The 55,932-nt window shown below is 71.7% G+C and carries 51 protein-coding genes and 1 tRNA gene (1 of these 52 running past the window's edge); 26 read left to right on the top strand and 26 right to left on the bottom strand.

The window, feature by feature from the left end; genetic code table 11:
- Nucleotides 1–21 precede the first annotated feature (21 nt).
- The 3 genes from AB0J76_RS33150 to AB0J76_RS33160 all read left to right on the top strand — a co-directional run bounded on the left by AB0J76_RS33150 (nt 22) and on the right by AB0J76_RS33160 (nt 2,057).
- Nucleotides 22–567, top strand: coding sequence for a superoxide dismutase family protein (locus AB0J76_RS33150; RefSeq protein WP_352326102.1), 546 nt, complete (start codon nt 22–24; stop codon nt 565–567).
- An 84-nt stretch (nt 568–651) separates the two neighbouring features.
- Nucleotides 652–1,722, top strand: coding sequence for a low temperature requirement protein A (locus AB0J76_RS33155; RefSeq protein WP_352326103.1), 1,071 nt, complete (start codon nt 652–654; stop codon nt 1,720–1,722).
- Nucleotides 1,719–2,057 carry a nuclear transport factor 2 family protein gene (locus AB0J76_RS33160; RefSeq protein ID WP_352326105.1) on the top strand — a complete coding sequence of 113 codons (339 nt, stop codon included), beginning with the start codon at nt 1,719–1,721 and terminating at the stop codon, nt 2,055–2,057. The genes AB0J76_RS33155 and AB0J76_RS33160 overlap by 4 nt, the downstream gene beginning before the upstream one ends.
- A 76-nt stretch (nt 2,058–2,133) precedes the next feature.
- Here AB0J76_RS33160 and AB0J76_RS33165 read toward each other — a convergent pair whose 3' ends face one another.
- From AB0J76_RS33165 to AB0J76_RS33175, 3 genes are all read right to left on the bottom strand, one after another.
- Nucleotides 2,134–2,682, bottom strand: a complete 549-nt coding sequence (locus AB0J76_RS33165) for a MarR family transcriptional regulator (RefSeq protein WP_352326106.1) — start codon at nt 2,680–2,682, stop codon at nt 2,134–2,136.
- Nucleotides 2,683–2,748: 66 nt separating this feature from the next.
- Entirely contained in the window at nt 2,749–3,720 is a 972-nt protein-coding gene (locus AB0J76_RS33170; RefSeq protein ID WP_352326108.1) for a pirin family protein, read from the bottom strand.
- 65 nt (nt 3,721–3,785) lie between these two features.
- Nucleotides 3,786–4,424: a GntR family transcriptional regulator gene (locus AB0J76_RS33175; RefSeq protein WP_352326109.1), complete on the bottom strand. Its 639-nt coding sequence runs from the start codon at nt 4,422–4,424 to the stop codon at nt 3,786–3,788.
- 112 nt (nt 4,425–4,536) lie between these two features.
- Here AB0J76_RS33175 and AB0J76_RS33180 point away from each other — a divergent pair, with 112 nt between their 5' ends.
- The 9 genes from AB0J76_RS33180 to AB0J76_RS33220 are packed head-to-tail and all read left to right on the top strand — an operon-like array spanning nt 4,537 to nt 15,951.
- Complete coding sequence (locus AB0J76_RS33180) at nt 4,537–6,483, top strand: beta-galactosidase (RefSeq protein ID WP_352326110.1); 1,947 nt, start codon at nt 4,537–4,539, stop codon at nt 6,481–6,483.
- Nucleotides 6,480–7,811: an aminomethyl-transferring glycine dehydrogenase subunit GcvPA gene (gene gcvPA / locus AB0J76_RS33185; protein WP_352326111.1), complete on the top strand. Its 1,332-nt coding sequence runs from the start codon at nt 6,480–6,482 to the stop codon at nt 7,809–7,811. The genes AB0J76_RS33180 and gcvPA overlap by 4 nt, the downstream gene beginning before the upstream one ends.
- The gene (gene gcvPB, locus AB0J76_RS33190) at nt 7,808–9,364 is read left to right on the top strand and encodes an aminomethyl-transferring glycine dehydrogenase subunit GcvPB (RefSeq protein ID WP_352326113.1); all 1,557 of its coding nucleotides are present in this window, start codon (nt 7,808–7,810) and stop codon (nt 9,362–9,364) included. The genes gcvPA and gcvPB overlap by 4 nt, the downstream gene beginning before the upstream one ends.
- Before the next feature lie 3 nt (nt 9,365–9,367).
- Nucleotides 9,368–10,570: an NAD(+)/NADH kinase gene (locus AB0J76_RS33195; RefSeq protein ID WP_352326114.1), complete on the top strand. Its 1,203-nt coding sequence runs from the start codon at nt 9,368–9,370 to the stop codon at nt 10,568–10,570.
- Entirely contained in the window at nt 10,567–11,322 is a 756-nt protein-coding gene (locus tag AB0J76_RS33200; protein ID WP_352326115.1) for an SDR family NAD(P)-dependent oxidoreductase, read from the top strand. Before AB0J76_RS33195 ends, AB0J76_RS33200 begins: the two co-directional genes overlap by 4 nt.
- Before the next feature lie 35 nt (nt 11,323–11,357).
- On the top strand, nt 11,358–12,647 hold the full coding sequence (locus tag AB0J76_RS33205; RefSeq protein ID WP_352326116.1) for a sugar ABC transporter substrate-binding protein: 1,290 nt from the start codon (nt 11,358–11,360) through the stop codon (nt 12,645–12,647).
- Nucleotides 12,648–12,650: 3 nt separating this feature from the next.
- A complete protein-coding gene (locus AB0J76_RS33210) occupies nt 12,651–13,580 on the top strand; it encodes a sugar ABC transporter permease (RefSeq protein WP_364391629.1) in 930 nt (309 codons plus the stop codon).
- A gap of 10 nt (nt 13,581–13,590) precedes the next feature.
- Complete coding sequence (locus AB0J76_RS33215; RefSeq protein WP_352325200.1) at nt 13,591–14,412, top strand: carbohydrate ABC transporter permease; 822 nt, start codon at nt 13,591–13,593, stop codon at nt 14,410–14,412.
- Nucleotides 14,413–15,951, top strand: coding sequence for a glycogen debranching protein (locus AB0J76_RS33220; RefSeq protein ID WP_352325199.1), 1,539 nt, complete (start codon nt 14,413–14,415; stop codon nt 15,949–15,951).
- Nucleotides 15,952–15,960: 9 nt separating this feature from the next.
- Here AB0J76_RS33220 and AB0J76_RS33225 read toward each other — a convergent pair whose 3' ends face one another.
- A complete protein-coding gene (locus tag AB0J76_RS33225; RefSeq protein ID WP_352325197.1) occupies nt 15,961–17,313 on the bottom strand; it encodes a serine hydrolase in 1,353 nt (450 codons plus the stop codon).
- 133 nt (nt 17,314–17,446) lie between these two features.
- Between AB0J76_RS33225 and AB0J76_RS33230 the strand changes: the two genes are divergently transcribed.
- Nucleotides 17,447–19,177, top strand: a complete 1,731-nt coding sequence (locus AB0J76_RS33230) for an ATP-binding protein (protein WP_352325196.1) — start codon at nt 17,447–17,449, stop codon at nt 19,175–19,177.
- Nucleotides 19,170–19,847 carry a response regulator transcription factor gene (locus AB0J76_RS33235; protein WP_352325195.1) on the top strand — a complete coding sequence of 226 codons (678 nt, stop codon included), beginning with the start codon at nt 19,170–19,172 and terminating at the stop codon, nt 19,845–19,847. Before AB0J76_RS33230 ends, AB0J76_RS33235 begins: the two co-directional genes overlap by 8 nt.
- A 41-nt stretch (nt 19,848–19,888) precedes the next feature.
- Here AB0J76_RS33235 and AB0J76_RS33240 read toward each other — a convergent pair whose 3' ends face one another.
- Nucleotides 19,889–20,734: a fused MFS/spermidine synthase gene (locus tag AB0J76_RS33240; protein WP_352325194.1), complete on the bottom strand. Its 846-nt coding sequence runs from the start codon at nt 20,732–20,734 to the stop codon at nt 19,889–19,891.
- Between the two features lie 25 nt (nt 20,735–20,759).
- Here AB0J76_RS33240 and AB0J76_RS33245 point away from each other — a divergent pair, with 25 nt between their 5' ends.
- The 4 genes from AB0J76_RS33245 (at nt 20,760) to lat (ending at nt 24,951) form a co-directional block, all read left to right on the top strand.
- Nucleotides 20,760–22,292 (top strand): penicillin-binding transpeptidase domain-containing protein, encoded by a 1,533-nt coding sequence (locus AB0J76_RS33245; RefSeq protein ID WP_352325193.1) that lies wholly within the window; start codon nt 20,760–20,762, stop codon nt 22,290–22,292.
- Nucleotides 22,293–22,367: 75 nt separating this feature from the next.
- On the top strand, nt 22,368–23,015 hold the full coding sequence (locus AB0J76_RS33250) for a hemolysin III family protein (RefSeq protein ID WP_352325192.1): 648 nt from the start codon (nt 22,368–22,370) through the stop codon (nt 23,013–23,015).
- A gap of 58 nt (nt 23,016–23,073) precedes the next feature.
- Complete coding sequence (locus AB0J76_RS33255) at nt 23,074–23,616, top strand: HdeD family acid-resistance protein (RefSeq protein ID WP_352325190.1); 543 nt, start codon at nt 23,074–23,076, stop codon at nt 23,614–23,616.
- 66 nt (nt 23,617–23,682) lie between these two features.
- Nucleotides 23,683–24,951, top strand: a complete 1,269-nt coding sequence (lat, locus tag AB0J76_RS33260; RefSeq protein WP_352325189.1) for an L-lysine 6-transaminase — start codon at nt 23,683–23,685, stop codon at nt 24,949–24,951.
- Nucleotides 24,952–24,974: 23 nt separating this feature from the next.
- On the opposite strand, the gene AB0J76_RS33265 is transcribed toward lat, so the two are convergent.
- A complete protein-coding gene (locus AB0J76_RS33265) occupies nt 24,975–26,201 on the bottom strand; it encodes an NAD(P)/FAD-dependent oxidoreductase (protein WP_352325188.1) in 1,227 nt (408 codons plus the stop codon).
- A gap of 117 nt (nt 26,202–26,318) precedes the next feature.
- Here AB0J76_RS33265 and AB0J76_RS33270 point away from each other — a divergent pair, with 117 nt between their 5' ends.
- On the top strand, nt 26,319–26,987 hold the full coding sequence (locus AB0J76_RS33270; RefSeq protein ID WP_352325187.1) for a pyridoxamine 5'-phosphate oxidase family protein: 669 nt from the start codon (nt 26,319–26,321) through the stop codon (nt 26,985–26,987).
- 12 nt (nt 26,988–26,999) lie between these two features.
- Here the strand turns inward: AB0J76_RS33270 and AB0J76_RS33275 are convergent, their stop codons facing one another.
- The 8 genes from AB0J76_RS33275 to AB0J76_RS33310 all read right to left on the bottom strand — a co-directional run bounded on the left by AB0J76_RS33275 (nt 27,000) and on the right by AB0J76_RS33310 (nt 35,724).
- Nucleotides 27,000–27,233 carry a helix-turn-helix transcriptional regulator gene (locus AB0J76_RS33275; RefSeq protein ID WP_352325186.1) on the bottom strand — a complete coding sequence of 78 codons (234 nt, stop codon included), beginning with the start codon at nt 27,231–27,233 and terminating at the stop codon, nt 27,000–27,002.
- A 155-nt stretch (nt 27,234–27,388) separates the two neighbouring features.
- A tRNA-His gene (locus AB0J76_RS33280) sits at nt 27,389–27,464 on the bottom strand.
- A gap of 68 nt (nt 27,465–27,532) precedes the next feature.
- The gene (gene orn / locus AB0J76_RS33285; RefSeq protein ID WP_352325185.1) at nt 27,533–28,126 is read right to left on the bottom strand and encodes an oligoribonuclease; all 594 of its coding nucleotides are present in this window, start codon (nt 28,124–28,126) and stop codon (nt 27,533–27,535) included.
- Nucleotides 28,127–28,194: 68 nt separating this feature from the next.
- Complete coding sequence (locus AB0J76_RS33290) at nt 28,195–29,373, bottom strand: DUF2510 domain-containing protein (RefSeq protein WP_352325183.1); 1,179 nt, start codon at nt 29,371–29,373, stop codon at nt 28,195–28,197.
- Between the two features lie 46 nt (nt 29,374–29,419).
- Entirely contained in the window at nt 29,420–30,829 is a 1,410-nt protein-coding gene (locus AB0J76_RS33295) for a hypothetical protein (RefSeq protein ID WP_352325182.1), read from the bottom strand.
- Nucleotides 30,830–30,851: 22 nt separating this feature from the next.
- Nucleotides 30,852–32,522 carry a protein kinase gene (locus AB0J76_RS33300; RefSeq protein ID WP_352325181.1) on the bottom strand — a complete coding sequence of 557 codons (1,671 nt, stop codon included), beginning with the start codon at nt 32,520–32,522 and terminating at the stop codon, nt 30,852–30,854.
- Between the two features lie 114 nt (nt 32,523–32,636).
- Complete coding sequence (locus AB0J76_RS33305; RefSeq protein WP_364391643.1) at nt 32,637–35,000, bottom strand: protein kinase; 2,364 nt, start codon at nt 34,998–35,000, stop codon at nt 32,637–32,639.
- Nucleotides 35,001–35,085: 85 nt separating this feature from the next.
- On the bottom strand, nt 35,086–35,724 hold the full coding sequence (locus AB0J76_RS33310; RefSeq protein ID WP_352326057.1) for a pyridoxamine 5'-phosphate oxidase family protein: 639 nt from the start codon (nt 35,722–35,724) through the stop codon (nt 35,086–35,088).
- 71 nt (nt 35,725–35,795) lie between these two features.
- On the opposite strand from AB0J76_RS33310, the gene AB0J76_RS33315 reads away from it, so the two are divergent.
- Both AB0J76_RS33315 and AB0J76_RS33320 read left to right on the top strand, forming a co-directional pair.
- Complete coding sequence (locus tag AB0J76_RS33315) at nt 35,796–37,190, top strand: PLP-dependent aminotransferase family protein (protein WP_352326056.1); 1,395 nt, start codon at nt 35,796–35,798, stop codon at nt 37,188–37,190.
- A gap of 41 nt (nt 37,191–37,231) precedes the next feature.
- Nucleotides 37,232–37,951 (top strand): hypothetical protein, encoded by a 720-nt coding sequence (locus AB0J76_RS33320; protein ID WP_352326054.1) that lies wholly within the window; start codon nt 37,232–37,234, stop codon nt 37,949–37,951.
- Here AB0J76_RS33320 and AB0J76_RS33325 read toward each other — a convergent pair.
- Together AB0J76_RS33325 and AB0J76_RS33330 are read right to left on the bottom strand one after the other, a co-directional pair.
- Entirely contained in the window at nt 37,923–39,053 is a 1,131-nt protein-coding gene (locus AB0J76_RS33325; RefSeq protein ID WP_352326053.1) for a DegT/DnrJ/EryC1/StrS family aminotransferase, read from the bottom strand. The genes AB0J76_RS33320 and AB0J76_RS33325 overlap by 29 nt on opposite strands.
- The gene (locus tag AB0J76_RS33330) at nt 39,050–40,132 is read right to left on the bottom strand and encodes a GNAT family N-acetyltransferase (protein ID WP_352326052.1); all 1,083 of its coding nucleotides are present in this window, start codon (nt 40,130–40,132) and stop codon (nt 39,050–39,052) included. The genes AB0J76_RS33325 and AB0J76_RS33330 overlap by 4 nt, the downstream gene beginning before the upstream one ends.
- 157 nt (nt 40,133–40,289) lie before the next feature.
- On the opposite strand from AB0J76_RS33330, the gene AB0J76_RS33335 reads away from it, so the two are divergent.
- From AB0J76_RS33335 to AB0J76_RS33350, 4 genes are all read left to right on the top strand, one after another.
- The gene (locus AB0J76_RS33335) at nt 40,290–41,327 is read left to right on the top strand and encodes a phosphotransferase family protein (RefSeq protein WP_352326051.1); all 1,038 of its coding nucleotides are present in this window, start codon (nt 40,290–40,292) and stop codon (nt 41,325–41,327) included.
- A gap of 16 nt (nt 41,328–41,343) precedes the next feature.
- Nucleotides 41,344–42,096, top strand: coding sequence for an SDR family NAD(P)-dependent oxidoreductase (locus AB0J76_RS33340; protein ID WP_352326049.1), 753 nt, complete (start codon nt 41,344–41,346; stop codon nt 42,094–42,096).
- A gap of 90 nt (nt 42,097–42,186) precedes the next feature.
- Nucleotides 42,187–43,578, top strand: a complete 1,392-nt coding sequence (locus AB0J76_RS33345; protein WP_352326048.1) for a xylan 1,4-beta-xylosidase — start codon at nt 42,187–42,189, stop codon at nt 43,576–43,578.
- A 434-nt stretch (nt 43,579–44,012) separates the two neighbouring features.
- Nucleotides 44,013–44,792 carry a methyltransferase domain-containing protein gene (locus tag AB0J76_RS33350; protein ID WP_352326047.1) on the top strand — a complete coding sequence of 260 codons (780 nt, stop codon included), beginning with the start codon at nt 44,013–44,015 and terminating at the stop codon, nt 44,790–44,792.
- Nucleotides 44,793–44,944: 152 nt separating this feature from the next.
- Here AB0J76_RS33350 and AB0J76_RS33355 read toward each other — a convergent pair whose 3' ends face one another.
- Complete coding sequence (locus tag AB0J76_RS33355) at nt 44,945–45,520, bottom strand: TetR/AcrR family transcriptional regulator (protein ID WP_352326046.1); 576 nt, start codon at nt 45,518–45,520, stop codon at nt 44,945–44,947.
- Between the two features lie 52 nt (nt 45,521–45,572).
- Here AB0J76_RS33355 and AB0J76_RS33360 point away from each other — a divergent pair, with 52 nt between their 5' ends.
- A complete protein-coding gene (locus AB0J76_RS33360; protein ID WP_352326045.1) occupies nt 45,573–46,037 on the top strand; it encodes a DUF2867 domain-containing protein in 465 nt (154 codons plus the stop codon).
- Here AB0J76_RS33360 and AB0J76_RS33365 read toward each other — a convergent pair.
- The 9 genes from AB0J76_RS33365 to AB0J76_RS33405 form a co-directional block, all read right to left on the bottom strand.
- Nucleotides 46,027–47,001 carry an NAD(P)-dependent alcohol dehydrogenase gene (locus tag AB0J76_RS33365; protein WP_352326044.1) on the bottom strand — a complete coding sequence of 325 codons (975 nt, stop codon included), beginning with the start codon at nt 46,999–47,001 and terminating at the stop codon, nt 46,027–46,029. The genes AB0J76_RS33360 and AB0J76_RS33365 overlap by 11 nt on opposite strands.
- A 9-nt stretch (nt 47,002–47,010) precedes the next feature.
- A complete protein-coding gene (locus AB0J76_RS33370) occupies nt 47,011–47,277 on the bottom strand; it encodes a hypothetical protein (protein ID WP_352326042.1) in 267 nt (88 codons plus the stop codon).
- The gene (locus tag AB0J76_RS33375) at nt 47,277–47,615 is read right to left on the bottom strand and encodes a winged helix-turn-helix domain-containing protein (RefSeq protein WP_352326040.1); all 339 of its coding nucleotides are present in this window, start codon (nt 47,613–47,615) and stop codon (nt 47,277–47,279) included. The genes AB0J76_RS33370 and AB0J76_RS33375 overlap by 1 nt, the downstream gene beginning before the upstream one ends.
- A 75-nt stretch (nt 47,616–47,690) precedes the next feature.
- Entirely contained in the window at nt 47,691–48,896 is a 1,206-nt protein-coding gene (locus AB0J76_RS33380) for a DUF418 domain-containing protein (RefSeq protein WP_352326039.1), read from the bottom strand.
- Nucleotides 48,897–48,966: 70 nt separating this feature from the next.
- Nucleotides 48,967–52,155 (bottom strand): hypothetical protein, encoded by a 3,189-nt coding sequence (locus AB0J76_RS33385; protein ID WP_364391655.1) that lies wholly within the window; start codon nt 52,153–52,155, stop codon nt 48,967–48,969.
- Nucleotides 52,156–52,187: 32 nt separating this feature from the next.
- Entirely contained in the window at nt 52,188–53,504 is a 1,317-nt protein-coding gene (locus tag AB0J76_RS33390) for a hypothetical protein (RefSeq protein ID WP_352327064.1), read from the bottom strand.
- The gene (locus AB0J76_RS33395; protein WP_352327063.1) at nt 53,497–54,300 is read right to left on the bottom strand and encodes a polysaccharide deacetylase family protein; all 804 of its coding nucleotides are present in this window, start codon (nt 54,298–54,300) and stop codon (nt 53,497–53,499) included. Before AB0J76_RS33395 ends, AB0J76_RS33390 begins: the two co-directional genes overlap by 8 nt.
- Nucleotides 54,297–55,238 (bottom strand): glycosyltransferase family 2 protein, encoded by a 942-nt coding sequence (locus tag AB0J76_RS33400; RefSeq protein ID WP_352327062.1) that lies wholly within the window; start codon nt 55,236–55,238, stop codon nt 54,297–54,299. Before AB0J76_RS33400 ends, AB0J76_RS33395 begins: the two co-directional genes overlap by 4 nt.
- An 11-nt stretch (nt 55,239–55,249) precedes the next feature.
- On the bottom strand, nt 55,250–55,932 hold the 3' portion of the coding sequence (locus AB0J76_RS33405) for a glycosyltransferase family 2 protein (protein ID WP_352327061.1). 151 nt of this gene lie beyond the right edge of the window; the window shows 683 of its 834 coding nt (coding positions 152–834); its start codon lies beyond the right edge, outside the window; its stop codon occupies nt 55,250–55,252.

Below are 55,932 nucleotides of genomic sequence, written 5' to 3' on the forward strand. Positions count from 1 at the left end.
AGCACACCCGGAGGGTCCCTCATGCGCGTGCCCGCACTCCTGCTCGTCCTGTTCACGGCCGCCGCCTGCGCCGGGCCGCCGGCGCCGCTGCAGGAGGTCACCAAGCCCAGCCCGCCGGGCGTGCCGGAGCTGAGCGGCGGCGGCGAGTTCACCTCCGGCGACACCGCGGCGATCGCCTACGACCGCCGCTTGGCCCCTGAGGGCGCGCAGGCCAGCCTCACGGCCGAGTCCACCGGCGGCGAGACCCGTACCTCGCTGGTCGTGGAGGGCTTCCTGCCGCGCCACCACTACGGCGCCCACCTGCACACCGCGCCCTGCGGCGCCGACCCCGACGACGCGGGCGGCCACTACCAGCACAACCCCGGCCACGCCGACCCGGCCAGCGAGATCTGGCTCGACGTCACCACCGACGGGTCGGGCGCGGGGCGTTCGACGGCCCGCCATCCCTGGAGCCTCGACCCCGCCGCCCTGCCGAAGTCGCTGGTCATCCACGCCAGGGCCACGAAGAAGAGCGGCGCCCACGCGGGCGAGGCGGGCCCTCGGGTGGCCTGCCTGACGCTGCACTAGCCGAAAGGCGTGCATAATTACACAATTACATATTGTGGAGGTCCCGCGTTGACTAGCCGCCAGTGGCAGCCGCCCCGTTTACGGTTGTTCGAGCAGGTGCACCGCCGGGCCACCTGGCTGGAGCTACTCTACGACCTCGTCTTCGTCGTCGCGGTCGCCGAGCTGGCCGACGTGCTCGCCGGCGGGGCCGACGCCGGCCGCGTCCTGACCTTCGTCGGCCTGTTCGTGCCGGTCTGGTGGTCGTGGGCGGGTTACGTCTTCTACGCCAACCGGTTCGACACCGACGACGTCAGCCACCGCCTGCTCGCGCTGCCGCAGATCCTCGCGGTGGCCACGATGGCGGCCAGCGTCAGCGACATCGAGCAACGCTCGGCCCTGTTCGCGATCTCCTACGCCGCGGCCCGGATCCTGCTGGTCGTCGCCTACCTCAGAGCCGGCCGGCACGTCCCGGAGGCCAGGCCGCTCACCGTGCGGTACGCGGCCGGGTTCAGCGTCGCCGCGGTCATCTGGGTGGCCTCCCTCGCCGTCGAACCGCCGCAGCGGTACGCCCTGTGGGCCGTGGCGCTGGTGATCGACCTGGCCACCCCGCTGCTCAGCCGCGGCCACCAGAGCCGGCTGCCGCCGCAGAGCGAGCACCTGCCGGAGCGGTTCGGGCTGTTCGTCGTGATCGTGCTCGGCGAGGTGGTCGCCGCCGTGGTCACCGGCCTCAAGGGGCACGACGTCACGCCGTCCGTGCTGCTGGTCGCGCTGGCCGGGGTGGCCATCGCGATGGCCTTCTGGTGGTTGTACTTCGACCACGTCGACGAGTCCGTCGTGCTGCGCACCAAGCTGGCCGGGCAGGTGTGGGTGTACTCGCACCTGCCGCTGTCGATGGGCCTGGTGGCGTTCGGCATCGGGATCGAGCACGCGATCATGCACCCGTCGGGGGCGAGCTGGGCCGTCGGGGTGCCGGCCGCCGTGGTCTTCGCCGTGCTCGGCCTTCAGCACCTGTGCTCGTCCGACCGCCGGGCGGGGGCCGTCCGGCTGGCCGCCGCCGTGCTCGCCCTCGCCTCCGCCGCGCTGCCCGTCGCGGCGGCGCTCCCCCTCCTGCTGTTGTACGGCGCCGCGCAGGTGGGTTACGACCTGCTGCGCCCCTCCCCGGAAGGCACACCGTGACCCAGAAAGTGACCCAGGACGTGTTCGACCGCCAGCTCGCCGCCATCGCCGACGGCGACCTGGCCGCGCTGCTGGCCCAGTACCACGACGAGGCGGTGGTCGTCCGGTTCGACCGGGCGGCCAGGGGCGCCGCCGAGATCCGCGAGCTGTTCACCGCCTACCTGGCGGCCGGCCCGCGGGTGGAGGAGATCACGTCGCTGCGCGTCGAGGACGACGTGATCTTCTACAACGCGGTCATGACCGTGGGCGGGAACCGGGTCACCACGTTCGGGACGCTGGTCGTCAAGGACGGCAGGATCTGGCGCCAGACCGCCGCCGCCCTGCCGCTCACCTGATCGCCGAGGCCATCGGCCGGCACGTCGCCGCGGAGCCTGGCCTCGTGGTAGGCCCTGACCACCTCGCGGGCGCCCGTCATCGGCCCTCCAGGTGTGCCGCGAGCCGCTGCTGGTTGTCGGCCAGCCGCAGGCACAGGTGCCGCAGCGCGGTCAGGTCCGCGGCCGAGAAGCCCTGGAACATCGCCCGCATCGCCATCTGCGACGGCGTGCGGAACGCCTCGATCCACGCCCGGCCCTCGTCGGTGATCACGGCCAGCACCGAGCGCCGGTCGCGGCTGTCCTGGACCCGCCGCGCCAGGCCGTCGCGTTCCAGGGTGTCCACCAGGCCGGTCACGTTGCGCGAGCTGACCCCGGCGGCCTGGGCCAGGTCGCCGATGCTGATGCCGGCGCCCGCGCCCGCCGCGCCGAGGCGCAGCAGGACGTCCATCGCGCCGGAGCTGAGCCCGCGTCCCTCGCTGCCGTGCGCGCGCATGCGCTCGATCGCCTGGTACGCCGTCCGCACGGCGGCCGCCGCCTCGAAGGCCGCGGTGTCGCCGCCGCCGGCGAACTCGCTCATGGCCGCCCTGGCCCGCGGGTCGAAGAGGGAGCCGTCCGGCTCCTGGTCAAATTTATGTACGTCCTTCACAATGAATGTCTACCAGAAAACCTGAAGGCCCGCGCGAGATACGCACGGGCCTTCAGGGCGGGACGGTCAGGAGTGGGCGTGCTCGGCCGGGATCGTGCCGAGGCGGCCCGCCTGGAAGTCCTCGAACGCCTGGACCAGCTCGGCGCGGGTGTTCATGACGAACGGGCCGTGGTGGGCCACCGGCTCGCCGATCGGCTCGCCGCCCAGCACGATCACGTCGAGCGTGTCCTTGGCCTCGATCGTGATGGTCTCGCCCAGGGTGGTCAGGCCCGGCCGGTTGCCGAAGCCGTCGAAGACCGCGAGCTGCCCGCCGTGCAGCGGACGCCGCTCGGCGCCGACCGTGCCGCGGCCGGAGAGGGCGTACGCCAGGGCGTTGTAGTCCTTGCGCCAGGGCAGGGTCAGCCGCGCGCCCGGGGTGATGGTGGCGTGCAGCAGCGTGATCGGCGTCTGCGTGCTGCCCGGACCGCTGTTCCCGGCCAGCTCGCCGGCGATCAGCCGGACCAGCGCGCCGCCGTCGTGGCTGCTCAGCAGCGCGACGCTGGACCGCCCGATGTCCTGGTACTTCGGCGCGATCATCTTCTTGGCGCCCGGCAGGTTGACCCAGAGCTGGATGCCGTGGAACAGCCCGCCCTTCTGCACCAGCCACTCCGGCGGCGCCTCCTTGTGCAGGATGCCGGAGGCGGCCGTCATCCACTGGGTGTCGCCGTTGCTGATCGTGCCGCCGCCGCCGTTGGAGTCGAGGTGCTCCATGACGCCGTCGATCATGTACGTGACGGTCTCGAAGCCGCGGTGCGGGTGCCAGGGGGTGCCCTTGGGCTCGCCGGCGGCGTAGTCGATCTCGCCCATCTGGTCCATCATCACGAACGGGTCGAGGTATTCGAGCTTGATCGCCGCCAGGGCGCGGCGGACGGGGAAGCCCTCGCCCTCGAACCCGCTGGGCGCGGTCTCGACGGCGAGCACCTTCCGCTGGGGCACTCCCGCCACGGGCGCGGGCACGCGGGGGAGGGTGAGCGGGTTCTCAACGGTTACGGCGGGCATGTCGCGCTCCTTCCAGCGGGATCTGCCCCATGCAACCAAGTTGAGATTTCAACTATTCCGCCGCGTCACGGGATGCGGGACATCATCCGTTCCATGCCGTTGATCCAATTGTCGCGCAGCGCCTGGACGGCCTTGGCCGGCTCGTCGGCCAGCAGGAACTCGGCGATGCGGCGGTGCTCGGCGGCCTCGCGCTCCAGGGGAGCGTCGTCGCCGGCGATCAGGTGCGCGTAGCGGCGCATGCCGGCCTTGACGCTGGTGATGAGGTCGAGCAGGCGCTCGTTGCGGCAGCCGCTCAGCAGCAGGTCGTGCCACTCGTCGTCGTGGCGCTCGATGACCTGCTGCTCGGCCACGTTGTCGGGGAAGTCCTGGGCCAGCTTGAGCAGGTCGGGGGCGATCGAGCGCAGGTGGGCCGGGTCGGAGCAGTCGAGGGCCAGCGACTCCAGGGCGGCCACGATCTCGCACAGCTCGCGGAACTCGCGCCGGCTGACCGGCGCGAAGCGGAAGCCGCGGCCCTGGTTGCTCTCCAGCACGCCCTCGCCCGCCAGGGTGATCAGCGCCTCGCGCAGGGGAGTGCGGCTGACGCCCAGGTCGGCGGCGAGGGAGGCCTCGTTGATGTCGGTGCCGGCGGCGAAGTCGCCTCGGTCGAGCCGGCTCAGCAGCTCTTCCCTGATCTGCTCACGCAACGGTCGCCGCTCGATCGGCATGGGGGACTCCCTCTCGTTCAGGACAACCGAATCTTAACCCTTGACGTGATGCAAAATACTGCACTATGAATTCGGCATACAAAATATTACATTGCATGATCGAGGAGTTCGAGTGGGGCTGACCCGGATACCGGGGCTGCTGTTCGGCGGGGACTACAACCCCGAGCAGTGGCCGGAGGAGGTGTGGGCCGAGGACGCGCGGCTCATGGCCGAGGCCGGGGTCAACATGGCGACCGTCGCGGTGTTCTCCTGGTCGCGCCTGGAGCCCGAGCGCGGGGTCTACGACTTCGGCTGGCTCGACCGGGTCATCGACCTGCTGCACGAGCACGGCATCGCCGCCGACCTGGCCACCGCGACCGCGACGCCGCCGCCGTGGCTGGTGCGCGAGCACCCCGAGATGATGCCGGTCAACGCCGACGGCGTGCGGCTGGAGTTCGGCTCCAGGCAGGGCTACTGCCCGAGCTCGCCGGTCTACCGCGAGCACGCCGTACGGATGGCCACCGCGATGGCCGAGCGCTACGGCGACCACCCGGCGCTGGCCATGTGGCACATCGGCAACGAGTACGCCGACCACACGCTGGAGTGCTTCTGCCCCGAGTCCGCCGCCCACTTCCGCCGCTGGCTGGAAGAGCGGTACACGACCGTCGGCGGCCTCAACGCCGCCTGGGGCACCTCCTGCTGGGGCCAGCACTACACGTCCTTCGGCCAGGTCGAGCCGCCCAGGACGGCCCCGGGCCCGGTCAACCCCGCCCAGCTGCTCGACTGGCGGCGGTTCTGCAGCGACGCCCTCCTGGAGCTGTTCCTGGCCGAGAAGGCCGCGCTGCGCGCGATCACGCCGGACGTGCCGGTCACCACGAACTTCATGAGCATCCTGCACGGCCTCGACTACTGGAAGTGGGCCGCGGCCGAGGACCTGGTGAGCGACGACGCCTACCCCGACCCGGCCGACCCGACCTCGCACGTGCAGGTGGCGCTCAGCTACGACCTCATGCGCTCGCTGCGGCAGAAGCCGTGGCTGCTGCTGGAGTCCGCGCCGTCCGCGGTGTCCTGGCGCGAGGTGAACGTCCCCAAGCCGCCCGGCATGATGCGCCTGCACAGCCTCCAGGCGCTCGCCCACGGCTCCGACGGCGTGATGTTCTTCCAGTGGCGGCAGGCCAAGTACGGCCCCGAGAAGTTCCACTCGGCGATGTTGCCGCACGGCGGGACGCGTACCCGCGGCTGGCGGGACACCCTGGCGCTCGGCGCCGACCTGCGGCGGTTGTCGGAGGTCGCGGGCAGTGAGACCCGCGCCCAGGTCGCGCTGGTGCTCGACTGGCCGAGCTGGTGGGCCCTGGAGGCGCCGGAGTCCATGCCGTCCAACCGGCTCAGGCTCAAGGAGCTGCTGCTGGCCTGGTACGCCCCGCTGCACGCCAGGGGCATCGCGGTCGACCTCGTGCCGCCCGGCCGGGACCTGTCGCCGTACGAGCTGGTCATCGCCCCGAACCTGTACATGTGCACCGCCGAGCAGGCCAAGGCGCTGGAGGCCTACCAGGGCAGGCTCGTCGTCGGCCCGTTCAGCGGCGTCGTGGACGAGAGCGACCAGGTGCACGAGGGCGGCGCGCCCGGCCCGCTGGCCGGCCTGCTCGGCATCGCCGTGGAGGAGTTCTGGCCGCTCGCCGACGGGGACGTCCAGCGCACCGGCCTGGGCGAGGCCCGCACCTGGGCCGAGTGGATCAGGCTGGAGGGCGCCGAGCCCGTCGCCCTGTTCGAGGGCGGCGACCTGGACGGCCTGCCCGCAGTCACCCGCAAGGGCACGGCAACCTACGTCGGCTGCCTGCTCGACGACGTGACGCCGGTGCTGGAGCCGCTGCTGGACGGCATCGACCGCATCGACGTGCCGCAGGGCGTGGAGGCCGTCAGGAGGGGCGGCCACCTGTTCCTCCTCAACCACACCACCGCCCCGCAGCCGGTCACGCTCCCGCACCCGGGGACGGACCTGCTCACCGGGGCCGAACTGCGGGGCGGCATCGAGCTGGCCCCGCGCGACGCCGTCGTGCTCAGGATCGAAGGAGACAAGTGACGCACCCGTACATACCCAACGCCGAGCCGGGCGTACGAGCCGAGATGCTCGCGGCGGTCGGCGCGTCGAGCGTCGACGAGTTCTACGCCGACATCCCCGCCGAGCTGCGGCTCGACCGGCCCCTCGACCTGCCGGCGCCGTTCACCGCCGAGCGCGACCTGGTGCGCCACATGAAGGGGCTGTTCGCCCGGACCACCGACACCGAGGAGGCGCTCAGCTTCCTCGGCCACGGCTGCTACCCGCACCACGTGCCCGCCGTCTGCGACGAGGTCAACTCCAGGAGCGAGTTCCTGACCGCGTACGCGGGCGAGCCGTACGAGGACCACGGCCGCTTCCAGGCCCTGTTCGAGTACGTCAGCATGATGGGCGAGCTCCTGGAGATGGACGTCGTCAACGTCCCCACCTACGACGGCTTCCAGGCCTCGGGCACCGCGCTGCGCATGGCCTGCCGCTACACCAAGCGGTCGAAGGTGCTGGTCACCGGGGCGATCGGCGCCGACAAACTGAGCAAGCTGCGTGACTTCCTGGCCCCCGACATCACCATCGAGCTGGCCCCGGTGGCCGAGGACGGGCAGATCGGCGAGGTCGCGCTCGACGACTCCTACGCCGCCCTGTACCTGGAGACCCCGAACGTCTACGGCGTCGTCGAGACCCGTGGCCGGGAGCTGGCCGACCACGCGCACGCCGCCGGCGCGCTGCTGGTCGTCAGCGCCGACCCCATCTCGCTGGGCGTGCTGGCCCCGCCCGCCTCCTACGGCGCCGACATCGTCTGCGGCGACATCCAGTCGCTCGGCATCCACCAGAACTACGGCGGCGGCCACGCCGGCTACATCGCCACCCAGGACCACGAGCCGCTGGTCGCCGAGTTCCCCTCGCGCCTGTTCGGCATCGCCCCGACGAAGGTCCCCGGCGAGTACGGCTTCGGCGACGTCTTCTACGACCGCACCTCCTTCGCCCTGCGCGAAGAGGGCAAGGAGTGGGTGGGCACGGCCGCGGCCCTGTGGGGCATCACGGCCGGGGTCTACCTCGCGCTCATGGGCCCGCAGGGCATGAAGGAGCTCGGCGAGACCGTCCTGGCCCGCACCCGGTACGCGATGGACGCCCTGGGCCGGTCGGTCACCGTCCGGCACGCGGGCTCGGTGCACTTCCGCGAGTTCGCGATCGAGGTGGCCGACTCCGCGTCGCTGCTCGCCGCGCTGCGCGAGCGCGGCATCTACGGCGGCGTCCCGCTGGACGACCGCACGGTGCTGGTCTGCGTGACCGAACGCCACACCATCGACGACATCGACCGGCTCGCGGCAGCCGTACAGGAGGTTGTGCAGGCATGAGCGGGCACGGAGCCGAGTCCTTCGCGGAGCTGCCGGTGGCGCCCAAGCCGCCGCTGCGCCGCTTCCACCAGGCACGCTGGGACGAGCCGATCATCTTCGAGCTGTCCAGCCCCGGCCGCCGCGGCATAGCCGTGCCCGAGCCGGGCGCGCCGAAGGTCGAGCTGCCCGAGGGCGTCGGGCGGGCCACCCCGCCGAAGCTGCCCGAGATGTCGCAGCCGCACGTGGTGCGGCACTACCTGCGGCTGTCGCAGGAGAACCTGGGCGTCGACCTCAACATCGACATCGGCCAGGGCACCTGCACGATGAAGTACAGCCCGAAGGTCAACGACCAGTTCGCCAACGCGATCGCCGAGCTGCACCCGCTGCAGCACGAGGACACCGTGCAGGGCGTGCTGGAGATCTACTGGCGGCTGGAGCGCATGCTGGCCGAGATCTCCGGCATGTCGCGGGTGTCCCTCCAGCCCGGCTCGGGCTCGGCGGCGATCTACGCCAACATCGCCATGATCAGGGCCTACCACGCCGCCCGCGGCGAGGGCCACCGGGACCAGGTCATCACCACGATGTTCTCGCACCCCTCGAACGCGGCCTGCGCCAAGGTCGCCGGGTACGAGGTCATCACCCTCATGCCGGACGCCAACGGCCTGCCCGACATCGAGGCGCTGCGCGCCGCCGTCGGCCCGCGCACGGCCGCCCTGATGATCACCAACCCCGAGGACACCGGCATCTACAACTCCCGGATCAAGGAGTTCGTGGACCTGGTGCACGAGGTCGGCGGCCTGGCCTGCTACGACCAGGCCAACGCCAACGGCATCCTCGGCATCACCAGGGCCCGCGACGCCGGGTTCGACCTGTGCCACTTCAACCTGCACAAGACGTTCTCCACGCCGCACGCCTGCGGCGGCCCGGCGGCCGGCGCCTGCGGCGTCTCGCCGGAGCTGGAGCCGTTCCTGCCCGGCCCGGTCGTCTCCTTCGACGGCGACTCCTACGGCCTGGAGACGCCCGCGCAGAGCGTCGGCAAGATCCGGCCGTTCCTCGGCGTCACTCCGAACATCGTGCGCGCCTACGCCTGGATCATGACCCTGGGCGCGAAGGGGCTGCGCGAGGTGGCCGAGACCGCGGCGCTGAACAACAACTACCTGATGCACAAGGTGCTGCAGATCCCCGGGGCCTCGGCGCCGTGGAACCAGCGCCGGATCGAGCAGGTCCGCTACTCCTGGCAGGAGCTGTCGGAGGAGACGGGGGTGCACTCGGAGGAGATCGGCGTGCGCGCCGCCGACTTCGGCGTCCACTACTGGACCAGCCACCACCCGTACCTGGTGCCGGAGCCGTTCACGCTGGAGCCGACGGAGTCGTACTCGCGGGAGGACCTGGACGAGTACGCGGCGATCCTGGAGCACGTCGCCTCGGAGGCGCGGCGGGATCCGGAGTTCGTCAAGGGAGCGCCGTACAACCAGACGATCCACAAGATCGACCCGACGCCGCTCGACGACCCCAAGCAGTGGGCGCCGACCTGGCGGGCGTACGTGCGCAAGCACCTGGCCGCGGGCGGCTGAGCCATGACGTCCGGAGGGAACGGCGTGATCGGGCTGGTCGTCAACCCGGTCGCCGGGCTGGGCGGGTCCGTGGGGCTCAAGGGCAGCGACGGCGCCGACGTGCAGCGCGCGGCCCTGGCCAAGGGCGCCGAGCCCAAGGCCGGGCGGCGGGCCGCGCAGGCCGTCGCCACGCTGCTGGCCCGCCGTCCCGGGGCCCGGCTGGTGACCGTGGCGGGGGCGATGGGCGAGGACAGCGCCCGCGCCGCCGCGGTCCCGTACGAGCTGGCGCCCTCCGGCGTCCAGGGCAACGACGTGAGCACGGCCACGACCACGGCCGCGGACACCCGGGCGGCCGTCGCCGCGCTCGCCGGCGTGGACCTGCTGCTGTTCGCCGGCGGCGACGGCACGGCCCGCGACGTGCTCGACGCCGTGCGGGAGCTGGGCGGCCAGGCGCCGCCGGTGCTCGGGATCCCGGCCGGGGTCAAGGTGTACTCGGGATGCTTCGCGCTCAGCCCGGCCACCGCCGGGTTCGTGGCCGCCGACTTCCTGGCCCGGCCGGACAGCGTCGAGGCCGAGGTGGTGGACCTGGACGAGGAGCGCTACCGCCGCGGGCTCGTCAGCCCCCGGCTCTACGGTAGCCTGCGCGTCCCGGCAGGTCGCGCGGCCCTGTCGGGACGCAAGGCGGGCTCCTCGGACGCGGTTCCGGCCACGGTCGAGGGCATCGCCCGGGAGGTCGCGGCCCGGCTGCGGCCGGGGGCGCGCTACGTGCTCGGTCCCGGCGCCACCACGGCGGCCGTGGGCAGGGAGCTCGGGCTCGCCACCACGCTGCTCGGCGTGGACGTGGTCGAGGCCCGCGCGGGCGGTGGCGCCGACCTGGTGGCCGCCGACGTGACCGAGGGGGAGCTGTTCGAGCTGGTACGCGGCCGGGAGACGGTCATCGTGCTGTCGGTGATCGGCGGCCAGGGCTTCGTGCTCGGCCGCGGCAACCAGCAGGTCTCGCCGCGGGTGCTGGACGAGGTGCTCGGCGGCGTCCCCGGTGACGGCGACCGGCTGGTCGTGCTGGCCACCCAGCAGAAGCTGGCCGGGCTCGGCGGACGGCCGCTGCTGGCCGACAGCGGGGACCAGGAACTGGACCGGAAGCTGTCCGGGCACGTACGGGTGATCACCGGATACCGCGAAAGCACGATTTATCGCATTTGTGCGGCAAGTGAGGAGTTCTACGGATGAACAGGCTCGATGGCAAGGTCGCGATCGTCACCGGCGGTGCCTCCGGCATCGGCCGGGCGACGGCGTTGCTCTTCGCCGAGGCGGGCGCCCAGGTCGTCGTCGCCGACATCGACGGCGCCGGGGCCGAGGCGACGGCCAAAGAGATCACGCGGACGGGTGCGGCCGCGGTGGCCGTCCAGGGGGACGTGTCCGCGGAGGAGGACTGCCGGCGCATCACCCGCACGGCCGTGGACACCTACGGCGGCCTGCACGTCCTGTTCAACAACGCGGGCATCATCCGCCGCACCACCGCGCTCGACCTCGACGCCGACGAGTGGGACCGGGTGATGGCGGTCAACGTGCGCTCGGTGTTCCTGATGTGCAAGCACGCCATCCCGCTCATGACCGAGGGCGGCTCGATCGTCAACACGGGCTCCGGCTGGGGCCTCAAGGGCGGTGGGAACGCGATCTCTTACTGCGCCTCCAAGGCGGCCGTCGTCAACATGACCAGGGCGCTGGCGATCGACCACGCCAAGGCCGGGATCCGGGTGAACTCCGTCAACCCCGGCGACACGAACACCCCGATGCTGCGGGACGAGGCCCGTCAGCTCAACGAGGACTGGGCCGCCTTCGAGGCCGACGCCGCCGACCGGCCGATGGGCCGCTCGGGCAGCCCCGAGGAGATCGCCCAGGCCGTCCTCTTCCTGGCGAGCGACGCCGCCAGTTACGTCACCGGTTCCGCTCTCGTCGTCGACGGCGGCGGGCTCGCGTAGCCCCCAACAGCACCACCCCCCCGAAGGAGCCCATCATGAAGCGTGCGCTGGCCGTACTGGGTCTGCTCGCCACCGCCGCCACCGCCTGCAGCGGCGGTGGAGGGAACGTTCCAGGCGTGAGCGGGAACGCCGCCGCAGGGCAGGTCACCATCCGCTGGTCCACGTGGGGATCGGCGGAGGACGTCAAGCTCTACGAGTCCTTCACCAAGGACTTCGAGCAGCGTCACCCCAACATCAAGCTCAAGCTGGAGTCCGTCGCCAAGTACGAGGACTACCACCCCAAACTGCTCGCCCAGCTCACCAGCGGCACGGCCCCCGACGTGTTCTTCGTGGGCGACGACAACATCGGCAAGTTCGTCTCCGCCGGTGTCGTCTCGCCGCTCAACGACCAGCTCGCGGGCCCGGACTCCAAGAGCAAGCCCGAGGACTTCTTCGAGGGCGTGTACGGCGGCGCCAAGAAGGACGGCAAGATCTACGGCGTCCCGAACGACACCAACCCCGAGGTCCTCTGGTACGACAAGAAGGCCCTGAAGGCCGCCGGCATCACCGAGGACCCGGCCGCCCTCAACGCCTCCAAGCAGTGGACCATGGCCAAGTACCTGGACATGAACGCCAAGCTCAAGGCCGCGGGCCTGGGCGGGTCCGTCTACTGGAACTGGTACGGATCCACGTACTCGGTCATCTCCGGCTTCGGCGGCAAGGTCTGGGACGGCGGCAAGTTCGTCGCCACCACCGACCCCAAGTCCCGCAAGGCGCTGGAGACCCTGGCCAAGGGCTACCAGGACAAGACGTTCCTGAGCGCGGACCTGCAGCCCGCGAGCAACAGCGGGAACACCCAGCTCATCAAGCACAAGGTCGGCTTCTACGCCGGCGGCCGCTGGGTGATCGACATCGTCAAGAAGGGCGGTGAGCTGGACAACTACGACATCGTCCCGTTCCCGTCCGAGACCGGCGAGCCGATGCCCGGCGCCGTGGCGGCCTCCTACCTGTCGCTCAACAAGGGCACCAAGCAGCCCAAGGAGGCCTTCACCTTCCTGACGGAGTTCGTCAGCAAGGAGGGCCAGCTCCTGCGGCTCAAGGACGGCGGCGCGGTGCCCTCGATCAAGGGCGCCGAGCAGGTCGTGCTGGCCGGCAACTACCCCGCGCACGCCCAGACCTTCCTCGACGTGCGGGACACCGGCTTCGCGAACTACCCCGAAGAGGTCGCGGTGCCCGGCCTGACCGCCTCGATCAACGAGCACCTGATGAAGGTCTGGCAGGGCAAGCTCGGCTTCGAGCAGGGCATGACCGAGCTGCAGACCCTCGTCGACGGCAAGCTGGGCTAGCGGATGGCCGTGCTCGCCGGGCCGCGCGGCAAGACCGCCGCGCGGCCCGCCAAGAAGCTGCGCGACCGCGACGGCTGGTGGGCCGCGATCTTCCTCGCGCCGCAGGTCGGCGCGCTGGTGGTGTTCCTGGTGATCCCGCTCGGGTTCGCCGTGGTGCTGGCCTTCATGAACTGGGACGGGCTCGGCGAGAAGTCGTGGGCCGGGCTGTCCAACTTCGCCGCCCAGCTCACCGACCCGCTGTTCGGCCGCGCGGTGTGGAACACGGTCAAGCTGGCGCTGCTGACCGTGCCGTTCGGGCTGGCCCTGGCGGTGCTGATCGCGGTGGCCCTGAACAGCATCAAGGGCAGCAACGTCTACCGGGTCGTGTACTTCATGCCGGTCGTCACCAGTTCGGTGGCCGTCGCCCTGATGTGGCAGGTCATCCTGGCCGGCGACGAGAACGGCGTGCTGAACACCTCGTTGCAGCGCTGGTTCGGCGTCAGCGGCCCCGACTGGCTGCTCGACCCGGGCTGGGTCATCGTGGCGATCGCCGTGGTGACGATCTGGTCCTCGCTCGGCCTCAACGTGGTGATCTTCATGGCCGGGCTGCAGACCATCCCGCCGCAGGTCGTCGAGGCCGCCCGGATCGACGGCGCGAGCTCCTTCCGGATCTTCCGGTCGGTCACGCTGCCGCTGCTGTCACCCACGATCTTCTTCTCCACCGTGGTCGCGGTGATCAGCTCGTTCCAGGCGTTCGACCAGATCTACGTGCTGGTGGACCCGAAGGACAACGAGGGCGCGCGCACGATCGTTTACCACATCTTCGATCTCGGCTTCAAGAAGTTCGAGTTCGGGCCGAGCAGCGCGGCCGCCCTGATCCTGCTGGTGCTGACGCTGCTCGTGACGCTGGTCCAGTTCGCCGCGCAGAAGCGCTTCGTCCACTACGACTCGTGAGGCGGTACGCATGAGATCACGGCAGATCGGACTGCACGCCGCGCTCACGGTCGGCGGGCTGCTGATGTTGTTCCCGTTCGTGTGGATGTTGTTCACCTCCGCCAAGGGCGTGCGGCAGATGATCAACGACCCGACCGCCTGGCTGCCCGACCCCTGGACCTGGCAGAACTATCCCGACGCGCTGTCAACCATGCCGTTCGGGCTGGCGTACTGGAACAGCTTCTACATCGCCGCGCTCAACGTGGTGCTCACCCTGCTCACCTCGGCCATGGCCGCCTACGCCTTCGCCCGGATCAGGTTCAGGGGCTCGGGCGTGCTGTTCGTGCTGTTCCTGGCCACGCAGATGGTGCCGTCGCAGGTGACGATCGTGCCGCTCTACCTGATGCTGGCCAAGTTCGGCTGGATCGACTCGCACCTGTCGCTGATCGTCCCGTCGCTGGCGAACCCGTTCGCGGTGTTCCTGCTGCGCCAGTTCATCAGGGCGGTGCCGATCGAGCTGGAGGAGGCGGCCAGGATCGACGGCGCGGGCCGGTGGCGGTGCTTCTGGAGCATCGTCCTGCCCAACATCCGGCCCGGTCTCGGCGCGCTCGGCATCATCGTGTTCCTGGCGTCCTGGAACTCGTTCCTGTTCCCGCTGATCTTCCTGAACACGCCGGAGCTGGCCACCGTCCCGCTGCTGCTCAGCCAGTTCGCCCAGCAGCACGGCGCGACCGACTACGGGCAGATCCTGGCGGCCTCGGCGATCGCCGTGGTGCCGACGCTGATCGCGTTCCTGATCGGGCAGCGGAAGATCATCAACTCGATGGCCGCCTCCGGCCTGGGAGGAAAGTAAGTGCTGGACCTGCGCGAACGTCCCTTCACCGAGCGCGGCTCGCGGCTGCTCGTCATGGCGGCCGACGACGGTTCGCTGCGCGTCGCCGAGGCGCTCTACGAGACCCGGCTCGACGACACGACCGTCCGCGCCGGGCTGCGGTTCTACGCCGGTTCCCGGGAACTGCGCGTACGCCGGGCCCTGCCCCACCGGGTGGAGTTCGACGGTGACGTGACCCTGGCCTTCGCCGACCCCGACACCCTCGTCGCGGTCGGCGAGGGCGCCAGGGCCGTCTGGGACGGCGGCGAGGCCGCCGTGGACGGCTGCCTCACCCTGGCCGGCGAGCGGACCGTCACCGACGGCGCGAAGGTGCTGGCCGAGGCCGCCGAACGCTGGGCCGCCTGGTTCGCCCGGATGCCCGCCGTCCCCGGCGAGCTGCGCGAACGCGCCGAGCAGGCCTGGTGGACGCTGGCCGTCAACCTGGTGCGCATCCAGGGCAGGGAATCCCTCGTCCCCTCCAAGTACGGCTACGTCGGCCTGTGGAACTGGGACTCCTACTTCCACGCCATCGCCCTGCGGCACGCCGACCCCGCCCTGGCCAGGGAGCAGATCCGCATCCTGCTCGACAACCAGCGCCCCGACGGCCTGATCCCGGACGTCGTGCACGACCACGGCGTGCTCGCTGAGACCACCGACCTGCCCCGCTCCGACCTGGCCCGGCTGGCCCAGCACGTCGGCGGCGAGCCGATCCGGCACGTCGTGCCCGTCACCAAGCCGCCGCTGACCGCCTGGGCGGTGTGGAAGATCCACGAGGTGGACCCGGACCCGGGCTTCCTGGCCGAGGTCTACGAGCCGCTGGTCAGGTCGCAGCAGTGGTGGTTCGCCCACTCCGACCCGGACGGCGACGGCCTGGCCGAATACCTGCACCCGTACTCCTCGGGCCTGGACGACAGCCCCATCTGGGACGGCGGCCCGCGCGCCGAGCCCCCGGACCTCAACTCCTACCTGGCCCTCCAGTACGACCGCCTCGGCGACATCGCCGCCGCGCTCGGCAAGGACGCCGGCGAGTGGCGGGCCAGGGCCCAGGCGCTGGTGGACCGCATGGTCGAACGCCGCTGGAACGGCCGCCGCTTCGTCACCAAGGTCGCCGGCGCGGCCGACGCCGACGTGCGCACGCCGCTCGACCTCATGCCGCTGCTCACCGGCCGCCTCCCGGCCGGGATCGCCGACCGGCTGGTCCAGGACCTGACCTCGCCCGCCTTCTGGGGCGAGCGGCCGGTCCCGACGGTGGCCTTCGACGACCCGCGCTTCGACCCCGACGCCATGTGGCGCGGCCCGGTCTGGCTGAACGTCAACTACCTGCTGATCGACGGCCTGCGCCGCTCGGGCCACCCGGACGTCGCCGCCGAGCTCGCCGCCCGCACCCTGGCCATGGTGCGCGACGGCGGCGGCCTGTACGAGTACTGGAACCCCCTCACGGGACGGCGGGCGGGCCGCGCCACGACCGGCTTCGGCTGGTCCTCGGCCCTGTTCGTCGACCTCGCCCACGCCGCCCTCTGAGAGCGCCGGCTACGAGAACTTGACCAGCCCGAACGCCCCCCGCGTCAGCACCAGCAGCTCCTGGGCCACCGGGCCCTGCTGGAAGGGGGTGTCCGGGTTCACGGCCGTCGTGGACACCACGTACGTCCGGCCGGCGGCCGTACGGGCGAGGAAGCTCATGGCCAGCAGGCCAGGCTCCGAGCCGCCCTTGTGCCACACGACGGGCCACTGGTTCCTGTCCAGCCGCAGCCCCGCGTCGGTGATCGACAACACCTCGCCGACGCGGGGGTCCTTCAGCCGGGCCAGGCCGCTGTAGGCGCGGCAGACCTGGGCGGGCGTGGCGAACCACTCCAGCCGGTCCAGCTCGCGCGGCTCGGCCCACGGCCGCACCTTCGACAGCGGCACCTTGTCCACGACCCCGGCCAGGTAGCCGCGACGCGCCGACGTGCCGAGCGACAGGTACCGCTTGGCGTGCCTGGGGTAGTCGGCGCCCTTGAGCACGAACAGCTCCCGGGTCGTCAGGAACGGCACGTTGCGCCGGTCGCCGCCCCACGAGCGCACGACCCGCTCGACCGCCTTGCGACCGGCCTGGTGGATCAGCAGGTCGGTGGCGGTGTTGTCGCTGATGGAGATCATCAGCCGGGCCGCCTCCAGCACCGTCACCTTGCTGTTGTCCGGGCGGTCCTGGAGCTCGCCGCTCGGCAGGCTCTTCAGCTCGGGTTTGATCGTCAGCTCGGTGTCCCAGCCGAACGCGCCGCTCCTGATGCGCTCGGCCACCGCGCCCAGCACGTACAGCTTGAACATCGAGCCGAGCGGGAAGGTCTTCTCGCCGGCCACCGCGTGGACCGGGCGGCAGCGGCCGTCGCCGGTCAGCTCGGCGGCCAGGAAGCCGGCCCGCGGCGCGGCCTGGCGCAGCCGCTGGTCCAGCTCCGACCAACTGGCCGGCGCGACGCCGGTGAACTCGATGTAGTCGACCTTCCCGGCGCCGTCCACCCCGAGCGCGAGGGTGAACGCCTTGCCGGCCGCCGTGACGGTCGCCGACAACGACCGTTCCTGGGCCTGGTCCAGCCGGTCCAGCCGCATGTCCTCGAACCCGGCCAGCGCCTGGTTGAGCTGCGCCGGAGGGATCTGGGCGAGGAAGCCCGGCGCGAAGTGCCCGGCCAGCTCGGCCTCGCCGACCGGCAGCCGGGTGACCGCCTCCAGCAGCCAGCGGAGCTGCCGGCCGACGGGGGTGTCGGGGATCTCGGCCGCGGCGCTCGCCGTCGGGGAGGCAGCGGGGGAAGCCGTGACGGTGGCCAGGGCGGGCACGGGCTGCGTCGCGCAGGCCGTGACCGCCGCGGCCATGACGGCCGTGGCCAGTGCGGGGAACCTGTAGTGAGACATGTGCCCAGCCAACAGCCGCGGGCGGGCCCGCGCCCACCATACGGGCCGCCGTTCCGGCAGGTGGGGCTGTCCGTACGGAATGTGCGGTTAACCTCATAGACGCCCTTTCGGTTCCCCTTGACGATGGTGGTCCATGAGTTCCAGGCTGCTCGCCGGGTCGCTGGCGACCATCGGGTCCGGGAGCGTCCTGGCCGGCGCGCTGCTGGAGTCCGGGCTGCCCGTGCCGCCCCAGGAGTGGGCCTTCGCCGTCCTCGGCGTCGTGCTGCCCGGGCTGGGCTGGCTGCTCACCGTCCGCCGCCCCGACCTGCGGTACGGCTGGCTGTTCCTGGCCGCCGGAGCGTGCCTCGGCCTCGGCGCGCTCGGCACGGGCGTGGCGATCAGGTTCCACCACACCGGGCCGGTCGTCGTCTGGCTGTCCGCGCTCTTCGCCGTCTTCTACGGCCTGACCTGGGTCTTCGTCCCGCTGCTCTTCCCCGACGGCCGCCTGCCGTCCCGCCGCTGGCGGCCCGTGGCGTGGGTCGGCGGGATCGCGATCGCCATGCACACGGTGGGGCTCGGGCTGTTCGGCGGGAACCTGGCCCGGCCGCGCGAGCTGACGGCCGGATCGATCTGGGCGGCCGCGGCTGGCGGGCTGGGCCAGTTCCTCGTCTTCCTGACGGCCGTCGTCGTCCTCGCCGGGCTCGTGGTCCACTGGTGGCGCAGCCAGCCGCCCGAGCGCGGTCAGTACGCCTGGATGGTCGCCGGCACCGCCGTCCAGCTCTTCGCGGGCGTGCTGCTGCTGTTCCTGATGGACGCGCAATTGTGGGGCGCCGCGCTGGTCGGCCTGCTCGCGGTGATGACGGCGCTGCCGGTCGCCGTCCTGGTGGGGATCGTGCGGCACCGGCTGCTCGACATCCGGTTCGGGCTGCGGGGCTCCCGCCTGCACCTGATCTTCGACCTGCGGCCCACCGTGGACGAGGTGCTGTCCGGCCTCGGCACCGCGCTGGCGGCCACGCCCGAGCCGGTCGAGCAGCTCGGCAGGCTCGCCGCCGCCGTCCGCGACGGGCTGGAGGCCAGGTGGGCGGCCGTGACGCTGGCCGACGGCACCCGGGTGGCCGCGGGCGAGGAGGAAGGCGGGACGGCGCTGTCCGTGCCGGTGCGCGGCGGCCTCGGCCGCATCGAGCTCGGCCCGCGCCGAGCCGGCCGGTACGACCGGGAGGACCGGCGCTTCCTGGAGGCCCTGGCCGTGCCCGCCGGGCTGGCCGTCCAGAGCGCCGGGCTGGTCGCCCGCCTGGTCAACGCCCAGGAGGCCGAGCGGCGGCGGATCGAGCGCAACATCCACGACGGCGTGCAGCAGCAGCTCGTCGCGCTCATCGCCGGGCTGGAGCTGGCCCGCGTCACCGGCGCCGGCCCCGACGCGCTGGCCCGCCTGCGCGAGCAGGCCCGCCAGACGCTCGCCGACCTGCGCGAGCTGGCCGCCGGCATCCACCCGTCGGCCCTCAGCCAGGGCGGCCTGGTGGAGGCCGTCGAGGAACGCTGCTCCGGGCTGCCCGTGCCCACGACCGTCACCGCCGACCCCGGGCTGCGGGCCCGGCGGTTCGCCGACGAGGTCGAGGGCGCGATGTACTTCACCGTCAGCGAGGCCGTCGCCAACGCGCTCAAGCACGCCGCCGCCGTCCGGATCGAGGTACGACTGACCCTGGCGGCGGGCCGCGTACGGGCCACCGTGGCCGACGACGGCAGGGGCTTCGACCCGGCCACCGCCGCCCGCCGCGGCCTGGCCACGCTCGCCGACCGCCTGGACGCGCTGGGCGGCGGCATGGAACTCGACAGCGAGCCCGGAAAGGGGACACGCATGCACGCCTGGGTGCCGGCCGATGCCTGAGCCCGTCCGCACGGTCGTCGCCGACGACCACTACCTGGTGCGCGAGGGCACCCGGCAGCTGCTGGAACTGTCCGGCGAGGTGACCGTCGTCGGCGCGGTCGGCGACGCCGACGAGCTGCTGGACGCCGTGCGCAGGCTGGAGCCGCAGGTCGTCGTCACCGACATCCGCATGCCCGGCGGCGAGTGGCGGCCGGGCTTCGAGGGCATCGACGCGGCCCACCGCATCAGGGCCGGCCACCCCGGCACCGGCGTGGTGGTGTTGTCGCAGTTCTCCGACGCCCTGTTCGCCTTCGAGCTGTTCAAGCACGGGACGGCCGGGTTCGCCTACCTGCTGAAGGACCGCGTGGGCGACCTCGACGAGCTGCTCGGCGCGATCCGGGCGGTCGCCGCGGGCGGCTCGGTCATCGACCCCAAGGTGGTCGAGGGCCTGCTGGCCAGGCGCGAGGTCCGCGGGCAGGGGGAGTCGCTGACCCCGAGGGAGCGGGACGTGCTGCGCGAGATGGCCCACGGCCGCTCCAACGCCGGCATCGCCCGCGCCCTGCACCTGTCGATCTCCTCGGTGGAGAAGAACGTGAACGCCATCTTCACCAAGCTGGGGCTGGAGAACAGCGGCGACGTGCACCGGAGGGTGGCCGCCGTGCTGGCCTACCTGGGGCCGTCCGGCCGCTGACCCCGCTGTCTGGGCGCTGACCCCGCCGTCCGGGCGCCGGCTCAGCCGAAGACGGCCGGGGGCGGGACCGGGGCGAGCACGGCGTCGCCGTCCTTGATGGGGTAGGCGCCGCCGATGAAGTTCTGCAGCGTCTCCCCGTGCACGCAGCGCGCCTGGGTGAGGCCGCCGGCCGCGCGCCGGGACAGCAGGTCGAGCGGCAGTTCCGTGCGCGAGGCCGCGACGATCAGGTTGCCGAACCGGCGGCCCCGCATGATCCCCGGCTCGGCCAGCAGCGCCACGTGCCGGAACGCGTCGCACACCGTGGCCAGCAGCCGCTTGGCGAACGCCAGGCCCTTGCCGTCGGCCATGTTGATCAGCAGCGTGCCGTCGGGGCGCAGCACGCGGGCCAGGTCGCCCATGTACTCGGCGGTGGCCAGTTCCACCGGCATCGTGGCGCCGGTGAACGCGTCGAGCACGACCAGGTCGGCCGAGTCGTCCCACACCTTGGCCGTGCCCTCGCGGCCGCCGGCCACGATGACCTTCAGCCGGGGGACCGAGCGCAGGTCGAGCTGCTCGCGGACCAGGTTGACCAGCAGGCCGTCGGGCTCGATCACGATGTGCCGGGAGCCGGGGCGGGTGGCCGCGACGTACCGCGGGATCGTGCACGCGCCGCCCCCGATGTGGACGCAGCTCAGCGGCCCCTCCGGCAGGAGGTCGATGACGTCGGCCATGAGCCTGACGTACTCGAAATCCAGAAATGTCGGGTCTTGTAGGTCAACGTACGACTGAGGTACGCCATCCTTGGACAGCACCCAGCCGTCCTGCCTGTCCAGGTCCCGGAGAAGCTCGACCTCGCCGAACGTCACCGGATAACGGCCAGGCATCGGTTCCCGCTGTCCACGTGCCACGCTGATCCCTCCCTGGGAGAACCGTATGCGACGCAAGAGGTTGATTGTGCTCGTCATCGCGGTTGTCGCGGTATTGGCGGCGGGCGCCTTCGCCGTTCTGGCCGCCGGGCACGTCAAGGGCAGTGCCGCCAAGACCGCCGCCGCGTACTTCGACGCCTGGCGGAAGGGCGACGTCGCGGGCATGGCGCTGCTGGTCGACCGGCCGCCGGCCGACTTCTTCGACCGGCACCGCCAGCTGTCGGAGAACCTGCACGTCGAGTCGATCCGGCTCACGCCGGGGCCGGTGCGCGGCACGGGGGAGGAGTCGGCCGAGGTGCGCTTCGCGGGCGTGCGGGAGCTGACGGACCTCGGGCCGTGGCCGTTCGACAGCACGCTGCGGCTGGGCGTGCGCGACCGGGCCTGGCGGGTGCTGTGGACGCCCGAGACGCTGCACCCGCTGCTCAAGGACGGCGGCACGCTGGAGGTGGAGGAGGTCGATGCCCCGGCGGCCGAGCTGGTCACCAGCGAGGGCGCCAAGATCCCCAACGACAGCTACGCCGACGCCTACCTCGACCCGCTCAAGCCCGAGTTCGCCAAGGCCAACCACGGGCTGGAGCTGGTGTCGCGGGCGCCGGGACGGCCTGACAAGGTGCTGCTGACCCGCCTGCCGAAGGCGAACGTCGAGCGCACCACTCTGTCGCAGCCGGTCCAGGCCGCCGCCGCGCGGGCCCTGGACGGCGTGGCGAACTCCTCGATCGTGGTGCTCAGGCCGAGCACGGGCGAGATCCTGGCCCTGGCCGACCGGCTGGAGGACAACTTCAGCGCGGTGCGCGACGCCTTCCCGCCCGGCTCCACGTTCAAGACGATCGTCGCCGCCGCGCTGCTGGAGAAGGGGGTCGCCACGGGCGACGAGATGGGCTGCCCGGCCTCGTACGCACCGGACTTCTCGGCGGCGATCAGCAACGACGGCGACGTGGACCGGGGGACCGTGACCTTCGCCGACGCCTACGCCTACTCCTGCAACACCACGTTCGTCGAGCAGGCCACCACCCGGCTGTCGCTGGAGGACCTGCGCCGGACCGCCGCCCGCTGGGGCTTCGACCGGCCGATGGCGACCGGCGTGGGCGGCCGGTGCGGCACGATGCAGCAGACCGAGGGCACGGACATGTTCTCCCTGGACGTCATCGGCCAGGGCACGGTGGTGGCCACCCCGCTGTGCATGGCCGCCGTGGCCGCCGCCGTGCAGAGCGGCACGTGGCGCTCGCCCCGCCTGCTGTCGGAGGACGACGTGCGCCGCGTGGACGGCGAGCCGTTCCCCGACGTCAAGCTGGACGAGGGCGTGGTCGGGGCGTTGCGGGAGATGATGGCCGCCGTCGTGGACCACGGGACGGCGAGCCAGGCCGGCCTGCCGGAGGGCGTGGCGGGCAAGACGGGCACCGCCGAGGTGCAGGACCAGACCTCGCACGGCTGGTTCATCGGCTACCGGGGCGACCTGGCCTTCTGCGTGTTCGTCAGGAACGGCGGATCGGGCCGCTCGGCGGCGGTGCCGATCGCCGTGCGCTTCCTGAACGGCCTGTGACGGCCCGGCCCGCGCGGACGCCTTGTGACCTTTGGCACTTCAGCTCAATCCGTAACCTACGGTACCGTAGGTTACATGACGACCATCACCGTGAAGCCGAGGCTGCGTGGCTGGTTGCACACCGGGGCGCTGCCGGTGACGCTGGTGGCCGGGTTCGTGCTCGTGGCGCTCGGCCCGACCCTGCAGGCCCGGCTGGCGGCCGGCGTCTACGCGATCACCTCGGGGCTGCTGTTCGGCATCTCGGCGACCTACCACCGGGGCACGCTGGGGCCGCGCCTGGCCGAGGTGCTGCGCAGGTTCGACCACGCCAACATCTACCTGATCATCGCGGGCACGTACACGCCGTTCGGGCTGCTCGCCCTCGACGGCGCGGCCAGGGTGGCCGTGCTCTCGGTGGTGTGGGGCGGCGCGCTGGCCGGGGTGCTGTTCCGGGTGTGCTGGATGAACGCGCCGCGCTGGCTCTACACCGTCCTGTACCTGGCGCTGGGCTGGACGGCGATCTTCGTGATGCCGCAGCTGCTCGAAGGGGCCGGGGTGGCCGCCGTCGTGCTGGTGGCCGTGGGCGGGGTCTTCTACTCGGCCGGCGCGATCGTCTACGGGCTGCGCCGTCCGGATCCGTCGCCGCGCTGGTTCGGCTTCCACGAGGTCTTCCACGCCTGCACGATCGCCGCGTACCTGGTGCAGTACATCGCGGTGTCGATCGTGGTCTATTCCCACATGTAGGTCGACATTTGACGCAAAGCTGGTCTGTTTTCGCACCAATCACGGAAAGCAGACCAGTATGCAGGAACTTACGCGTTCGTGGTGGCTGCTGCTCGTCCGCGGCATCGCCGCGATCATCTTCGGTGTGCTGGCGTTGATCTGGCCGGGAATCACTCTGCTGGTGCTGGTGATCTTCTTCGGTGCGTACGCCATCGTCTCCGGCGTCTTCGAGCTCTTCGCCGCCTTCCGGCACGGCGCCCGGTCACGGGCCTGGCTGATCTTCTCCGGCATCGTCGGCATCGTGGCCGGCATCATGGCCTTCGCCTGGCCCGGGATCACCTCGCTCGCGCTGCTCTACCTCATCGCCTTCTGGGCCATCGTCTCCGGAATCTCCGAGATCGTGGCGGGCGTGCGGCTGCGCAAGTCCATCGAGAACGAGTGGATGTTCATCATCGCCGGCATCCTGTCGGTGATCTTCGGTGTGCTGCTCCTCATCTGGCCCGGCGCCGGAATGCTGAGCCTCGTCTGGCTGATCGGCATTTTCGCGATCCTGTATGGAATCGCGATGATTGTGCTGTCACTTCGTTTGAAGAAGTTCACTCGCGGGGCAGGAATACCGTAAATTTTACGGATACGACCGGGTTCCCTGTATGGAACCTCCGGCCTGTCTCACGACATTGGAGAAGGCATGGACGTACACACCCGCCTTGCCCGTCACCTGCTCGTCGATGGCTACCGTCTCGTCCTCGATCTCGAACTCAGCCGTGGCTCCTGGTTGGTGGACGCCCGCAACGGCCGCCGCTACCTGGACTTCTACACCTTCTTCGCGTCCGCCCCGCTCGGTGTGAACCCGCCCTTCGACCCCGACTTCGCCGCCCTGCTCGGCCAGGTCGCCCGGAACAAGCCCGCCAACCCCGACATCTACACCGAGCACCTGGCCGACTTCGTCGACACGTTCGCCCGCGTGCTCGGCGACCCCGAGCTGCCCCACCTGTTCTTCGTCGAGGGCGGCGCCCTGGCCGTGGAGAACGCGCTCAAGACCGCCTTCGACTGGAAGAGCCGGCGCAACGAGGCCGCCGGCCGCCCCCGCGACCTGGGCACCAAGGTCATGCACCTGACCCGCGCCTTCCACGGTCGCAGCGGCTACACGCTGAGCCTGACCAACACCGAGCCGGGCAAGACCGACCGCTTCCCCAAGTTCGACTGGCCGCGCATCGACGTGCCGGCCGTCCACCTCGGCGACGTCGAGGCCGCCGAGGAACGCGCGCTGGCCCAGGCCAGGGCGGCCTTCGAACGTTACCCGCACGACATCGCCTGCTTCATCGCCGAGCCGATCCAGGGCGAGGGCGGCGACAACCACATGCGCGGCGAGTTCCTGCGTGCCATGCAGGCCCTGTGCCACGAGCACGACGCCCTGTTCGTCCTGGACGAGGTCCAGACCGGCGGCGGCACCACCGGCACGCCCTGGGCCTACCAGCAGCTCGGCCTGGCCCCCGACGTGGTGGCCTTCGCCAAGAAGGTGCAGGTCGGCGGGATCATGGCCGGTCGCAGGGTCGACCTGGTGGCCGACAACGTGTTCCAGCTCAGCGGCCGGATCAACTCCACGTGGGGCGGCGGCCTGGTGGACATGGTCCGCAGCCGCGGCATCCTGGAGATCATCGAGCGCGACGGCCTGATCGCCCGGGCCGGCAGGCTCGGCGGCGTCCTGCTCGAACGGCTCACCAAGCTGGAGGCCGAGCACCCCGACACGGTCTCCGGCGTGCGCGGCAGGGGCCTGATGTGCGCCTTCGACCTGCCCGACCAGGCCGCCAGGGACGGCTACGTGACCCGGCTCAGGGAGGAGCACGGCGTGCTGGCGCTGCCCTGCGGGCCCCGGTCCGTCCGGCTGCGCCCGGCGCTGAACATCCCCGAGGCCGACCTCGAACACGGCCTGGCCGCACTGTCGGCCGCGCTCTGAGCACCCGCACCCCTACCCGGTGCTCACTCGGTCGAGGCGATGCTGGTGGCGCTGCGGCGCGGCCCGCCGTAGCGCCAGAAGAAGTTCAGCAGCACGCTGACCCGGTTGCGCCCGCCCAGCAGGTACGCCACGTGCACGAAGATCCAGGCCAGCCAGGCGGGCAGGCCGCGCATGGTCAGCCCGTTGCGCAGCTGGAGCACCGCCTCGGCCTTGCCGACCGTGGCCATGATCCCCGGGTCGCGGTAGGAGAAGCGGCTGACCGGCCGCCCGTGCGCGGCGGCCAGGATCTGCCTGCCCACGTGCTTGCCCATCTGGATGGCCGGCTGGGCGAGCTGGGGCAGCGCGTCCGGCTGCCCGGCCAGGTCGCCGGCCACGAAGATCTCGGGATGGCCGGGCACGGTGAGCGCGTCGGTGAGCGTGATCCGGCCGCCCTTGCCCTGCGGCAGCCCCCAGTCGGTCACCTCCTTGGGCGCGGTCACGCCGAGGGCCCAGACGGTCACGTCGCTCGGCAGGCGCGTCCCGTCCTCCAGGATGACGGCGTCCGGCTCGACGCCCGCCACCGTGGCTCCCAGGCGCATCCGGACGCCTCTCCTGCGCAGCGCCTCGGCCGCCGCGTCCCGCAGTCGCGGCTTGTACGGCGCCAGCACATAGTCGAACCGCTCGACCAGGGTGACGCTCGTCTGGTCGGGCCGGATCTCGGGATGCGTCAGCGGCATTGTGCGGCGGCGCAGCTCGGCCAGCGTGCCCGCGGTCTCCACGCCGGTCGCGCCGCCGCCCACCACCACGACGTGGGCGCTCTCGCGCCGGCCCGCCGCGGTGTCCTCCAGGCAGTGCTGGAGATGCCGTCGCAGGTCGGCGGCGTCGCGCAGCGAGTAGATCGGCAGCGCGTTCTCCTCGGCGCCGGTCACGTGGACCCAGTTGGTGGTGACGCCGGTGGCGATCACCAGGTAGTCGTAGTCGAGGGTGGAGCCGTCCGCGAACTCCACCCGCCGGTCGGACGGGTGCACCTTGCTCAGCGCGGCCCGGTGGGCGCGGACGTTCGGCCACTTGGCGGCGAACGTGCGGATCGGGTAGGAGACGTCGGACGTGCCCATCCCCGCCGTGGCCACCTGGTAGAGCAGCGGCTGGAAGGTCGAGTAGGGGTTCCGGTCCACGAGCGTGACCAGGGCGCCGCCCTTGGCCAGCTCCCGCGTCGCGGCCAGGCCGGCGAAGCCCGCTCCCACGACGACGACGCGCGCTCTCCGCACCATGACCACGTCCCTTCCAGGATTGCGTTCCATGGTCCATATGGCACCCAGAGCATCGGTTAAACCATTTCTGCCACAGACACCACCGGGAAGAGGGGAGATCCGGGGTAGGGCACCGGTATGTCTGAGCAAGTGACCACGATGGAACGCCTGGGCCGCCGGATAGCCGAACGTCGGGAATCGCTGAACCTGAGCCGGCAGGAGCTGGCCGACAGGTCCGGCGTGGCGGTCGGCTACGTCGCCTATCTGGAGGACCAGTCCGGCATCTCGGTGCGCGAGGCCCTGGCCCGCCTGGCCGAGGCGCTGGAGACCACCGTGGAGGGCCTGCTCGGGGAGGTGGCCGAGCCCGCCGGCGCGGGGCCCGCCGCGGCGCACCCCACGCTGGTGCCGCTGGCGGAGGAGGAGTGCCTGCGGCTGCTGCGGCCCGGAGGAGTGGGCCGCATCGCCTTCGAGGGCCGCTACGGCCTGACCGTGCTGCCGGTGAACTTCCGGATGTCGGAGGGGGCGATCGTGTTCCGCACCGCGGCGGGCGGCAGCACCGACGAGGACCTGAGCACGGGGGTGGAGGACGTCGAGTACGAGGTCGCGTTCGAGGTCGATCGCATCGAGGAGCTGACGCGGGGCGGCTGGAGCGTGCTCGTCCACGGCTCGCTGCACCACGTCACGGACGAGGACGAGCGGGCCGAGGCGGAGAGCACGGGCGTCGAGCCGTGGGCCGGCGGGCGGCGCCAGCACTACCTGAAGATCCGGCCCACCCGCCTGACCGGCCGCCGGATCACGACCGGCTGAACCGCCGCCGGGTCAGGAGCCGTCCTTCCTGAGCGACAACCACAGTCCGATGGCCGTGACCCGGGAGTCGACGCCGAGCTTGGCGTAGATCCGGTTGACGTGGTTCTTCACGGTCTTCTCGCTGAGGAACAGGCACTGGGCGATCTGGCCGTTGGACCGGCCCGCGGCGATCAGATCCATGACCTCGGCCTCACGTTTGCTCAAGGACGTGATCACGCTGTCGAACGCTGCGTCGTCGACTCTCATCCGGCCTCCGGGGGCGCGCAGACGGTCTGATCGCCGTTGGCCCCCGTGCTTCCGGCGTTAGCGGTAGACAGCGAGCATAACTCGCATTGTCCTGATTTGGGGGCGTTGTCGGGAGAAAACGACAACAGCCGGTCCCGAGGGACCGGCTGTGCGCTTGGGGTGAGTGAAGGGACTTGAACCCTCGACATCCAGGACCACAACCTGGCGCTCTGCCAACTGAGCTACACCCACCATGGCCGCCCGCTCCGTGACGGCACAGGAAAAGTGTAGCGGGGTTCGGGAGTCTTTACGCCATCCAATTAGCCGGTGACCCGCTCGGCGAGTTGCCGGGCGGTCGCCGAGTCGGGGCCGGGCTGCGCCACGAAGATCGCCGCGCGGTAGTAGCGCAGCTCCCTGATGCTCTCCTTGATGTCGGCGAGCGCGCGGTGGCCGCCCTGCTTCTCGGGGGCCGCGAAGTAGACCCGCGGGTACCAGCGGCGCACCAGCTCCTTGATCGACGAGACGTCGACCATGCGGTAGTGCAGCCAGGCGTCGACCCCGGGCATGTCCCTGGCGATGAACGTGCGGTCGGTGCCGATCGAGTTGCCGCACAGCGGCGCCTTCTTCGGCTCCGGCACGTGCCGCCGGATGTAGTCGAGCACGAGCGACTCCGCCTCGGCCAGCGTGACGCCGCCCGGCAGCTCGGGCAGCAGGCCCGAGGCGGTGTGCATCTCGCGCACGACCTGCGACATCTGCTCCAGCGACTCCGGCGGCGGCTTGATGACCACGTCGACGCCTTCGTCGAGCAGATTGAGCTCGCTGTCGGTGATGACACAGGCCACCTCGACGAGCGCGTCGCGCCCCAGGTCGAGCCCGGTCATCTCGCAGTCGATCCAGACCAGCACGTCACTCATTCGATCTCCTCGCCCAGCGGCTCGGAGCAATCCGCCCGCTTGTTACCCCACCAGCCTAGTGCCCCCGCTTACGCGGGCTTGAGCGAGCCGAGAACCTTGGCGACCACGTCCGTGCCCAGATTGTCGGGAACGGAGATGTACAGCAACGTCGGACGCTGCCCCGCCCCGCGGTCCATGAGCACGAGCGCGGCGTTCTCCTTCTTCCACTTGTAGCCGTTCTTCTCCGCGACGGCGGTGAAGTCGAGCTGGAACTGCATCACCCACGCGTCATGGTCGCCGATCTTCGTGGCCTTGTTCTCGATCAGCTTGGTGGTGTGCTGCGGCTCGTAGAACTGGGTGCTGAACTGCATGAACAGCATCTTGGCCGTGTCCTCCAGCGCAGAGGCGCCGGTGTAGGGGATGAGCGCGGCCAGCGGGCCGGCGTAGGCATTGCCGATCCAGTCCTTGTCGCCCTCGTAGTTCTCCTGCGAGCTGGCCTGCACCCCGCTCGTCCACATCTGCTGGGACGGGTCGGTGCCGTTGACGTCACCGTACGCGGGCACCTTCCAGCCGTCGGGCACCTGGTAGGACAGGCCGCTCCGCGGGTCGGTGATGCGGCCGTCCTGCGGCTGCGGCAGCTCGCCGCCCTGCGGGGGCAGCTCGGTCGGCGGCCCGGCGGAGGGCGGTTCGGCCGTCGGGAACGGCTGCGGCTCCTCGGTGGTGGGCGAGGCGACCGGGGTGCTGCTGCCCCGGTTGAGGAAGAAGATCCCGGCGACCACGATCAGCGCGACCACGACCAGCGCGGCCAGGCCGCCGAACACCCACGGCAGCGGGTTGCCCTGCTTGGGCGGCGGCGCCTGGCCGGGACCGGGCAGCGGACCCCCGGCCCACTGCGTGGACTGCTGCGCGGGGTGCTGTGCGGACTGCTGTCCGAAGGCGGGCTGCTGCCGGGTGGGCGGCCCGTAGGCGGGCGGGCTCTGGGCAGGCTGCCCGCCGTAGGGAGGCTGACCCTGCGCGGGCTGCTGGTCGGCGGGCGGCCCGTAGGGCGGCTGGCCGGGCGAGGGCCGGCCGTACTGGAGCGTGGGGTTCGCCGGGGTGGCCGACCAGTCGGGGGACGACTGCGGCTGCGGCCCGGAGGACGGCTGCTGCGGCTGAGGCTGCCGCTCCTGCGCGTGGGTGGCGTCCGTCCATTGGTTGCCGTCCCACCAGCGGAGCTGCGGCTCTCCGTACGGGTCGGGGTACCAGCCCGCGGGGGTCTGCGTGGTCATGCCCGTCAGATTAGTAAGAACCGCTTTGTTGCGCATTCAGGGAAGGTCAGCACTTGTAGGTGAAGCTCGCCTTGTCGGTACGCGCCGGGCCCGGCGAGAGCACCTTGAGCGTGGCCGTGGCCTTGACGCTGCTCTTGCCCGACAACGTCCAGCGCAGCGGCACCGCGTAGGACGTCTTGTCGGCGCTCGTGCGCAGGCTGCCCTTGACGACCTCCTTGTCCAGGTTCTTGCGCCACTCGTAGCGGATCTCGCCCACGCCGCCGTTGGTGACCACCGTCCCGGTCAGGACGATCGCGCCGCCGCAGCCCAGCGTCTTCTTCGGCGCGACCACGTCGATCGACCGCACCGCCAGCTCGGGGGCGTCCGTCAGCCTGAACCAGGCCACGATCGCGCCCGCCATGACGACCGCGAAGAGCGCCGTGGACAGGATCGTGCGCCGCCGGCGTCGCCGCGACACCTTGGCCGCCCGGCCTTGGGAGCGCTTGTCCGGCTGGTGGACGGTCGCGGCGCCGTCGCGTCCCTCGCGCCAGATGCGTTCGGCCGTCGTCTCCTGGCGGGGCTGCCGCACGGTCCCGGCGCCGGTCCCCGGGCCGGCTTCCGGACCGCCCATCCCCGGGCCGAACTGCAGGCGGGGCGGCGACCCCGACGCCGGCACGTGCAGCAGCGTGACGATGTCGCCCTCGTCCTGGGGCGCCGGCGGCGGCTGCGCGGCGAACGCCGGCGGCTGGGCGAACGCCGACCTGCCGCGTGCCGCCCGCGCCAGCGAGTCCCGGCTGATCAGGCCGCCGGGCAGCGCCGCGCGTTCCTGGCTCAGCATGGCGCGGGCCGGTTCGAGGCCGAGCGTGACGGCCGTGCCCGCGGCCCGTTCGAACAGGCCGGCGGCCCGCGGCGCGGTCTGCGTGAAGGACGCGGCCAGCCCGCGGGCCAGCGACGCCCAGCCCGCCGCGTCCCGCTCACGCGGCGAGACCTGGCCGCGGATCGCGTCGGACAGGCCGCGCTCCGACAGCAGCGCGGCCCCCTCGGCGGTGATCACCACCGTGCCCGGGTGCACCGAGCCGTGCGTGACCCCGGCGGCGTGCAGCGCGAGCAGCGTCTGGGCGGTCTCCGTCAGCACCGACGCCGCCCCCGCCGGGTCGACGGGCGCGCCGGCGAGCAGGTCGGCCAGCGTGGGGCTGACCGCCTGCGCGGTGAGCAGCCACACCTGGTCGCCCGCCGCGACGACGTCGGCCACCGGGATCAGCCCGCCCATGCCGCCCAGCACGAGGTGCTGGTCGGTCATGACGGTGTTCACCACGCGTTCCCGGACGCCGGGCAGGCCGATGACCCGCGGGTCGAACAGCAGCGCCCCGGCCCTGCGGCCGTCCGGCGAGATGGCGTCGATCCAGTTGCCGAGCTCGGTCATCCACGTGTGCTCGGTCAGCCGGAACCCGGCGATACCGTTCCTGTGGTTGTCCATCCCCCTTGGCCCCCCGGCGCGTCTAGCGCTGCTTTCTGTGGCGTCCTGTCATGCGACGTTTCACCGCAAGTGTGACCGGAACCGCGCCGGACGTCATCAGGCCGAGCGCGAGGAGTCCGGCCTGCGCCTTGCCCACCTGGTCCAGGGTGGGCGTCTGGGTGCTGCCGCCGTCGCCGCCGCCGCCGTCGTCAGTCGAGGTCCTTGTCGGCGTCTGCGATGTCTCCGAGGGGGCCGGGCTGGTCGGCGGCTGGCTGGTCGGAGGCGTCCTGGTGGGCGGGGCGGAGGTCCGGGTGGGCGTGGGAGCGGCCGAGGTGGGCCTGCTGCCGTCGCTGCTCGTGCTGCTCCGGCCGGTGATGTCCGGCTCGGGGGAGTCGGTCGGCGTCGGCTTCGGCGTCCTGACCGGCCGCCTGGTCGGCTTCCGCGTCGGGGTCGGCTTGGGCGTCCTGGACGGCGAGGCCGCCGTCGCCGTCGCCGTCGCCGTCGGCAGGACGGGCGGCGGGGTCGAGACGGCCGGGTCCGCCGAGGTCGGCGTCGGGTCCGGCTCCGGGGTGGTCTCCTCGGGCGTCGCGGTCGGCTCCTCCTCCGTGGGCTCCTCGTCGATCACCGGGTCGGTCGCGCTGGGCGTGACCTCGCTCGTCTGGGCCCGCAGCACCGGCTCGTCGGAGGAGGAGTTGACCAGGATCACGCCCACGGCCACCACCACGCCCACGGCGACCGCGCCGATCGCGATCTTCGCCGAGAGCTTGCTCAGCAGGCGGGCGGGGTCGGGGAAACGGGTCTCGGTGAGCGCGGTCCGCGTCTCGGCGGCATCGTGCAGGGGGCTCGGGAACAGCAGGATCAGCAGGCCCGCGAGCGCGGCCAGGCGGCGGCGTCCGCGCTCCTCCCAGTCGGCGCCGTACGCCTCGGCCGCGATGGCCTCCAGCTCGGTCAGGAACGCCTCGGCGGACGGCGGCCGTTCGCCCGGCTGCTTGGCCAGGCCGCGTTCGACCAGGCTCTGGAGCGCCGAGGGCACCTCCTCGACGGGCGGCGGCGCGCTCTGGTGCTGGCGGGCCAGCGCGGCGATGTTGGGCGCCCGGAAGGGCCGGGTGCCGGTCAGGCACTCGAAGAACACGACGGTGGCGGCGTAGACGTCGGTCGCCGGCCCGGCGGCCCCGCCCGCCCACTGCTCGGGCGCCATGTACGGCGGCGTGCCCGCGGCGCTCGCCCCCTCGCCGGCCCGGACCGCGATGCCGAAGTCCACCAGCTTGCTGACGCCGTCGCCCTGGACCATCACGTTCTCGGGCTTGAAGTCGCGGTGGACGACGCCGATCGCGTGCGCGGCGGCCAGCCCCTGGAGCGAGCCCTTGAGCACGACCAGCGCCGCCTCGGCCCCGGTCGGCCCCTCGGAGCGCAGGATCTCGCGCAGCGAGACGCCGTTGACCAGCTCCATGACGATCGCCGCGCCCTGCCCCGACTCGACGTAGTCGATCAGGCGCGCGTGGTGCGAGCTCTGCAGGGTGCCCAGCAGCCGGGCCTCGTGCCGGAACCTGGCCACGAAGCCCATGTCGGACCTGAGCTCGTCATTCAGATATTTGATGGCGACTTCCACGCCGTCGTGGTCGCGCGTGGCCAGGACCACCCGGCCGGCGGCACCGCTGCCCAGTTCCCGGACTTCGGTGTAGCCGGGGACCCCCCACTGCCCTTCGCCGTACATAAACGGTCTCCTCTGGAGTCATTCGGGCCCCCACCCGCATCAAACGCTGCGTAGCTTAACCAGAGGGAAGGGCTTTCCCACCACCGATATGCCGATATGGCCGAATTTGCGAGGTTAGTCCACCGTGCCGGGCCTATCGGATGATGGGGATTCCTGCGGTTTGGGCGTTTCCTGTGGCTTTGGGGTTTCTTCGGGCTTAGGTGTCTCTCTGGGGCATTCTGCGGTTTTCCCGGTCGCCCGGTCCGGTCCGCCGGCCGCCTCCGGCGTCGTGCTCGCCGTGACGGTCCAGGTGGTGCCGCACGGGACGGTCCTGAGCGCCCGGCTCACCGTCCTGGTGTAGGCGGTGTCGCCGGACAGCGTGATCCGCTCCGAGCCGGCCGGCTCGCCGCCGAGCAGGAACCCCACGTCCAGCGTCACCGGCCGGTCGTCGGCGGTGACCACCGAGACGGTCGCCACCAGGCCGCCCTCGCCCGGACCGGCCCTGACGATCGAGACCCGCCGCACGGCGGGCGGGCAGGTGACCTCGACCCGGGCGGTCCGGACGCGGTCGCCGGCGCGAACCCGTACCGACAGGGTGGAGCCGCAGGGGCGGGCGCGGAAGGCGTGGGTGAGGACGCGGGAGTAGGAGGTCCGGCCGGACAGGCTCGCCGTACGGGTGCCGACGGTCTCGCCGTCCACCGCGAACGCGGCCTCGACCGGGATCGCGCCGGTGCCGTCGGCGGTCACGCCGACCCGGGCGCGCGCGGTCAGCCCCGGCGCGTCGGGCATCGCCAGCGAGACGAACAGCCCGTTCACCCGCGTCGGGCAGGCCGGCACCGCTACCGAGGAGGACCGGGCGCCGCCCGGCGCGGCGGGGGAGGTGACGACGGTCAGCGTGACGGTCCTGCCGCACGGCCGTTCGCCGAGGTCCCAGGTGAAGGCGCGGGTGTAGGACGTCGCGCCGCTCAGCCGCAGGCGCTGGACGCGGCCGTCGACGCCCGGCGCGGTCCACGTCCCGGTGGCGGTGACGGGGGCGCCCCCGGCGGTCCGGACGGTGACGGAGGCGCGCGCGACGCCGTCGCCGTCCACCGTGACGGCGCCCACGCTCACCCCGAGAACGGTCGCGACGGGCGTCGGCGTGGGGGTCGGCGTGGGTGTCGGTTCGGGACTCGGGGTGGGGGTCGGCGTCGGGGTCCGGGTGGGCGTCACCGGGGGCTTCGGCGTGGCGGTCCTGGTCGGCCTCCTCGTGGGCCCGGCCGTCGGCGTGCGCGGCGCCCGGGTGGTGACCGGCGGCCTGGAGGTCGTCGGCGGCGGCAGCAGCTCGGGCGGGGACGCCGGCGACGGCGGCCCCTCGGCGGAGGTCCGCGGCGTCGCCTCGGGCGTGGTCGGCGGCGCGAGCACGGCCTCGGCCGTGCTCGGCGGCGCGGTCACCGCCTCCGTCGTGGCCGGCGGCACCGCGACGGCCGCGCCGACCGGCTGCTCGGCAGGCTGCCGCCGGGCGGCGAGCGCGACCACCACCGCCACCGTCACCACCGCCACCAGGGCGGTGCCCATGCCCACCCGCACCGCGTTGGACCGCAGCCCGCGGAAGACCGTCCTGGCCAGGGACGTGGTGACCTCGGGGGTGGGCTGCGGCGGGGCCGGCAGCAGCAGCGCGAGCAGGGCGACCAGCGCGGCAAGGCGCCGCCTGCCCCGCTCCTCCCAGTCCTCGCCGTACGCGGCCCGCGCCGTGGCCTCCAGCTCCTCGACGAAGGCCAGCGCGCTCGGCGGCCGGTCCCGCGGCTCCTTGGCCAGGCCGCGCCGGACGAGCTCCTGGACCGGCTCGGGCGCGTCGTGGAAGGGCACCGGCGCGTGCACGTGCTGGTAGCCGAGCACGCTGGGCTCGGTGGACCGGTACGGCCGGTGCCCGGTCAGGCACTCGAAGAAGACCGCGGTGGCCGCGTACACGTCGGTCGCCGGCGAGGCGGGCCGGCCGGCCCACAACTCCGGCGCCATGTACGGCGGCGTCCCCTCCGGATGCGTGGCCGTGCCCTGCGGCACCGCGACGCCGAAGTCCACGAGCTTGCTCGTCCCGTCGTCGCGGACGAGCACGTTCTCGGGCTTGTAGTCCTTGTGCACCACCCCGGACCCGTGGGCCCTGGCCAGGCCCAGCAGCGAGCCCTTCAGCACGACCAGCGCCGCCTCGGGCTCGGTGGTGCCGTTCTCACGCAGCAGGGCGCGCAGCGAGACGCCGTTGACCAGCTCCATCACGATGCAGGCGCCGTTCGGCTCCTGGATGTACTCCCACATCGTGGCGATGTTCGGATCGCGCAGCGAGGTCAGCACCCGCGCCTCGGCCTGGAAGCGGGACAGGGCGGCGGGGTCGCGCAGCAGCGCCTCGGAGAGGTACTTGATCGCGACCTTCACGCCCGTCTCGTCGTGCACGCCCAGCACGACGCGCCCGCTCGCGCCCGCGCCGAGCTGTCTGATCTCCGTGTAACCGGGAGCACTCCACTCCATCGCCCTCTCCCATCAGGAGCCGGCCCACCTGATGAGACGCGTGATCAAGGAGTCGGGTTTGCCAGGTGGTTCCGGATTCATGGAACTACTCCCGACGGAGGATGTGAACCGGTATATCGATACCTTCTGGAAGTGCCGGATCCGGTTGCGGTTCGCCCCAGGACGTGACCAGCGGATGCACCCCGGCCCAGACCGGCAGCGCGTAGTCCTCCTCGTCGTCCTCCGGCGCCCCGCTGCGGATCTTGACCGACGCCTCCGCCAGCGACAGGGCCAGCACGGCGGTGGCGGCCAGCTCCTTGCGCGTGGGCGGCCGGACGTAGTCCCACTGGCCGGGGGCGAGCTGCTCGGTGAGCGCCCGCAGGGCCGCCAGCCGTTCGTCGGGGTCGCTCACCAGCCGGGCCCGGCCGTAGACGATCGCCGAACGGTAGTTGACGGAGTGGTTGAAGACCGAGCGGGCCAGCACGATGCCGTCCAGGTGGGTGACCGTGACGCACACCTCGGCGCCGTCGCCGGCCCGCAGCGAGCGCGCGCCGGTGGAGCCGTGCAGGTAGAGGGTGTCGCCGATCCGTCCGTAGCCGGTGGGCACGACCATGGGATGGCCGTCGGCCACCACGCCCAGGTGGCAGACGAGCCCGCTGTCGAGCACGTCGTAGAGGTCGTTCCGGTCGGTGCTGCCGCGGTGCTTCTCTCGGCCGAGAGCCGTGCGCGGGGTGGAGGAGAGCATGATTCGACGCTATTCGTGAAGTGGACCTATCCTGTAGGGCCACTAACCGACCCTTCCTAGAGACCACTTTCGTGCGCACCCACATTGACCTGCCGGTATCCCTGTCCCGCGACTCGGCCGTCCCGCTGACCACCCAGCTCGCCGGCTGGCTGCGGCACGCCATGATGGGCGGCGCGCTCGCGCCGGGCGAGCGGCTGCCGTCCACGCGGGCGCTGGCCGACCAGCTCAAGGTCAGCCGGACGGTCGTCACCGAGGCGTACCAGCAGCTCTACGCCGAGGGCTGGCTGGAGGGGCGCCACGGGTCCGGCACGTTCGTGGCGGCCATGGAGTCGCACGTCCCGCCGCGCGAGAGCCCGTACGAACCGGCGCCGCCCGCCCGCCGCCCCGAGGGCGAGTGGATCGACCTGCGTCCGGGGGACCCGTGGGTGCGCGACTACGACCGGGCCGCCTGGAAGCGGGCCTGGCGCCGGGCCGGCGAGCTGCCGCCCGGCGACTCGCCCGACCTGCACGGCCTGCCGCGCCTGCGCGAGCTGCTCGCCGACCACCTGCGCAGGGCCAGGGGCATGGCCGTCGGCCCGGAGAACGTCCTGGTCACCAGGGGCACCGGCAACGGCCTCGACCTGTGCGCGCTGGCCCTGCTGGCCGGCGGCGGACGGGCGGGCGTCGAGGACCCGGGCTACCACGTGGCCCGCACGGTGTTCGCGGCCAGGGGCGCCGAGGTCGTGCCCTGCCCGGTGGACGAGGACGGTGTGATCGTCGACGGCCTGCCCCGCGACCTGCGCGTCCTCTACACCACCCCCGCTCACCAGTACCCGCTGGGCGGCCGGCTGCCGATCCCGCGCCGGGAACGCCTGCTGTCCTGGGCCAGGAGCACCGGCGCCACGATCGTCGAGGACGACTACGACGCCGAGTTCCGCTACGACGTCGCCCCCCTGCCCGCCCTCTACGGCCTCGACCCCACCCGCGTCGTGCTGCTCGGCTCGCTGTCCAAGACCCTGGCCCCCGACGTCGGCGTCGGCTGGCTGGTCGGCACGCCCGACCTGGTGAGCCGGATCGCCGCCATCCGCGCCGCGGTCTCCGACCGCACCAGCGGACCGGTCCAGCAGGCCGTCGCCACCCTCCTGGAACGCGGCGACCTCGACCGCCACCTGCGCAGGATGCGCCTGGAGTACGCCCGCCGCCGGGCCGCCGTGGTGGAGATCCTCGGCCCGGTCTGCCGCCTGCGCGGCGACACCGCCGGGCTGCACGTGCTGGCCGAGCTGCCCGCGGGCGACGTCCAGGAGGTCGTGGAGCGGGCCAGGGAACGCGGCGTGCTGCTCGACCCCGCCGACCGCCACCACCACGACCGCGCCCGCCTGCACGGACTGGTCCTCGGCTACGGCTCGGCCTCGCTCAGGGACGTCCGGCGCGGCTGCGCGGTGCTGGCCGGCCTGATCCGGGATGCTCAGACCGGATTGAGTATCTGAGCGCTGGCGCCCGCCGGGCCGCCGCCTGCAGGGTGGCGGGCATGAAACCCTGGCTCCTGCCGGCCTCGCTGATCGTCACGGCGGTCACCGCGTGGCTCGTCCTGTACGCGGGCGTGCCCCTGTCCACCCTCCTGTCGCTGGGCCTGGGCGCGGTCTGCCTGGTCTGGCTGGTCGTCCTGCTGACCTTCCCGTGGAACCTGTCCTTCGCCGCCCGGCAGGTGGTGCACGACATCGCGGTCTCCCGCGAGACCGGCATCGACGTCCCGGCCCGCGGGGAGCAGGAGGCCAGGACGATCGCCCGCCGCATGCTCGTCCTCGCGGTCGCCGGGCACGTGGTCTCGGCCGTCGTGGTCGCGGTGGTCACGTTCTTCTCTGGGCGGCAGATCGGCTACTACTTCGCCGGGTTCTACCTGCTGGCCACCGCGTTCCGGCCGGCCGGGGCCTACGTCGGGCACCTGCGCGAACGGGTCAGGACGCTGGGACGCGAGGTCCGCTACCCGCGCCTCGACGTGATCGCGCTGCGCGACCAGGTCGAGACGCTGTCCGCCGCCGCCGAACGGCTCACCCGGCAGGTCGAGGAGCTCGGCGGCGAGCTCGCGGCCACCCGGGCCGGCCTGGAACGGGCCGACCATGACCTGGAGCGCCGGATCACGCTGACGGCCCGCCGCTTCGAGGAGACCGTGGACGGCCTCAACGACAACCAGGAGATCATCACCGGGCTGCGCGCGTTCCTCAGGCTGCTTCGCGCGGACCCCGCATAGGCGGCTCCAGACCGCGCAGGACGGGCAACGAGCGGGCCGCGTACAGCGGGTCCACGGGCAGCACGTGCCGGGCCCACCAGCGCGCGGGGCCCGGGTCCGGCGAGGCGTCGGTGAAGCCGAGGGCGTACTCGTCGTACGGCGGGTCGTACAGGTAGCCGGTGGCCACCCCGCGGCGCTCCAGCTCGGCGACGGCCGCGTCCCTGTCGCGCACCAGCAGCGGGACGCGGAACAGCGGCTGGTCCAGGTGGTCCAGCACGGCCGGCGCCACCGTGGGCAGCTCGGCCAGCCGGGCGATCCCGGCCAGCCGCCGCGCCCGCTCGCCGGGCACCTTGGCCAGACGCCTGGACTGGTACCAGCGGACCAGCCGGCCCCGCCGGGCGCGGTAGGCCGCCAGGTCGGCGCGTACCCACGGGTCGAACGGCGGCAGCGCGGGCACCTGCTTGAGCGCCAGCTCCAGCGCGTCGGGCTCCAGGGCGATGCGGTAGCCCTCGCGCTCCTCCTGCATGCCGAGGGCACGCATGAGCGCGAGCGCCGGGCGCACGAGGTCGAGCCTGAGCGCCGCCTGCCGGGCCATGGAGGTGGCCACGCTGAACAGGTCGGCGCGCAGCGCGCCGGGGACGAGCAGCTCGTCGCGGGCGCGTTCGAGCGCTTCGAGGTCGGCGCGGTCGGTCACCGCCAGCACGCCGCCCGAGCCCGCGCCCGGATGTTTGGACAGGCTGAACACCCCCGCCTGGCCGAACGTGCCCAGCGGGCGCCCGCCGGGAGCGGTCTCCAGGGCGTGCGCCACGTCCTCGATCAGGATCTTTCCCGTGAAGGCGGACACCTGGTCGGGCAGGCCGTACAGGTTCGTCGTCAGGACGGCGTCCACCGTGGACAGATCGACACGGGAGACGTCGATGTTGCCGTCACGCGGGGACAGCGGCGCGATCACCGGGCGCAGACCGGCGGCCAGCACGAGGAAGAGGATCTCGTCGGCCGAGACCGGAGACATGAGCAGCCGCTGACCCGGCAGGCACCAGTGGCGCAGCGCGAGGTAGAGGCCGAGGCGGTTGGATGGGAGCCACAGGCAGTGCCGCCCGGTGCGCTCCGCGATGAGTCTCACCCTTGTAGGACGGTACGCAAGCGCCCAAAAGTTTTCAACGCCTTGTCGGCGGTCTTGAGCAGCAGCGGATTGGCCATCACCGTGGCGCGTGTCTTGCGCACCGGCACCCGCATCATCCAGTGGACCCCGGCCGCCACACCGGCCCTGGCCACGCGGCCCTCCGCGACCTCCAGCTCGCCGTTCTTGAGCTTCTCCTTGTACTCCTTCTCGCCCCGGCCCATGTCGATCACCTGGACGCCCGACGCGGCGGCCGCCTCGGCCATCGCCAGGTGGTGGATGAGCCCGGGGGAGTACTTGGCGAAGGCGGTGTCGTAGGCCGGGAACCAGCCGGCCAGCGTCGTGCGGGTGCGCACCCCGAAGTGCCCGGCCACCGGCACGTCGTCGACGTAGACCATGTCGAGGACGCCGGCGAAGCTGTCGGACCGGGTCGCGAGCAGCCGCTCGACCAGCTCGACGATCCACCGCTGGGAGAACCGGTCGGTGCGCCCGGTACGCCGGTACTGGTCGGTCTTCCAGCCGAGCAGCGTGTGCAGCGGGCCGGTGTCGGTGATCGCGTAGTCGTGGCGCAGCGGCCCCGACTCGCGCTGCAGCTTGCGCGACTTGGCCAGCGTCGACTTGTACGTCTTGCCGGACCGGTCCCGCAACGTCTCGGTGTAGGGGCCGTAGCCGTCGCGCAGGTCGATGATCGGCGACGGGTGCGTGGTGTACCGCCCGTCGAGCAGCGGCTGGCCGGAGACCAGGTGGTCGAACTCGTAGACCGACAGCCCGCAGTCCTTGATCAGCCGGTGCGGGTCGAGGTCGAGGCCCTTGGCGTGGACCAGGCCCTGCGCGTCGGTCAGGCCCGCGGCGACCGGCTTGCCGATGCCCAGCGGATGGCGTTCGAAGGGGAAGAAGCCGACGATGTCCGGCCCGTCGTGCAGGACGGCCACCCGGACCAGATCGCGGAGCTCGCCCACCGTGACCGTGAACTCCGGGGACAGGAAGGGGTTGTCGAAGGCGGCGTCGGACTCCTGCAGGGCGCGCCATCGGCTGAGTTCGGGCTGTCCCAGATCGCGAGGGTGGGCAACGGTGACGCGCATGGGCTCCTACTGTCGGCTTACCACAATCTGACCAGCATGCGGTCAGAGGTGTATGGCCAGGTTAAAGGATGGGCGTCCATGCCTGGGATGTGCCGGGCCTACTGTTATGCAACTCTCAGCTGGCTTTCAGGACCGAGTGGCGTTCTAATGTGTGTCCATGACCGTACCAGGGATCGACTGGCCGCGGCTGGTCTCGTGGCTGGGCAGGAACGTGCCGGACGCCGGGGAGCCGCTGTCCGTCTCGCTGATCTCCGGAGGCAGGTCGAACCTGACCTACCTGGTGGAGGCGCGCGAGCGCCGGCTGGTGCTGCGCAGGCCGCCGCTGGGTCACGTGCTGCCCACCGCCCACGACATGCGGCGGGAGTGGCGGGTCATCTCCGCGCTGGCGCCGACGCCCGTCCCGGTGCCCGAGCCCGTCGCCTTCTGCGCCGACGAGGAGGTGGTCGGGGCGCCGTTCTATGTCATGGGGTACGTGCCCGGCGCCGCCGTCCAGACCAAGGACGAGCTGGGGCGGCCGACGCCGGCCCAGACGCGGCGGCTGTCGGAGCGGCTGGCCGAGGTGCTGGCCGCCATCCACGCCGTGGACTACCGCGAGGTCGGGCTCGGCGACTTCGGCCGTCCCGAGGGATACCTGGCCCGGCAGCTCGACCGGTGGTGCCAGCAGTGGGAACGGTCGAAGACCGCCGACCTGCCCGACTACGACAGCCTCGTCCGGCGGCTGCGCGAGCGGCTGCCCGCCGCGTCCGACAGCACCCTGGTGCACGGCGACTACCGGCTGGACAACACGCTGGTGCGCCTGGCGCCGCCGCCGGCCGAGATCGAGATCATGGCCGTGGTCGACTGGGAGATGTCCACGCTCGGCGACCCGCTGGCCGACCTGGGGCTGACGCTGACGTACTGGCACGACCGCGGGGACGACGAACGGGCCCGCATCCCCGTCTCCGGGGACGTGACGGTGGCGCCGGGGTTCATGAACGCCGCCGAGTTCGCCGCCCACTACGGGAAGGTCTCCGGTCGCGACATCTCCGACCTAGGGTTCTACGTGGCCTTCGGCAATTTCAAGCTGGCGGTGATCGTGGAGGGTATCCACGCCCGGTTCAAGCAGGGTAAGACCGTGGGGGAGGGGTTCGACCGCATCGGCGCGGCCGTGCCGACCCTGATCGCCCGCGCCCATCGCATGCTCGACCAGCCCTGACCCCGCAAGGAGCCCCATGAGCACAGTTGCACTCATCACCGGAGCGGCCAGCGGCATCGGCGCCGCGGTGGCCCGGCGGCTGTCGTCGGGCGGCGCGAAGTGCGTCCTCGTCGACCGCGACGGCGAGGGCGTCGAACGGGTGGCCAAGGAGGTCGAGGGCGCGTGGCTGGCCGCCGACGTCAGCACCGAGGAAGCCTCCCTGGAGGCCGTCGCGCTCGCCGAGCAGCGGTACGGCCGCCTCGACCTGGTGCATCTCAACGCCGGCATCTCCGGGGGCGTCGACCTGGCGGACTTCGACCTGGAGCGCTACCGCGCGGTGGTCGGCGTGAACGTGGACGGCGTCGTCTTCGGGGTGCGCGCCAGCGTGCCGCTGCTGGCCAGGTCGGGCGGCGGCGCGATCGTGGCCACGTCCTCGCTGGCCGGGCTGGTGGCCTTCGCCGGCGACCCGATCTACACCATGACCAAGCACGCCGTCGTCGGCCTGGTCCGGGCGCTGGCCGAGCCGCTGTCCCAGCAGAACATCCGGATCAACGCCGTCTGCCCCGGATTCACCGACACTCCGCTGGTGGCCGCCGCGCGGGACATGTTCGTCGACGCCGGATTCCCGCTGCTCACCGCCGAGGACGTCGCCGCCGCCGTCGAGACCGCCTTCTACGCCGAGACGCCGGGCACCCTGCTCGTCGTGCAGCCGGGTAGGCAGCCGGTGGCGTACCGTTACTCAGGGGTTCCCGGGCCCGCGGGCGGTCAGCGCCCACCCGCTTCCGATTGACATCAAGTCTGCTGCAAGCGGAACGATTACCGTCATAAGGGCCGGGCACTGCCTGGCCCTTGTACGTTGCGTGATGGTAAGGAGCGTTCCGTGATTCCCACCGAGGGCAGACACGCGCGCAGACGGTCGCCATGGCCGATCGCCCTGGGGGCCGGCGTCCTCGCGGTCGTGCTCGTCGTCGGCATCATGGTCTACGCGGGCATGCGGTCGAGCCCCCGCGAGGGTTTCAAGGGCGGCGAGGTGGCCGAGGTCGGGCCCACCCAGGCGCCGCCGCGGCTCGAACAGCCGCCCGTGCTCAACGACTGGCCCCGGTGGGGCGTCACGCACACGCAGTACAGCACCGAGACCGAGCCGCGCCAGGTCGTCGACCAGGCCAGGGGCCTGCTCGGGCGGGTGCCGATGCTGCAGAACCAGCACATCATGGGGTGGGGCGTGGGCAACCCCGAGCCGAGCCCCGGCCAGTTCAGCTTCCGCGACCTCGACCGGCGGCTGACGTTCATGGCGTCGTCGCGGGCGGTGCCGGTGATCACCCTGTGCTGCGCGCCCGACTGGATGAAGGGCGGGCAGCCCGGACGTACCGACTGGAGCAAGAACCACACCGTCGCCCCCGAGCCGGAGCACTTCGACGACTACGCCAAGCTGGCCGCGCGGGTGGCCCGGCAGTACCCGACCGTCAAGTACTACATGGTGTGGAACGAGTTCAAGGGCTTCTGGGACCCCTCGACCAACCGCTGGGACGCCGAGGGGTACACCCAGCTCTACAACAAGGTCTACGCGGCGCTGAAGAAGGTCGACCCGCAGATCAAGGTGGGCGGGCCGTACATGCCGATCGAGACCGGCTCGGGCGGCGGGCCCTCCGAGCTGAAGGGCCCCTGGGGGACCGTCGACCAGCGGGCGCTCGACGCCATCGAGTACTGGATCGAGCACAAGAAGGGCGCCGACTTCATCGTCGTGGACGGCGCCTCGATGACGACCGACAAGGGGAACATTCCCGACGACTTCGGCGCGCTCGGCAAGTTCGGCGCGATCACGAAGTGGCTGCGGGAGAAGAGCGGCGACCTGCCCGTCTGGTGGGCCGAGTGGTACGTCGAGCCGGAGAACTCCGGGTGGAGCGAGGAGCGGCGCACGGCCGTCCAGGCGGCGGCGATGATGGAGTTCGCCAGGAGCGGCGTCACCACCGCCCTGTACTGGAACCCGCAGGTGAAGGGGACGGGCCAGTGTGACGGCTGCCTCTGGGCGCCCGGGCGGGGGGACGAGATGCCGATGGCGGGGCTGCTCAGCGGGTTCACCCGGTGGTTCCCGGCGGGGGCGCGGCTCGACAGCGCGGTGACGTCGTCCGACCCGAAGGTGAAGGTGCTGGCGCAGGAGCAGCAGGTCGTCATGGTGAACACGTCCGACCGGGAGGTGACGGCCACGGTGGACGGCAAGACGGTGACGCTGGGGGCGTACGAGATCAAGTGGGCGGGAAGAGGCGGCACCTGACGGCCCCGGCGCCTTCGGCGCCCATGGTCCACCCAGCCCGTTGCCTGGTTACCGGGTGGGTCTGCTGGAGCCCACCCTGGTGGGGGCGCCTTCGGCGCTGACGGTTCCACCGTCGGACGCCTTCGGGACCCCCTGGAAGGGCACCTCGCCCCTGGAAAAGCGCCCCTTCGGCCATCCCGGAAGGGCGCTTTCAGTCCCCTCCGGTTGGCGCGTCGTTGCTCTGTTACCGGCGAAGTACCGCGTTCAGCTTCTGCCTCGACTCCTGGGGTTCGCCGCCGCCCTCCCGCAGCGACCCCCCAGCTTCCCAAACCCTGGGACCCGTCCCAGACCAGCCCCCTCGGCACGGTCCACCGCTTCACCGATCCAGATACGCATGAACGTAGAGTGGTCCTCCATAAGCTGAAAGTGACTGACTTGTGACGCCGGGGACCGTGATGACCGACAGCAATGCCGAGCCGCCCATCGTGCACATCCTCGACCCGATGAGCGCCGCCTACGACGCCGCCTTCGCCACCTTCCTGGCCCACACCGACCAGAAGATCCGAGCCCGCGAAGAACTGGCCCGGATCGTGGGACGGCTGCCCCACCGCCGTACGTTCATCGACGCCGGCGCGGGCACGGGCGAGACCACCGCGTGGCTGGAGCCCAGGTTCGACCGGACGATCGCCATCGAGCCGAACGAGCACCTGCGGGCGGAGCTGGCCCGCCGGTGTCCCGAGGCCACGATCCTCGGCCAGGACATCGCCACCGCCGAGCCGCAGGAGACCGCCGACCTGGTGTTGTGCGCGCACGTCCTGTACTACGTGCCGCAGCAGACGTGGCTGGGCCAGCTCCAGAGGCTGGCCTCCTGGACGGCCGAGGGCGGCTTCGCCGTGGTCGTCATGCAGAACCCCGACAGCGACTGCATGCGCCTGCTGCGCCGCTTCACCGGCCACCGCTACGACCTGGACGCCCTCGGACGCGCCTTCGCCGCCACCGCCGGCACCGAGTGGGAGATCGGCATCAGCACCGACCCGGCCTCCGTGACCATGCCCGACCTGGAAACCGCCCTGGCGGTCGCGCAGTTCATGCTGAACGTCGTCCCGCTGCCGGAGCCGCCCGCCATGGACGAGGTCGCCGCCTACCTCCAGGAGAACTTCCGCACCCCGGACGGCTACCGCCTGAGCTGCGACCAGGACTTCCTGGAACTCCGGCGCAACGGCCCGGACGCCTGACAACCGCCCGTCCGAACAGCCCAGCGGCGTCCCGGCGGCTCCGGGATGCGGCCCGGACCTCCCCTCACCCCCGAAGCCGGCCCTGGCGGACCTGCGCGATCGGGCCTGGCGGACCTGCGCGGTCGGGCCTGACGAACGTCCGCGGTCGGACCTCACTCGCCCTGGGACCGGGGCGGTGTGACGGCCATCGTGAAAGCCGTCTCGGTGAGGAGCGTCTGGTCGAGCACGATGTGTGGCCGCGTGCCGCGTTCGAGCTGCTGGAGGCCGAGCACCACCGCCAGCGCGAGCAGCGCCCGGCGTTCCGCCTCCTCCTCGTCGAAGCCCAGCTCCACCAGGAGACCGGCGACGAAGTCGACGCGGCGGCGGGTGACCCGGGTGACGATGTCGGCGACGCCCTCGCGTTCGGCGTCGAGGTAGAGGCGGCTCTCGCCGCCGCGCCGCCCGGCGCGGGCCGCGACCGTGCCGAACAGGGCGCGCAGCCGGGCGCGCGGCTCGGCCTCGGCGGAGGCGGCCGCGATGATGTGCTCGGTCTCCTCGGCCTCCCAGCGCTCCATGACCGCCCGGACGAGCGCGCCGCGGTCGGCGTGGTGCCAGTAGAAGGAGCCCTTGGTGGTGCCGAGGTCGCGGGCGACGGCCTCGACCCGCACCGAGTCCAGCCCGATCTTGGTGAACCGCGCGTACGCCGCGTCCACCCACTGTTCCGCCGTGATCCGGCCCCCTTGCGCCATTCGCCATACGGTACCGTATAGTCCTCACCATACGGCACCGTATGGAGGCGTCATGAGAACACCCGTCTACTGGTCGTCCGCCCTGGACGACATGCCCGCGCCCGACTACGCCGACGTGGTCGTCGGCGTGCTGCCGCCGCGTGCGACCGCCGATCCGCGGGCCTGGGCGAAGGCCGTCTTCTCGGTCGCGTCGATGCCCCGCTGGATCGCCGCGGCCCTGTGGTTGCGCCAGGCGGTCGTGCCGCTGGCCGGCATCCCGCGCGCGCCGCGCGACGTCTTCCAGGTCGCCCGGGTCGAGGGGGAGGAGGCGCTGATCGTGGCCGACGACCGGCACCTGGACTTCCGCTGCGGGGTGGGGGTCGACCGCGAGGCGCGGCTCGTGCGGGTCACGACCACCGTCCGGCTGAAGGGCCGGCGCGGCCGGCTCTACTTCTGGCCGGTACGCCTCGTGCACCCGATCATCGTCCGGGCCATGCTGCGCTCCGCCCAGCGCCGCCTGGGTGCGCCTACAGGGTGACGACGACCTTGCCCGTGGCGTGGCCCTGCTCGACGTGGGCGATGGCCTCGGGCACCTGGTCCAGCCGGTACGTCCGGCTGACGACCGGGACGACCTCGCCCGCCTCGACGAGCCCGCGCACGGCGGCCAGCGTGTCCCGGTCCGGGGCGGTGACGAAGTTGACCATGCGCTGCCGGACGAACGGCTTGGTCGCGAGCACGCGCAGGATGCGCCCGGCCGGCCCGAGCAGCGACCCGCCGCCGGAGCCCCCGTTGGGGACGTAGGTGCCGGTGGGGGCGAGGGCCCGCCGGTAGTCCGCGAGACGCCGGTCGCCGACGTTGTCGAGGATGAGGTCGTACCGGCCGGTGTGGTGGCTGAAGTCCTGTCTGGTGTAGTCGATGACCTCGTCGGCCCCCAAGGACGCGACCAGCTCCGCCTTGCCGCCGCTGCACACGCCGGTCACCTCGGCGCCCAGCGCCTTGGCGATCTGCACCGCGAACGTCCCCACCCCGCCCGCCGCGCCGACGACCAGGACCTTCTGCCCTGGTTTGACCTCACCTCTGACGGCCAGGGCCTCGTAGGCGGTCAGCGCCGCCAGCGGCACGGCCGCCGCCTGCTCGTACGTAGAACCGGCCGGCTTCTCCAGCAGCACCTTGTCCTGGGGGACGGCGACGTACTCGGCGAAGGCGCCCCGGAAGTGGCCGAACACCTCGTCGCCGGGCTTCAGCCGGGTGACGTTGCGGCCCGTCGCCTCGACCTGCCCGGCCAGGTCCATGCCGAGCCCGTCGAACGTGGGCCGGCGCAGCCCGGAGACGGCCCGCATCACGTACGGCATGCCGCGCACGAAGTGCCAGTCGCCCGGGTTGACGGACGCGGCCCGCACCCGGACCAGCACGTCGTCGTCGCCGACCGGCGGCGGGTCGACCTCGCGCAGCTCGATGACGGCCTCGGGCGGCCCGTAGGCGGCGTAACGGATGGCTTTCATGGCACGCTCCTACTCGACGGTTCTGAGGATCTGCTCGATCGACGCCGTGCGGGCGCGCAGTTCGGCCAGGTCGGCCGCCGAGCGCTGCTGGGCGTCGAGGGTGTTCTCGGCGAGCTGCTCGAACCTGTGCACGAGCCGGCGCAGGTCGTCCTTCTGCAGGGCCTCCAGCTTCGCCTTGCGGAAGTCGAAGAGGCCGACGATGACCAGGCAGATCAGGAAGCCGGTCACGAGCAGCACGCCGAGGATGAAGATCACCTCGGGCCAGGCGGTGGGCATCAGGGGCGCTCCTTGGGCTCCGGGTCGGGCGCGGTGAGGGTCTTGGCCGCCTCGGCCAGCGCCGCTGCGGTGAGGTGGACGTCGAAGTCGGTGACTTCGTAGTACTTCATGGCCTTGCCGTCCTCGGAGAGCTCCAGCGTGCCGACGATCAGGCCGGCCGCTTCCAGCCGCCGCAGGTGCATGTGGAGGAGCGGACGGCTGACGCCGATCTCGCGGGCCAGATGGCTCACATAGTCGCGGCCGGCGGCCAGGGTCGCGACGATGCGCACCCGCAGGGGGTTGCCCAGCGCCGCCAGCATCTCGACCAGCTCGTCACCGGTCGGCGCGGCATCGGTCATGGTTTCCCGTCACGTGAAAGATTTTCCTTACACATGAGAGCGTACCTCGCCCAAGGGACATTTGGACAGACGATTTTAGAAGGCCTGCGCGGAATCGGGAACCTTGTGCCGCTGGCCCGTGGGCCTGCGCCAGTACGTCAGGTAGCGCAGCACCCACTCCACCGGCCCGTACCGGTGTCCCTTGAGCCACCAGTGGCTGTAGAGCACCTGGACGGTGAAGATGGCCAGCGCGATCAGCACCTCGACGGCGGGGCTGACCCGGTCCACCAGGGCCAGGCCGTAACCGGTGAAGATCAGCGAACAGATCAGCGACTGGCCCAGGTAGTTCGACAGGGCCATCCGCCCGGGGGCGGCCAGGGCCCGGCCCACCCGCGGCAGGTACGGCAGCACCCGCAGGAACGTGGCCGCGTACGCGGCGGCCAGCAGCGGCGCGGTCACCAGGTCGATGGCCTCGCCCAGGAACTTGTTCACCGTGCCGTTCCAGGCCGACTGCGTGTAGACGAAGGCGCCGGCCAGCCCGACCGTGAACCCGGTCCACTGCAACCTGCGCAGCGCCACCTTGTGCGCCGACAGGTTCCGCAGCACGCCCAGCTTGCCGACCGCCAGCCCGATCAGGCACGCGGCCAGCACCGCCGGCCCCTGGAACAGCACCCGCAGCAGGACGATCAGCGACAGCTTGCGCATGTGCTCGGAGATGATCTGCCAGAACACCCCGCCGAGTGCGGTGTCGGACCTGGCGGCCTCGGCGGTGCCCTCGGCGACCGTGCCGGAGGCGTCCAGGCCGACCATCGCCAGCAGCGCCAGCATCAGGAACCCGAACGCGAGCATCAGGGTCAGCAGCCCGGCCAGCACGATCGCGGTCTTGGGGCCGATCCTGCGCAGCACCAGCAGCGCGATCCCGACGAACGCGTACGTGGTCAGGATGTCGCCGGGGAACAGCAGCACCGCGTGGGCCAGGCCGATCAGCAGCAGCCCGCCCAGGCGGCGCAGGAACATCGGCACGAACGCCCGCCCCTGCCGGACGGCCGAGTCGAGCTGGAGCGTGAAGCTGTAGCCGAACAGGAAGGAGAACAGCAGGTAGAACTTGTTCTCCATGAACAGCGTCACGGTCCAGCGCACGACCCAGTCGAGGGAGGAGTCGAAGCCGGGCTCCGCCATCCCGGCCATCCGGAAACCGGAGGCCAGGAAGGCGATGTTGACGACGAGGATGCCCAGCAGCGAGAAGCCGCGCAGGGCGTCCACAGAAGTGATCCTCGCAGCCGCGAGTCGTGCATCGGGCATGGCGGGAAGTGTCTCCTGTGTCCTCATCAGGCCTACATCATCCCGCAAAACCTTAGCGTTTCCTGTGAATTCAGTTATTTAGTGCGATGTGGATAAATCTCTCCACGATCACTGCTATAGAGATCAAGAACGACGGGATGGCCAGGAACATCAGCCCTCTGCGCGCCCGTCGTGCCCGGTTCGGCCCGTTCAGCCCGATGACCTCGTAGCCGAACAGCGCCACCCACGTCACGACCAGCGCCCCGATGCCGACGGGCGTCCAGGGCGAGGTGGGGTCGCCGCGGCCCTTGTAGGGGTTGGGATCGGGGATCTCCGTGCCCTTCACGAACTTCTTCCAGGTGTAGAGCGCGGCGTCGTCGTTGGAGAAGACCTTCTTCAGGTCGGGCGAGGCGTCGAGGGCGGCCCGGAACCGCTGCCCCCAGTCCTCCGGGAAGCCCTCGTTGAGCTGCAGGTAGCTGACCTGCCCGCGGCTCACCATCAGGTACGAGTTGCGCGGCTGCTCCTTCAGCTTGGCCACCGCGTCGGCGATCTGCGTCGGGTCCTTGTGCACCAGCGCCTGCACGCCGAAGTTGACCAGCTCGACGTCCCGCTCGCCCCACGGCAGGGTCGGCGTGACCTCCGGCCCCTCCTTGGGCACCAGGTAGAGCACCTTGGCGCTCGGCTTGTCGTGGTCGTAGACGTAGTGCAGGGCGGCGACCTCGCCGGTGGTGACCCGTTCGAACTTCTCGTTGCCGTACCGGGCCAGCAGGAACGCGAAGGCGAACAGCACCGCGAAGCAGGCGGCGAGCACGACCGAGATCTTCCTGGTCAGCTCGGGGTTGAAGCGCACGTTCCGCCTGCGCAGCGGCACGGTCTCCTCGCGCACGTCCGCGCTGTCGGCCGGCAGGTTCGGGAAGAACGCGTAGGCGGCCAGCAGGCAGGAGCCCGGCAGCGCGAACATGTAGATGCGCAGGCCGATCTCGCCGCCGTAGCTCTGCAGCCCCAGCGCCAGCACCGGCACGCACAGCAGGATCAGCGCGGACCGGTCGAACACCCCGCGGCGCAGCCGCCGGAACAGCCCGGCCGCCGCCAGCGAGAGGATGACGCCGAGGATGCCGAGCCGCGCCTGCAACACCAGCGCGTGCGCCGGGTCGCTGCCCTCGACGCGGTCGGAGGTGGCGCTGCCGATGTTCTGCAGGATCTTGCCCAGGCCGCCGAAGATCGCGTCGATCTGGCCCGCCCAGAACCCGACCGTCATGTAGCTGATCCACGCCAGCGTCACGAGACCGAGGAAGAACGGCAGCGCCCACGTCAGCGAGGTCCGCTTGAAGATCAGGAAGGCCGTCACCACGCCCATCATCATGAACGGCGTGATCTGGTGCGAGGCCACCGACGCGAAGAACAACGCCAGCAACATCAGCAACATCAGCAGCTTGTCGGCCCGGTACGTGCCGGTGTTCACGATCTCGCCGGGCGTCATCGCGTCGAGCCTGCCCAGCAGCTTGCGCAGCCCCTTGGTCGGGATCGGCTTGGTACGCGGCTCCACCCGTCCGAACCAGCGCAACAGGATCGCCACGAACGCCAGATACAGGGCGAAGGTGAACCCCTGCGGCGAGAAGTAGTCCTGTCCGATCCACTGCACGAGGATGAACAGCAGCGCCGCGAACCAGCGGGCCCGCGTCGTCGCCACCACCTGGCGCAGGATCAGGACGAACGGGAGCAGGTAGAGCAGGTTCGACAGGAGCGGCGTCCACTGCAGGATCGTCGTCATGTCGGTGATGCCGGCGGCCTTGGTGACGAACGCGAACAACGCGAAGAAGCCCGGCCAGCCCATGCGGGCGTCGATGCTGATCGCCGTCTCGCCCGTCCTGGAGATGAACTCCACGAAACCGGCGTGGATGTAGGCCGTGGGGAAACGCGGCTCGGTGGCCACCAGGGCGCCCGCGCCGTGCAGGGCGAACGTGATGGCGGCGATCTGGAACAGCAGCAGGAACTTGCGGTCGGTGCTCTGGGCGACCGTGACGAAGAACGACACGATCATGATCAGGATGGCGATGAACGCCGTCGCCGGCAGCGCCGAGATCAGGCCCAGGCCGTTGATGTTGTCCGGGTCCACACCCCGCAGCGGCCCCGGGGGCACGCGCAGGGCGAGGATGTACATGAGCAGGCCCTCGAGCACGAGGACGACCGGCAACCACTTGGGCGCGCCGGCGATCAGCGCCGCGAGCCGCCCTCCGGCGGCCCGGCCCTGCTGTCCCGCGGCCACGGGCGCGCCTTCGCCGCCCCGCGGGCCGCCCACGCCCTGCCCGTCGCCGGAAGCCGCCGGAGCCCGCTCGACAACCGGAGCCCGCTCGACGACCGGCGCCCGCTCGACGACCGGAGCCCCGGCGCCGGACGCCGCAACGGCACCGGCACCGGCCGTCCGGGAAGCAGGCGCCCTGAAGGCGACGGTCCTGCCGTCACCATCACCCTCGCCGTCATCGGCGGCGCCGGCCCCCTGGGGGCCGGACGCGTCCGTGCCGGATGCGCCCGCGCTCCCCGCGTCGGCGACCCCGGTACGACCGGCGCCCGCCTCCCCGTTCGGCGAGGCGCCACCCGCGTCGGAGGACGCCCCGGAACGAGCCCCCTCCGTCGCGCCCGATCCGGAGCCCTTCGGGCCACTCGCCGGACGTGCGGGTGCCGCGGAGCTCTTCGAGGAGCCGGCGGCAGGGGTGGGGGAGCCGCCCTCGGCGGCCTCGGCGGGCGGAGCCTGGGGAGGCCGCGCCACAGGCATCGGCATGGTCCCGGCGGCCGGCGAGCCCTTCGACTCCGCAGCCGCGCCCTCCCCGGACACCCCTTCGGGACCGGACGCCCCCTCGGGACCGGACGCCCCCTCGGGACCGGACGCCCCCTCAGGGCCGGACGGCTCGGCCGCCGGGGCGTGGGGCGCCCTGGCGGTGAACGCGTTGGGCCCCACCGTCTTGGGCCGGGCCTCGCCGTCGCGCTCCGCGAACGCCTGCGAAGGCCCGGAAGCGGGCTCGTCAGCCGTGGGCGGGTGGCCGATGTGCAGGGGTGCGGGGACGCGGAAGGCCGTCGTCGTCTCGGCGTTCACCTCCGCCGGGGAGCCGGACGCCGCCGGCGCCTCCTCGTCCGACGCCGGTGGGGACGCCGGAGCGCCTCCTTGCCCGTCGTCGAACGTCAGCCGCGGGATCACCCCCGTGGCCTCCGGATCGAAGGGCGTCTCTGTCTCCTCCCCGGCGTCCTTGCGAACGTCGGAGGAGCCGGTCTTCCCCTTAGTCATGCCATCGCCGTCCCGTTGCCTCACGTTGACCATCATGCGGCCCCGGACGACCCCTGAGTGACAGTCGGCTGCCCAGTTTCACCAAAATTGAGTATTTTGCGTAGATTTCCGAAGATCAGAAGTGCCACCAGCAGCTCGCTGAAGAGCAGCCCGTAACCCACCGCGTTCACCCCGAAGTGCGGGAAGAGGGCCACCGTGGACACCAGCACCAGCACCGCCAGCCCGATCTGCACGAGCGCCAGCGTGCGCGCGTGGCTCTGTGCCCGCAACGCGCTCAGGTACACCTCGATCAGCACCCGCGGCAGCACGGCCAGCGCCATCAGCCGCAGCAGCGTGGACCCCTCGTCGGCGAACTCGGCCCCGAAGACGGTCAGGATCAGCGGCGCCCCGATGATGGCCACCGCGATGATCGGCGTCACGATCATGAAGCCGCGCCGCAGCGCCCGCCGGCAGTTCAGAGCCAGTTTGGAACGATCGAAGGAACCCTCGACCGTCAGCGATACCGCCATGTTCATGGCCAGCAGCTCGATCATGCTGGCCAGCGTGTGGGCCATCGAGAAGCGCCCGAACGTGGCCTCGCCCACCTTGGTCGCCACCACCACGGGCACCAGGTAGACGATCGCCAGGATCGACAGGGTGCCGGGGAAGTCACCGGCCAGGAACCGGCCGATCTGCCGCAGGCCGGGCGGCTCGTGGGCGGTGCCGAGGCTCTTGACGTGCCGGGGCACGACGAAGCCGAAGATCAGCCAGTTGACCGGGATCAGCGCGAGCGCGGTGGGGATCATCCACGAGACGAAGATCCCGCCGTCGGGCAGCGCGCCGGCCAGCGCGACCAGCAGGCCCATCTTGACCAGGCCGAACACCAGGTTGTTGACCGGCACCCAGGTGGCCTTGCGCAACCCGGTGAGCACGACGTCCTGGAGTGTGAAGACGGCCCACACCAGCACCGAGGCCAGGAAGAACAACCCCGGCCCGAACCCGGCCAGCACCGAGTACGTCTTCCCCCACAGCGGCAACGTCAGCAGGAAGCCGAGCGCCGCGACCCCGCCCGTGGCGGCGGCCAGGCCGTAGCCGCGCAGGATGAGCTCGGGCGTGCGCCGACCGGCCACCGGCAGGAAGCGGGCCAGCGCGCCCACGAAGCCGAGCGCGGTCAGCGACGCGAACAGCCGCATCGCGGTGATCACCGCCTGGCCGCGCCCGAACTCCTCGGGGGTGTAGAAGTGCGCCGCCAGCAGCCAGTAGCCCATGCCGAGGGTGCCCGTGACGACCGTGTTGGCCATCAGGGCGTAACCCTGGCGGAAGAGCGGATTGCTGAGGTCGCGCAGGAGCTTTTCCCGCAGGCTAGACATTTCCGCGCACCCGCTGCAGCCCGTACCTCGTCCGCCGGACGACCGCGTACCCCTTGGTGAGGATGCGTTCGCGCAGGTAGATGAGAGGCACGGCGTTGCCTTCGACGGCGCGCTTGAACATGCTGATGGTCGTCGGCTTGCCGACCGTCAGCCGGGGGATGGCCAGCATGTCGTGGCGGTCGGCCGCGATGGTGTTGCTCACGGCGCAGGCGGCGAAGTAGCCGGCCTTGCGCACCTCCTGGCGGACCCGGGCGCTGGAGTAGCCGTAGGGGTAGGCCATGGTGGCGACCGGCGCGCCGATCTTCTCCTCCAGCAGCCCCTTGTTCCTGCGCAGCTCCTGCCGCAGGTCGTCGGTGCGGAGCTGGTCGAGCTGCGGGTGGCTGTGGCTGTGGCCGCCGATCTCGATGCCGTTCTGGGCGGCCTCGCGGGCCTGGCCCCACGACAGCATGTCGTCGAGCGGACGGCCCGCGGCGTCCTTGCCCGCGTCGGCCACCCAGCCGCTGGTCAGGAAGACCGTGGCCGGGAAGTTGTAGCGGTCGAGCAGGGGCAGCGCCTGGCTGTGGAAGTCGGCGTAGCCGTCGTCGAAGGTCAGCACGATCGGCTTCGCCGGCACCGTACGGCCGTCGATCTTGTTCAGCGCGGCCACCAGGTCGCCCAGCGTGAGCGGGGTGAACCCGCTCTCCGACAGGTAGGCGAGCTGCTCGGCCAGGTCGGACGGCCGCACGGCGTGCGGCCGCGTCTCGTCGTTGGGGCTGTCGCTGACCGAGTGGTACATCAGGATCGGAATGCGGATCATGAGCGTGCCACCTTCAGCCGTGCCGTGCCAACCACGTAACCCCAGGTCGTCCAGGCCAGGCCGACGACGATCGCGGCGGCCCTGCCGAGCCCGGACGGATCGCCGCGCAGGGCGTCGCCCACGCCGCGCAGCGCGCCGAGCGGCAGCGTCTTCATGGCGTGGGCGCGCTCGCTGGCCAGGCCGTCCTGGGTGCCGACCTCCCGCGTGACCAGGGCCTTCGACAGGCCCTCCGCGTAGCACCTGGACCTGAAGTAGGCGAAGCCCTCGCGCTGCCTGGACACCTTGTGCCCGATGACCGCGCGGGGCTCGAACAGCATGACCGAGCCCGGCTTGCGCTGGCTCAGCCTGATGCAGAACTCGGTCTCCTCGCAGCCCAGCGGGCGCGACTTGCGGCCCTGCACGCTGCGGCCGATGCCGCTGTGGAAGCCGCCGACCTCGGCGACGACCTCGCGCAGGAAGGCGGCGTTGCCGCCCATGACGTTGCGGATCGGCGCGCGTACCGCGGGCATGCCGCGGTACGTGCACCCGACCGTCCAGTCGAACTCGTACGGGAACCAGCGGGGCCGGCGGTTCGACGCCCACAAGGGGTCGGTACGCCCGCCCACGCCCACCACACCGGATTCCTGGAAGCCCTCCTCCAAAGCCTCCAGCCACCCCGCGTCGGCGACCGCGTCGTCGTCGAGAAACGCGACGATCTCACCGGTGGCCGTGGCCACGCCGGTGTTCTTGCCGCCGGACAGCCCCTGCTCGTGCGTGTTCTCCACCACAATGGCCTGTGGATAGGCGCGCTTGAGCTTCAGGTGCAGGTCCGGATTGTGGTCGACCACCAGGATCAGCTCGTGTGCCGGGCGGCTCTGGTTCTCGACCGACTCGACTGCCTGCCTGATGTCCTCCCAGCGCTCTTCTGTGTAGACGCAGATGACAACAGACGTGTTCACAACGGTTCCTCTTACGCGACGCCTCGGTCAGCGGCGGGAGTGGCGGTGGGCTCAGGCTGAGGGGCGGAGGGCTGGCGGCGCCACTCCTTCAGGATCGTCTTGAGCACACGGAAGCCATCTCGTACGGCACGCAGGTTGCTCTCGCCGTGAATGCGGTTGCGCTCGTGGCTGGGCACCTCGTGCACCTTCAGCCCGGCCTTGGCCGCCCGCACGTTCATCAGGGTCTCGACCTCGAAGCCGTCGCAGTCGAGGTCGAGCACGTCGAGGTGACGCGCCCAGAACGCGTTGTAGCCGTAGCACAGGTCGGTGTAGTTCGTCTTGTACATCACGTTGACGATGCCGGTCAGGACCTTGTTGCCCAGGCGCCGGTTGAGCGTCAGGTCGTCGCTGCCGCCCCCGGCGGCGTAACGCGAGCCCTTGACGAAGTCGGCCCCGGTCACGAGGGCGCCCACGAACGAGATGATCTCGCGGCCGTCCGTCGAGCCGTCGGCGTCGATCATGACGATGATGTCGCTGGTGCACGCGGCGAAGCCGGCGGCCAGGGCGTCGCCCTTGCCCTTGCCGGTCTGCGTGACGATCTTCACGTTGGGCCGCAGGCGCCTGGCGACCTCGACCGTGTCGTCGACGGAGTTGCCGTCGACGAGCACGATCTCGTCGACCCACTGGGGGATCGTCGCGAAGACGTGCGGCAGGT

It is taken from the genome of Nonomuraea sp. NPDC049624 (assembly GCF_040675255.1).
GTDB lineage: Bacteria > Actinomycetota > Actinomycetes > Streptosporangiales > Streptosporangiaceae > Nonomuraea.

Excerpts from the sequence above, each read along its gene's own strand:
- AB0J76_RS33225 (WP_352325197.1), bottom strand. The coding sequence starts at position 17,313 with ATGTCTCACTACAGGTTCCCCGCACTGGCCACGGCCGTCATGGCCGCG.
- gcvPB (WP_352326113.1), top strand. The coding sequence starts at position 7,808 with ATGAGCGGGCACGGAGCCGAGTCCTTCGCGGAGCTGCCGGTGGCGCCC.
- AB0J76_RS33170 (WP_352326108.1), bottom strand. The coding sequence starts at position 3,720 with ATGCCCGCCGTAACCGTTGAGAACCCGCTCACCCTCCCCCGCGTGCCC.
- AB0J76_RS33365 (WP_352326044.1), bottom strand. The coding sequence starts at position 47,001 with ATGAAAGCCATCCGTTACGCCGCCTACGGGCCGCCCGAGGCCGTCATC.
- AB0J76_RS33305 (WP_364391643.1), bottom strand. The coding sequence starts at position 35,000 with ATGGAGTGGAGTGCTCCCGGTTACACGGAGATCAGACAGCTCGGCGCG.
- AB0J76_RS33355 (WP_352326046.1), bottom strand. The coding sequence starts at position 45,520 with ATGGCGCAAGGGGGCCGGATCACGGCGGAACAGTGGGTGGACGCGGCG.
- AB0J76_RS33210 (WP_364391629.1), top strand. The coding sequence starts at position 12,651 with ATGGCCGTGCTCGCCGGGCCGCGCGGCAAGACCGCCGCGCGGCCCGCC.
- AB0J76_RS33195 (WP_352326114.1), top strand. The coding sequence starts at position 9,368 with ATGACGTCCGGAGGGAACGGCGTGATCGGGCTGGTCGTCAACCCGGTC.
- AB0J76_RS33205 (WP_352326116.1), top strand. The coding sequence starts at position 11,358 with ATGAAGCGTGCGCTGGCCGTACTGGGTCTGCTCGCCACCGCCGCCACC.
- AB0J76_RS33330 (WP_352326052.1), bottom strand. The coding sequence starts at position 40,132 with ATGCGCGTCACCGTTGCCCACCCTCGCGATCTGGGACAGCCCGAACTC.
- AB0J76_RS33290 (WP_352325183.1), bottom strand. The coding sequence starts at position 29,373 with ATGACCACGCAGACCCCCGCGGGCTGGTACCCCGACCCGTACGGAGAG.
- orn (WP_352325185.1), bottom strand. The coding sequence starts at position 28,126 with ATGAGTGACGTGCTGGTCTGGATCGACTGCGAGATGACCGGGCTCGAC.
- AB0J76_RS33310 (WP_352326057.1), bottom strand. The coding sequence starts at position 35,724 with ATGCTCTCCTCCACCCCGCGCACGGCTCTCGGCCGAGAGAAGCACCGC.
- AB0J76_RS33320 (WP_352326054.1), top strand. The coding sequence starts at position 37,232 with ATGAAACCCTGGCTCCTGCCGGCCTCGCTGATCGTCACGGCGGTCACC.
- AB0J76_RS33370 (WP_352326042.1), bottom strand. The coding sequence starts at position 47,277 with ATGCCCACCGCCTGGCCCGAGGTGATCTTCATCCTCGGCGTGCTGCTC.
- AB0J76_RS33300 (WP_352325181.1), bottom strand. The coding sequence starts at position 32,522 with ATGTACGGCGAAGGGCAGTGGGGGGTCCCCGGCTACACCGAAGTCCGG.
- AB0J76_RS33295 (WP_352325182.1), bottom strand. The coding sequence starts at position 30,829 with ATGGACAACCACAGGAACGGTATCGCCGGGTTCCGGCTGACCGAGCAC.
- AB0J76_RS33360 (WP_352326045.1), top strand. The coding sequence starts at position 45,573 with ATGAGAACACCCGTCTACTGGTCGTCCGCCCTGGACGACATGCCCGCG.
- AB0J76_RS33230 (WP_352325196.1), top strand. The coding sequence starts at position 17,447 with ATGAGTTCCAGGCTGCTCGCCGGGTCGCTGGCGACCATCGGGTCCGGG.
- AB0J76_RS33215 (WP_352325200.1), top strand. The coding sequence starts at position 13,591 with ATGAGATCACGGCAGATCGGACTGCACGCCGCGCTCACGGTCGGCGGG.
- AB0J76_RS33390 (WP_352327064.1), bottom strand. The coding sequence starts at position 53,504 with ATGTCTAGCCTGCGGGAAAAGCTCCTGCGCGACCTCAGCAATCCGCTC.
- AB0J76_RS33175 (WP_352326109.1), bottom strand. The coding sequence starts at position 4,424 with ATGCCGATCGAGCGGCGACCGTTGCGTGAGCAGATCAGGGAAGAGCTG.
- AB0J76_RS33245 (WP_352325193.1), top strand. The coding sequence starts at position 20,760 with ATGCGACGCAAGAGGTTGATTGTGCTCGTCATCGCGGTTGTCGCGGTA.
- AB0J76_RS33340 (WP_352326049.1), top strand. The coding sequence starts at position 41,344 with ATGAGCACAGTTGCACTCATCACCGGAGCGGCCAGCGGCATCGGCGCC.
- AB0J76_RS33335 (WP_352326051.1), top strand. The coding sequence starts at position 40,290 with ATGACCGTACCAGGGATCGACTGGCCGCGGCTGGTCTCGTGGCTGGGC.
- AB0J76_RS33375 (WP_352326040.1), bottom strand. The coding sequence starts at position 47,615 with ATGACCGATGCCGCGCCGACCGGTGACGAGCTGGTCGAGATGCTGGCG.
- AB0J76_RS33250 (WP_352325192.1), top strand. The coding sequence starts at position 22,368 with ATGACGACCATCACCGTGAAGCCGAGGCTGCGTGGCTGGTTGCACACC.
- AB0J76_RS33235 (WP_352325195.1), top strand. The coding sequence starts at position 19,170 with ATGCCTGAGCCCGTCCGCACGGTCGTCGCCGACGACCACTACCTGGTG.
- AB0J76_RS33350 (WP_352326047.1), top strand. The coding sequence starts at position 44,013 with ATGACCGACAGCAATGCCGAGCCGCCCATCGTGCACATCCTCGACCCG.
- AB0J76_RS33275 (WP_352325186.1), bottom strand. The coding sequence starts at position 27,233 with ATGAGAGTCGACGACGCAGCGTTCGACAGCGTGATCACGTCCTTGAGC.
- AB0J76_RS33150 (WP_352326102.1), top strand. The coding sequence starts at position 22 with ATGCGCGTGCCCGCACTCCTGCTCGTCCTGTTCACGGCCGCCGCCTGC.
- lat (WP_352325189.1), top strand. The coding sequence starts at position 23,683 with ATGGACGTACACACCCGCCTTGCCCGTCACCTGCTCGTCGATGGCTAC.
- AB0J76_RS33395 (WP_352327063.1), bottom strand. The coding sequence starts at position 54,300 with ATGATCCGCATTCCGATCCTGATGTACCACTCGGTCAGCGACAGCCCC.
- AB0J76_RS33265 (WP_352325188.1), bottom strand. The coding sequence starts at position 26,201 with ATGGTGCGGAGAGCGCGCGTCGTCGTCGTGGGAGCGGGCTTCGCCGGC.
- AB0J76_RS33270 (WP_352325187.1), top strand. The coding sequence starts at position 26,319 with ATGTCTGAGCAAGTGACCACGATGGAACGCCTGGGCCGCCGGATAGCC.
- AB0J76_RS33380 (WP_352326039.1), bottom strand. The coding sequence starts at position 48,896 with ATGCCCGATGCACGACTCGCGGCTGCGAGGATCACTTCTGTGGACGCC.
- AB0J76_RS33385 (WP_364391655.1), bottom strand. The coding sequence starts at position 52,155 with ATGACTAAGGGGAAGACCGGCTCCTCCGACGTTCGCAAGGACGCCGGG.
- AB0J76_RS33200 (WP_352326115.1), top strand. The coding sequence starts at position 10,567 with ATGAACAGGCTCGATGGCAAGGTCGCGATCGTCACCGGCGGTGCCTCC.
- AB0J76_RS33255 (WP_352325190.1), top strand. The coding sequence starts at position 23,074 with ATGCAGGAACTTACGCGTTCGTGGTGGCTGCTGCTCGTCCGCGGCATC.